Origin of the sequence: Pandoraea captiosa (assembly GCF_902459775.1) — a bacterium.
Lineage (GTDB): Bacteria > Pseudomonadota > Gammaproteobacteria > Burkholderiales > Burkholderiaceae > Pandoraea > Pandoraea captiosa.
Genome location: NZ_CABPSQ010000019.1, coordinates 1 through 50,261 on the forward strand (window position 1 = coordinate 1; position 50,261 = coordinate 50,261).

Below are 50,261 nucleotides of genomic sequence, written 5' to 3' on the forward strand. Positions count from 1 at the left end.
CGGGTGACGGAGAACACCAGCACGAGCGCCAATGCCAACAAGGCATAAATCGCACCCGTGGTGATGCCGTCCTGCGCGAGCAAAACTACGATCGAGAGGTCCATGCGAATTGAGGCATGCGCAGACAAGCCCGCGCACGCGAAGACAGAGGAATCGCCCTCTCGACCGAGAGGGGTGAGACGGCACCCGTCGCGATGCGTGACCCGGCGGCAGTGCCCGTGGCCAACACGACGCTAGGCGGCGAGGCGGCGACGCTGACGACGCGTGCAATCGCCGCCGTCAGTGCCCTTGCGACCTATTTGGCGAGCACCCAACGGCCCTTCTGACGCTGGCCGAGCATCAGCGAGCCAATATCGAGACCGGTGTGATCCGTTGCGCTCATGTTGTAGACGCCACGCGCGCCGGGGAGGTCTTTCGTCGCCTCGATCGCGTCGCGCAGCGCGGCACGGAACTGCGGCGTGCCGGGCGAGGCCTTCTTCAGCGCCACCGGCACCGCGTTCGCGATCAGCTTGTTGGCGTCCCATCCGCCGGCCGAGAAGATGTTGCTCGTGTTGCCGCCGTACTTCTCGTCGTAAGCCCGCACGAACTCCGCGGCACTCTTCTTGGCCGCATAGGCGTCGGGAACCTGATCGACCCCCATGACGGCCGCGTACGGCGCGAAAATGCCGTCCGCGGCCGCCCCCGAGAGTCGCAGAAAATCGCCGAACGTCGCTCCGAGCGTCACGTAGATGTCGCCCTTGTAGCCGCGATTGCGCAATTCGAGCAAAGGCGTTGCCGCGGCGCCGCCCGACCCGGCGATCAGCACGGCGTCGGGCTGTTTGGAGAGCATCTTGACGACTTGCGACGTGACCGTCGAGTCGGTGCGGGCGTAGCGTTCCTGCGACACCACCTGGATTGCACGATCCTTGGCAAAGCGTTCGGTCAACTTCAGCCACTGGTCACCATAGGAGTCGGTGAAGCCAATGAACGCCAGCGTTTTCGTCTGCTTCGCCTTCATGCGATCGAACAGCGGCGTGCCTTCGTGCTCGTCGTTGGTGGTCGTCTTGAAATTCCAGCGGCGTTGCGCGTCGACCGGCTGCACCAGCGAGTTGGTCGGCCCCTGCGTGATACCCGGCGTTCCCGATTCCGCCAGCAACGGAATGACCGCCACCGCGCTCGGCGTGGTCGTCGGCCCGATCACCACATCGACCTGCTCTTCGCTAATGAGCTTATGCAGGCTGCGCACCGCAAGACTCGGGTCGGACGCATCGTCGAGATAGATGTACCTGACCTTCTGCCCCGCCACGGTGTCCGGCCCCAGCATGACGCCGCTCTTCTCCAGCGTGCCGAGCGACGCCGCCGGTCCGGTGGTCGACAGGATCACACCTACCTTGATGTCGGCATGCACGAGACCGCTCAACGCCGCGGCCATTACCCCGGCAGCGATCAGAATGCTTGTCTTATTCATTATTGATGTCTCCTCCACCGTCTCGTTACTGATTCGTGGCGCTGACCTCGGCACGAATCGGGTTGCGCAGAATGCCGAGCTTGCTGACTTCCACCTCGACCACATCGCCGTCCTTCATGAACAACGGCGGATTACGCTTGGCGCCGACACCGCCCGGCGTGCCGGTCACGATCACGTCGCCCGGCTGCAATTGGGTGAAGGTCGAGCAGTAGGCGATCAGCGTCGGAATCGAAAAGATCAGCATGTCGGTGGTGGCGTGCTGCACGACCTGTCCGTTCAGGCGCGTCTCGAGCGTGAGCACCTCGTTCTCGCCGATCTCGTCGGCGGACACGAGCACCGGGCCGAAGGCGCCGGTCGCCTGGAAATTCTTGCCGGGGCCCCACTGCGACGTGTGGGTTTGCCAGTCGCGGATGCTGCCGTCGTTGTAGCAGGCAAAGCCCGCGATGTAGGAGAAGGCGTCTTCTTCGCTGATGCGGCGCCCGGCGCGACCGATCACCACGGCGATCTCGCCCTCGTAGTCCAGACGCGACGACTCTGGCGGCAGCAGAATCGGCTGCTCGTGACCGAGCTGCGATTCGGCGTATCGCATGAAAATGGTCGGACGTTCCGTGCGCTCGCGCTTGGTCTCGCGCACATGTTCGTCATAGTTCAGCCCCGCGCACAGCACCTTGTCCGGGTCGGCCACGACCGGACGATAAGCATCGATGGACGACAGCGCAAAATCGGCGTCGTGCTTTTGCGCCAGGTCTTTCAGGACATCGACGCCATGGGCGCGCAGTGCGGCGCCGAGGTCGACGAGGTTCAGACGTGCGCCGAGGTCCACCACACCTTCATTGCGCACCACACCAAAACCAGCCTTGCCCTGCCGCGTGAAACTGACGAATTTCATGAATGAATCTCCAGAGAAAATGTTGTTGAACCAATAAAAGTCGTTGTGTTCTGCCGATCGCCTTCGTTCAGGCGGCCACGGAAACTTCAGTCGCGCCGAGTGCCGCCCCGACGGACGAGGTCAGACCCAGCAATGCGTCCCCACCTCGGGCAACGCCGGCGATATAGCGATCCGGCCGCACGAGTACGGCGTCGGCATCGAGTGCGGCCAGCCATTCGCGCGTCGGTTCGCTGCCGTCCTCGATCCATCGCAGCGGCTGCGGAAATGCCGCGCGGGCGCCTTCGCACTGCGCCTCGGAAAAGGCCCCCTCTCGTGTCAGCAGCAGGAAGTCACTTCCCGCCGCGGCGTCCATACGCCGGCCGTCATCCAATGTCGGTTGATGCGAGATCAAGCCGCCTCCGGCGTCGTGCAAGAGCAGCGCACTCGGGCCCAATCGTGGACTCAGACTCTGGAGATGGCGCGGGCCATTGGCGAACATTTCGTCGCGCTGCGCGGCAGCTTCCTGATCCACCGCCTGGATAATGCGGCCCAGTTCGACCGCCAGCGAGATGAACTCGGAGACGTGCGGGTAGCGTTCCTGCTGATAGGTGTCGAGCAACGCGTCGGAGGCCCCGTATTGCAGGATCGCGCTCAGCTTCCACGCGAGGTTGCCCGCATCGCGAATGCCGGCGCACATGCCCTGCCCCAGGAATGGCGGCGTCTGATGCGCGGCGTCGCCGGCGAGCATCAGGCGCCCCTGCCGCCAGCGCTGCGCAATCACGGCATGGAAGGTGTAGACGACGGCGCGTTCGAGTTCGGCGTCGTCGGGCGTGATCCACTTCTTCAGCATCGACCAGACGTTCTCCGTCTGCGCGAATCGCGCGGCGTCCTCGCCCGGACGCAACATGATTTCCCAACGACGCCGGTTGCCCACGCCTCGCACATAGGTGGCGGGCCGGGCCGGATCGCAGAACTGCACGCTGTGCTCGCCCAGCACGTTCCAGTCCCGCTTGAGTAGCGCGTCGAACACCAGCCAGCGCTCATGCAGGCCGAGATCGACCATTTCGCTGCCGATCATGCGGCGCACCAGTGAGCGCGCGCCGTCCGCGCCGATCACGTAACGCGCCTGCACCTCGCGCAACGCGCCGCATGACAGGTCCTCATAGCGCACCTGCACGTGATCGGCCTGCTCATCGAGGGCGAACACTTCGCTACGCAGACGCACGTCGACGCACGCATGCGTAGCCAGACGCTCGCGCAGAATGCGTTCGAGATCGGGCTGATGGAAGCGATAACTGCTATTCCAGCCCTGGGGTCCGATGCCCTCCGGACGCTGCCAGTCGACCAGCAACTTGCCGTCGGCATTCACGAATTTCATACCGGGCGAGACCCTGCAGTGTTCCGCCAGCGCCGAAGCCACGCCAATGGCATCGAACACCCGCATGCACTCGGCATCGAAATGCACCGCACGGGGCAGCGGGTACACCGCAGGCTCCCGTTCGAGCACCACGACCGATATCCCCGCCTGTCCCAACAAATTGGCCAGCGTTGCGCCGACCGGGCCAAGACCGATGACCACGACGTCTACCACCATCGCCTCCCGATTATTATCTCAACTATCACTATTGGACAAAATATAGATACGAAGAACTGTACTGTCAAACATAATTTGCATTATTATCATAATCAGATAATTTTAAAGGAGGAGATGATGCGTCAAGGTTTGAGCTTCAGTCACGTCGGGTTCTACGTGTGCGACATCCAGCGCATGGCGCGCTTCTATACGGAGTTGCTTGAGTTCACGATTACCGACGCGGGCAAACTGACCGGCCCGTCGGGCGATCTGGAACTGGTTTTCCTGAGCCGGGACCCCAACGAGCATCACCAGATCGTGCTGGCGACGGGGCGCCCGGATACGTTGAGCTTCAACGTCATCAACCAGATTTCGCTGCGTGCCGACAGTCTGGCGACGCTCAAGGGCTTGTATGCCCGGCTCACGGATGCCGGCGCGACCGACATTCATCCGATTACGCATGGCAATGCCGTATCGATCTATGCGCGCGACCCTGAGGGCAATCGGCTCGAACTGTTCATCGACACCCCCTGGTATGTCAGTCAGCCCATGCGTGTGCCGGTCGACTTCTCGCAGCCCGACGACGTGCTGATGGCCGCCGTAGAAGCGCATGCACGGCAACTGCCGGGGTTTGAGCCCCGTGCGACGTGGCAGGCCCGGATGGCGCAACGCATGGGCGTGCAATGAGCGGCGTCATGGCGATCGACGCAGACCGGCAACTGGCCATGGTCATCACCGCGGCCGGCGGGCCCGAGGTGCTCCAGCCGCGACGGGAACCGGTGCCGACGTGCGGGCCGCAGCAGGTGTTGATCGAAGTGGCGGCCGCAGGTGTGAATCGTCACGACGTGAATCAGCGGCGGCGCGGTCCCGACGCCCGTCACAGCGATATTCCGGGACTGGAGGTGGCCGGTCGCATCGTTGCCGTGGGCGAGTACGTGACGCACCGCAAGCCCGGCGATACCGTCTGCGCACTCGTCGACGGAGGGGGATACGCCAGCTATGCCGTTGCCGACGCATCGCTGACGCTGCCGGTGCCGCACGCCATGACGATGATCGAAGCGAGCGCACTGCCGGAAGCGCTGTTCACGACATGGCATAACTTCTTCACCGTGGCCCGCCTGCAGGCGGGTGAGCGCGTGCTGATTCATGGCGGCACCAGTGGTGTGGGCAGCATTGCCATTCAGCTGCTGAGTGCGTTCGGGCACGAAGTCTATGCAACGTGCGGCACCGACGAGAAATGCGAGACGGCGAGATCGCTGGGCGCACGCGCCGCGTTCAATTACCGAACGGAGGACTTCGCGCGGCGCACGCTGGAAGCGACCGGGCAGCGCGGTGTCGATGTGATCCTCGACATGGCGGGCGTCGTCCACGCCGAGGCGAACATTGTCGCGCTGGCACGGCGCGGCCGGATCGTTCACTTGTCGCCGGGCGGCGGCGCGGATATGCGATTCCCGCTACGTGCGCTCATGCAGAAGGAGGGGATTGTGACGGGCTCCTTGTTGCGGCCTCTGCCTCTGGATGAAAAAGCGGTGATTGCTGCCGCGTTGGCCGATAAAGTGTGGCCTCGTCTGGGCACGCAGATACGGCCGATGATCTCGTGCACGCTGCCGTTGGCGCAGGCCGCGCAGGCGCATCAACGTCTGGAAGAAGGCGACGTGGCCGGCAAGATCGTGCTGCTGCCGCAGTCTCTGATCGACGCCGACGCACCTCGATTGCCTATATGAGCCGGCAGCCGATATCGCCATTTGAAATTCGAGCGAGGTTTCGTCACTCACGGCACGACGTCAGTCGCCCGTTGGTTAGAATATGCAAGTTCGTGTCCAGCGCGCGGCACACCTCACTCAAAGCGATCAGCGATGTCCAGTCTTACCAAAATGTTGTCCATTCTCGACATGTTTACCGTCGAGGCCCCGACATGGTCGACCGAATCGATCTGCCATCACCTGGGTTGTTCGGTGCCGACCGGCTACCGCTACCTGCGCGAACTGGTCGGTTCGGGGCTGTTGCTGCGCCTTGGCGACGGCAGCTACGGACTGGGTCCGCGCATCATCAAGCTCGACTATCAGTTGCGCACGATCGACCCGTTGCTGAGGGTCGGTCAGCCGCTGATGCGCGAGTTGTCGGCGCAAACGGGGTGCGACTCGGTGATGACACGCATCTTCGACGACGAGATCGTCGACACGCATCGGGAATCGGGGCCCGACGGGCTGCATCTGGCCTACGGGCGCGGGCGACCCCGGCCATTGTTTCGTGGCGGCGCGCCAAAGGTCATTCTCTCGACCATGCCAAAGGGCAAGCTCACGCGGCTGTACAACAAGCATGCGGAGAGTATTGCGGCTGCCGGCATGGGCAAGTCGGTCGACGAGTTCATCGCACGACTGCACGAGACGCGCAAAGCGGGCTACCACATCTCGAAGGGCGAGCTCGAAGCGGACGTGGGGGCGATCGCGGTGCCGATCCTCGGCCAATCGGCGCTCGCTGTCGGTGCGCTTGCACTGGTGATCCCGATCCGGCGCTTCGAATTCATGAATCACGAAAAGCTGCTCGAACTGCTGCGCGAAGCTGCCTCGCGCATCTCGACCGAAGCCGCAAAGAGCCACGTGACCCAGTAACCCGTTGTGACGTTGGGCGCAAGGCGCCGTCGGGGCAGATCGGGGGCGGGTCGCTTTTTCCATCCACTTCGTAACCGATACGGCTTCCATGCAAACCCAACGCCCACTCGCAGCAACAACAGACGACATCATTTCGACCGTCGCCGCCCTGGAACAGCAACGCTGTCGCGCGTCGATCGCCGAAGACTTTGCTGCCTTGTCCGATCTGCTCGATGACGACCTGACGTTCGTGCACTCGACCGGCTACGCGCATGACAAGGCGCAATATCTCGCCTTCCTGGCCGAGCGCGTGAAGTCGCTCGATATCGAGCGTCCCGCACTGACCTATCGCGTGCTGACCGACACGGTCGTGTGCACCGGCCCGCTGGTGCAGACCATGCAGCGCAAGACCGACGGGTCGCGCGTCGACATTCGCGCGCTCGTCACGCAGATATGGGTTCGGCGCGCGAGCGGCTGGAAACTGTTGCATCATCATTCGACCCGTACCCCGGACTGACAGAGCCCCCTCATGCCCGCCCCTCGCAAGCGTCACCCCAAATCCGAATGGACTCGCGAACTGCTCATACAGGCCGGCGAACGCCTGTTGGCCGAGCGCGCGCTCGATGAGGTCTCGGTCGAGGAAATCGCACGCGAGGCCGATGTGGCGTACGGGCTCCTGTTTCACTACTTCTCCACCAAGCTCGATTTCTATCTGGAGATCTGCCGGCGTGCCGCGGCCCGCCTGGAAGAGACGCGCAACGCCGCCACGCGCAGCGGCACACCGGACGAGCGGCTCGCTCGCTTCCTGTCGATCCACATCGCTTTTGTGCGCACTCGGCAGGGAGCGTACCTGTATCACATGCGGGGAAGCACGCCTGCCTCGGTGAAACAATTGTGGGAGACGTCGAAGCTCGGCGCGGTACGCCTTGCGCTGAGCTTCTATCTGCCTGAAGCGCAGATCACGCCCGCCCTGATGGCGCTGGGGCGCGGCTGGCTGGCCTTTGTCGACGAACTGCTTGTCGCGTGGTTCAGCGGGCTGGATACCACGGAGCCACAAGTGAGCGCCGCGTGCACGCGCATGTTTCACGACATGCTCCGCACGGCGCGCGTGTTTTGCCCGACAGACGCGGTGCAACAGCGATTGGCGAGTTGACGCGTCGCAGTCGCACATGAAAGCCACGGAAATCCGGCGTTGGTCACCGCTTCGCAAACCGCCTAGGGATTGTCCCGAGCGCGAAACCCGGCCGCCCGGATTGACGCCGTCACAAAATTAATAAATTATCACAATATGATTTTTATGAATCCCCATCCGCATAATTGACTTGAAGTCAAAAAACTAGGAGACATTCACATGGGCTTTCTTCGCAACGCGTGGTACATGGCAGCATGGGATCACGAAATCGGCCAAGGTCTCACGGCAAAGCGGATTCTCGGCGAACCTATCGTGATGTATCGCACGGGATCGGGCATCGCCGTCGCGCTTCATGACCGCTGTCCTCACAAGGCGGTGCCGTTGCACGCGGGGCGCGTCGAAGGGGAGCTGATTCAGTGCGCTTATCACGGATTGAGATTCGACACCCATGGGGTATGTCAGCACAATCCGCATATCAAGGGCGCGCCCAACAAGCTGTGCGTACGCGCTTATCCGCTTGCGAAGCGTCACGGCGCACTGTGGATCTGGATGGGGGAGCCGGAACGCGCCAACGCCGACACCATTTCCGACTACAGTTGGTTCGACGTCGACGGCCCCTATGCTGTCACGCACGGCTACACCCACGTGGAAGGCGGTTTCGGGATCATGATGGACAACCTGCTCGATCTGAGCCACGCAGAATATCTGCACCCGAATACCGTGGGCACGCCGGGATCGAGCGGATCGTTGCAAACCAGTGTCGTGGCGGGCGACGACTACGTGACCGTCAAGCGCAAGGTATTCGATCTGCCGCCGTCGGCCGTCTTCCGGCCCCACTGGTCGCGCAGCGAGCGTATCGATCAGGTGTCGGATATGACCTGGCGCCCGGGCGCGAATCTGCTACTCGACATTCGTCTGAGTGCCGCGGGCGACAATAGCGGCGAAGGCCTGCATTTCCCCAGCGCGCACATTCTCACGCCGGAGACCGAGCGCACGACCCATTACTTCTGGGCCGTCGCTCGCAACTTCAAGCAGGACGACAGGCAACTGACGTCAGCGATCAAAGACGCCTTTCAGCAAACCTTTACCGGCGAAGACAAGCCGATCATCGAGGCGATTCAGCGTCAGTTCGACATCGAAGGCGATGTACCGACAGCAAACTTCACCATCGGCGACGGCGGTGGCGTGCGCGCAAAGCGAATGCTCGCCGGGCTTATCGCTGGCGAACAGTCGGTACGCGCCTGAATGCTGGTGCCTTGAGACCACACGCGAATTGCATCGAGGGTGCTTGCGCACACGAATAACGCCGGGTTTGGGATAAGGATCGGGGGGCGCTGCGGGCCGAGGGGCGCAGCGCCGGTTCCCTTACAAACTGTCGGACGTTCCCAGCCCGTCGATCAACGGGCTGCACAATCACCCGTTCCTAAGTGTCAGACACATTGCCTTGTGCACATTAAATTCCGGGATCGAATGGCACTCCTGGGCGATTTTGTTTCCAGAAACACTCTGGTAGGCAACCAGAGACTGCCCCCCTCCGCAGTTCCCCGCCGCGCAAGTCCAGTGGTAAAAGCCTCCTGTCGGGAATCTGGCCACGACCAGCGTCTGATTGATCAATGCCGCTTCGGTGTATCCAATGCCACGCCCCGCGAGACTGTCGCGCCATGCGTAGGCCTGAGCAATCGTCAGACCAACAGTGTTGTTCCACGCCACGCCATACACGTTACTCACCACGACGGGAAACGACCCCGTATTGCCAACACTGTCCCGAACCGTAATCGTGGCGCTCCCGTTCCCCTCCCCGACCACTTTCCCGTTCGCATTGACACTGGCAACCGTGGGTCTGCTAGACGTATAGGAATACGGTGGAACACCACCGCTCGCAGAGCGAGTCTGCGTATTGCCCGTCGCGTCTGCATATTGTGGCCAGTCCGGATTCTTTACCGCCATACCATTCAACGTCATCTGCGACGGCGAAACCACGAACTCCGGCGTCTGTTGCACCGACACCGTGAGTGTCGGGAAGAGAATCGCCTTCGACTCATCGTTCTCGCCATCGAACGTTACCTTCAGTTCGACGCGCAGCGCCGTATTGTTCTGCAACGCCATGAGCCGGGCGCGCGAAAGACTCCGGCTCACGCCCTTCGTCACTTCGTCCTGCGTCACCGCTGACGCCAGCGCCAGCTCGATGACGTCGGCCTGCCCGCCGGGTAGCGTGCCATGACACCGCAGCCAGACTCGCTGCCCCGCCGCAATGCCCGGCCACGGTGCCGCGTCGACCCGTGCATCGCCAGTAAACGACGACAGCCTTAACTGGCCGTTCGTGGCTTGCGGGATCACGGGCGGCGCCAATTGCCCGTCCTTGAACGAATTGACGGTGAGCATCAAAATCCCGGACGCACTGTAGTGCTCCCTTCGCAACACCCGATAGCTCACCGGGACCGACTTGCCGATGAAGGGAACGATGGCTTCTGCGGCGACCTCGATGTCGATCGAACCGGATGCGTCGCCCGGCACCTGACCGAAGTCCGGCTTTGCGTCGATTTCCAGCTCGATCATGTCGCCCGGCTCCATGTCTTCGTAACTCACGCGAACCGTTATCCCGTCGACCGCGTCAATGGCCTCAAGCTCGCCATCGGGCGCATCGAGCACATGCGGTTCCGGCAACGACAGTCCGTGCGAGACCAGCAACGTGCGCTCCCGGAACGTCACCGCTTCGGCTTCGTCGCTGCTACCGTCAAACGTCACCTTCGCTTCGATGCGCAACGTCGAGCCGTCTTTGAGCTTTTCCAGATTCACGCGCTGTAGACGGCGGTCGAGTCGGCTGCCGGCTTCCTCCTCGGTGATCGCATACCCGCTCTCGAGCGTAAAGGTGATCGGCCGGTCGGTCGTCTGCGTGCCGAAGGCTCGCCACCAGAGCCGCTGGCCCGCGGCCATCAACGGCCATGGGGTCAACCGCGCGGTGGCGTCGCCGTCGAACGCCGTCAGGTCAAGTACACCGTTCTTCGATTCGACGATGTTCGGAATCGGCAGATTGCCCGGCAGGAATTCGCTCACGGTCAGCGACAGCACCCCGGACGGCGTGTCCGTATCGTTGCGCTTCACGGTGTACGACACGGAAATCGTGCGCCCGACCGTCGGCGCGACCTTCGCCGGCGGCACGACGATGCTCACCGTGCCGCTCGCATCTCCCGCCACCGGCGCGAAACTCTCGTCGCCATCCCAGTTCAATTGAATCTCGTCGGTCGGCAGCATGCCGTCGTACGTGACGTGCACGGTTGCGCCCTGCTTCGCGTCGACCGGCTTGAGTACCCCATCCGGCGCCTCTTCCACGCTCGGCGCGCCAACGGCAGGCAGTTCGAACGCTACGCGCAGATTCAGTACGTCGGAACGGAAGACACGATTCCCGCGCGTGATGGTGTAGTACACCGGCACCGTGAGGTTGATCCAGCGATCCACTACCGCCTTCGGCACCCAGAACGGGAAGTCCATCGGGATCACGATGCCAACGCCGTCGTGATACTGCTGCGGGTCGTCGTCATCGCCCCAATACACGTCGATTTCGTCCCCCGGGCGCATATCGTCGTTCTCCCGCACGATCGTGGTCGCGCCGTTCAGATAGGCGTCCTCGGGCAGGTAATCGCCCTCAAGCCCTTCCGCTTCTTCTATCACCGGTTTGAGCCACAGCGCGGCGCGCCGCACCTCGATCGCCAGGTCGTCCGACACCTTCTCTCCGGCAAGATTCGTCACGGTGTAGTTCACGGTGATGGTCTGTCCTTCGAGTCGCTCGACGACCTCCTGCGGCACGAACATGTCCACGGGCTGGCCCACCAGATTGTCCGACACCGGAATCTTCTTGACGTACTCGTCCGGTGTACCGAAGGCGAAACGGATCGTCAGCACGTCGTTGCGTGCCATGCCTTCATAGGGATTCACGCGTACGGTCGCCGTCGGGTCGGCGTCGTCCGGATCGAGGACGTCGTCGATGGCCTCCAACACCTCCGGCGCGTAAATGCCGGACGGCAACGGCAGTACGCGCAGCGTGACATGTTCCGACTGGACTTCGGTGCCAATGACACCGGTCACCATATAGAACACGGTCACGGTATCGCCGCCGTTGGCGTTGGCTTCGATCACGCCACGCGGCACCGTGACGGTAATCCCATCGACGGCGAGCACGGTCTCGGTGTCCGTCGCCTGCCCGCCCTCCGATGTCCCCAGCCAGAACCAGGTCAGCGTGTCGCCCGGCGTCATGTCGGGCCACACGAAGATTTGCAGCGTCGGACCGTCCGGCACCAGTGAAGGATCCAGTTCGCCGTTGACTTCGCCTTCGACGATCGGTGCCGTCAATTCGGCAAGGACACCGCCTCGATCGCCATTCGACGGGTCGGTATCCACGGTCCGCGCAGACGACGGCGCGCCCTGCGCGGGAACAGGCGCTTCTAGAGCAAGGGAATCTCGGCTATCCATGATGGCCTCCGGAAGATGACTCGGGCGCTGAGGCTTCGCGACATCCCCGAATGTCCGTGGAATGCGTGGAATCGGCGGCATATCGGCATTGCCACGCATCGCGGCAGGCATCAGCTTCCCCATCTCGCCACACGAATCGACGCCCGCCTACTGTCAACGTTGACAGGCAAAGGCGCCCACCCGCGCGACGCCGGGCTTTACCACGCGACGCTCCGCTTCACGCGCGGCCGAATTCCCACGTGTGGGCTTCATGTATGAGCGATTTCCTAAGGCACCTCCCGGAAATCCGTGGCATCAAAGCGGGTGCGCGAATGACGGACGGCTCGCCGTCCATTCCACGTCGGATCGAGCGGCATGGGTATCCGGCGGCGATCCCGTCCCCTATCTCGTACCCATCCCGTCCCCATCGCCCTACCAAGATGGGAAGCCCGAGGAAACAACCATCGAAAATCGAGGAATCAGGAGATGAACGAACTTGCTGGAACCGTTGGAACCCTCACCCGGCACTGGGCCATGTCCGCCCGCGACGCCTGGGTCCTGCTCGCCAACACTCTCCTCATGGTGGTGCTCATCGTCGTGCTGCCGTTCGACGAGAAAACCAATCGCGGACTGGCGCTCGCCGCCTTCATCGCCGTGCTGTGGCTGTCCGAGGCGGTGCATCTGACCGCCACCGCGCTCATGGTGCCGGTGCTCGCCGTCATGCTCGGCATTCTGGAGACCCCGGCCGCCCTTGCCTCGTTCGCCCACCCGATCGTCTTCCTGTTCTTCGGCGGATTCGCCCTCGCCACCGCCATGCGCATTCAGGGACTCGACCGGTTCCTTGCCAACCGGCTCCTGCACCTGGCCGGCGGACGCATGGGCCGTGCCGCGCTCATGCTGTTCGTCGCCACGGCCTTGCTGTCGATGTGGGTGAACAACACCTCGACCACGTCGATGATGCTGCCGCTCGCACTCGGCATCCTGTCCCAGCTCGATAGCACCCGCGACCGCAAGACCGTCACGTTCCTGCTGCTCGGCATCGCTTACAGCGCCAACATCGGCGGGCTCGGCACCATTGTGGGCAGCGTACCCAACGCCATGGTCGCCACCCATCTGGGCATCGATTTCCTGACGTGGGCGAAGTTCGGCGTGCCGCTCGTCGCGGTGCTCTTGCCACTCATGATCGCCACGACATATGTCGTGCTGCGCCCGCGACTGGACCAGACAGTCGTCATTGACAGCGAGCCACTGACATGGACCGGCCCGCGCATCGCCGCCGTCGGCATCTTCGCGGCAACGGTCGTCGCGTGGATCTTCAGCCAGCAGATCTCGGCGTGGCTGGGTGGCGTGAAGCAGCTCGACACGCTGATCGCACTGCTGGCCGCCATTCTCATTGCCATGACCGGCGTGGCCTCATGGAAGCAGATTCAGGCGCACACCGACTGGGGCGTGCTGCTGTTGTTCGGCGGCGGCCTGACGCTCAGCGTGGTGCTGCGCGACTCGGGCGCGAGCGTCGTGCTGGCGCAGGGCGTATCGAGCGCCTTTGCGGCGAGCCCTACGCTCGTGATCCTGCTCATCACGGCGGCGTTCATCGTATTTCTCACCGAACTGACGAGCAACACCGCCAGCGCAGCCATCCTCGTGCCAATCTTTGCTGCGATCTCGTTGTCGCTGGGCATGCCCGAAGCGCTCCTGACCATGGTGATCGGCATCGGCGCGTCATGCGCGTTCATGTTGCCCGTCGCCACGCCGCCCAACGCCATCGTGTTCGGCACCGGCAGTGTGCCGCAGCGCGAGATGGTGCGCGCCGGGCTTGGCATCAACGTCGTGTGCATTCTGGTGATTACCGCCTTCGCATGGGTGTTGTGGCAGTAACCGGCGCTGTCCGTTCGGGACGCGCCCGGGATGCCCCGGGATGCCCCTAAGGCGGGCACGTCACACAGAGCCGGTACAATCGTGAAAAAATACCTCCGGCAATCCGTTGCGATGATGTCTGCTTCACCTGCCCGAACTGTCCAGTCCATGCTTTCCATACGTCCCGTGCGCGGCGCTCTGGCGCTCGCCACACTCACGGCGGTGCTGGCCGGCTGCGCCAGCGCGCCGTCGGGCTCCGACCCGACCCACGCCCAATCTGCGAACGCGCCGGTCGCCGCGAGCGCCAATCGCACCCATCGCGCCGCGCCTGCCTCGTCGGCCTCTGCTTCATCGGCGCCCGCTTCGTCCGTCCCATCCGGCGGCGCCTTGCAAGCCGCCACGCCGCTGCCGTGGTGCGTGCAAGCGTCGCTGCGCGAAGAAGACGACCTGATGCGCAATTTCGGCGGCATTCCCGCCGGCGTTCGCAAGATCGAGGAAACGCGCTTCATCGCGAGCTACGACCGCAGCACCGGCAAGGTCGGCCCGCTCGATAACGGCAATCGTATCGTCATGGAGTTCGACGCGCAGGGTCACCTGCTCGCGAGCACCGACCGCGGCCGCTACACCTACGACGCCGAAGGTCGGCTGCACAGCATCAACGGCGCGAGCGTCGACTGGCAGAGTCCCGACGCATGGGTCGTGCATGCCGTACGTCATCCGGCATGGAAGGAGCAGGTGCGACAGGAAGACGGGCATCTGGAGTGGACGCGCACGGTCGTGTCGAACTCATCGAGTCTGCATCAGCGCCGCCCCGGCACCGTGCAGGCGCGCGCGTTCGACGACGAGTGTTTCGCGTTGTCGCGTCAGTGGGAAGCGCCGAACGAGGCACGTCGGGTGATCACGGCCGATGGCCGTGCGCGCCCGGCCCCCAGGATGGTGTCCTACCGGACGTTCGCGACCGTCGAGCGCAAGCCCGATGGCAGCCGGATCGTGCGCGACAACGGGGCCGCCGCCTTCATCGACGGGCAATGGCTCCCGCTGGCGTGGGACAACGAGGTATCGGAGTATTCGCCGCGTCACGAACTGGTGCGTGTGACCCGGACCGACGCGGCCACCGGCGAGCATCACGTGTCCGAGTATCACTACAAGTACGATAGCCACGGCAACATCGTGCGTATCGTCATCACGTCGCCCAGCGGTAAGTCGGGCGATAAAGTCGATCCGTTCGCGAACGTCTTCGTGCGCAAGCTGACGTACTTCGACACCGCGGCAGCGGCGGCGCCGACCGCGCCTGCTTCGGCCGCGGCTTCGGCCTCATCTCACGCACCTCACGCAACCGGCGCAACCGGCGCACCTGTCGCTGCGGCACCCCCGACATCGCCCTCGACCGACAAACTCACGTCGGCAAAGTAAAGCGGAACGTCGCGCCCTGCCCTGCCTGACCGGACGTGTCCACCAAGGTGATACGTCGGTCGTGCAGTTGCAGGATGCGATGCACGATCCGCAACCCCAGCCCGCCTTCGCGACGCGCACCACCTACGGTGAACGGACGCTCGAACAACCCGTCTCGCGCGCTCTCGGGAATGCCCGGCCCGGTGTCGCTCACGCGCACCTCGATCTCCGAGCCGACCGGCGCGACCGCCACCGTGATCTCTCCGCCCGAGGGCGTATAACGCAACGCGTTTTCCAGCAGGTTCGTGAACACGCGCTCGATCAGCCCGAGATCTGCTCGCGCCGCCGGAATCTGCGGGGCGAGCTGCGCACGCAGTGCCACGCCACGCGACTCGGCGCTCAGTTCGAATTTCTGGAAGACGTCCTGAATCAAATCCGTCACCGAGAACGGCTCCGCTTCGGGCTGCACGAAACCATGCTCCAGACGTGCCAACTCGAACAGCGACTGTGCGAGCGCCCCGACCTTGCGACTCTGGTCCAGCGCGATGCCCAGATAGCGCCGCCGCTCCTCGGGCGTGAGCGTCGCGTCCTTGAGCGAGAGCGTTTCGAGATAGCCGTGCATCGACGAGAGCGGCGTGCGCAGGTCGTGCGAGATGTTGGCAATGAGTTCGCGGCGCTCCTGATCCTGACGCGTGAGCGTACGCCACTGCGTGCCCAGGCGCTCGACCATCTGACGAAACGCGCGCTCCAGCACCATGATTTCGTCGTTCGGTCGCGCTTGTTGTGCGGCCAGCACGTCAGCCGACACAGTGGGCACAGGCGGCGGCGCCGCATCCATGTCGAACGCCCGGACGGTATCCGTCAGACGTCGCAGCGGCCGGGTGATGAGCGCGAACGCCGCCAGACCGGCGACCAGACACAGCGCCGCCACGAGCCCGATGGACCACAGCGCCGTATTGAGCGCCGCACTCGTTGCGCCGCGCTCGGCGAAGCGGTCGTGCGCCTCGCCCAGAAGCACGACATACACGTAACCGACCTCACGCCCGTCCACGCGCAGCGGGGCCGCGCTGAAGACCTTGCGGACGTCGGCATTGCGCGGATCGTCGCCGTAGATCGGCAGCGATTCGCCGTCGAGCAGCTTGTGTACCGGCCCGAGATCGACCTGCATGCGCCGCAGGCGCCCCTCCGGCGCCGCATGGCCGGTAATGCGTCCCTGCGCGTCGAGCAAATAGACCTCGACGCTCGGATTCACGACCATGAGTTGTCCGAACAAACGCCGCACGGCATCCGGCTTCATGCCGTTCGCGTCCATCAACTGTGCGTTGGCGGCAATGTGTTCGGCCAGCCCGCGCGAGAGGCCCTGAATCACTTCGGCCTCGTGCATGCGGTTCGCCTGCACCTGCATCCATGCGGACGTGCCGCTGCAGATGAGCAGCAGCACGGCGAAAACGACCGACAGGCGTTGCGTCAGTGTGAGATTCCAGCGCCGCATCATGCCGCTCCCGCGTCGGTGCCCTGTGCCTCGGGCGCCCCGTCGTTCGCGAATTTGTAGCCACGCCCCCACACGGTCAGGATGCGCGTGGGCTGCGCCGGATCGGCTTCGATCTTGGCACGCAGCCGATTGATGTGCGTATTGACGGTATGCTCGTACCCCTCGTGCTGGTATCCCCATACAGCGTTGAGCAGGTCCATGCGCGAGAACACCTTGCCGGGCTGGCGTGCGAAGAAGTACAGCAGGTCGAATTCGCGCGGCGTGAGGTCGAGTAATTTGCCGGCGAGCGACGCTTCGCGCGCGATCGGATCGATGAACAGCCCGGCGATCGCCAGGCTGCCGGCTTCCATCCGGGCGTTGCGCGCCAGCGCATCGACCCGGCGCATGAGCGCCTTGACCCGCGCCACGAGTTCGAGTACCGAGAACGGTTTGGCGAGATAGTCGTCGGCCCCCAGTTCCAGGCCAAGAATCCGGTGCACTTCGCTGGAGCGTGCACTCGTGATGATGATTGGCGTGTAGCGGGTCATTTCACGGGCACGGCGGCAGATTTCCAGCCCGTCCACGCCCGGGAGCATCAGATCGAGAATCAGCGCGTCCCAATTGCCTTCGGCCAGACGGCGCAGGCCCTCGTTGCCGTCGGCGCAATGCACGACGTCAAAGCGCTCGTCGCGCAGATGCAGCGTGAGCAGGTCGGCGATATGCACGTCGTCTTCGACGAGCAGGACACGGCGCGGCGATTCCATCAGGCGAACAACTCCCGGCAAGTGAGACTTGAAGGCCCCCATTGTGCGCAGAACACGCCGCCAGAGGTATCACGAATTGTTTAATTTTACGTGAGGACTTCGCTAACGGCGGCGCACTAACCTTCAGTCATCGATCCGGCGTGGATCCCCTCTGTGCCGTACCACCGCCGTCGCGCTCCCCGCTTTTTTGCTACGGCGGGGCCAGCCCACCCCGGATCGTCCCACTGACCGGAGGATGTCATGAGATTGTCCGATTTGTACCCGCCCAAGCCGCATAAGCCGATCGAGCCAGCGCAGCCTGCCCGCGCGGCGGCCGCCAGCGACGGCCCGGCGCGCGCCCGACGCGTGTTTCTGCTAAGCGCCACCGCTGCGGCAGCGGCCGTCGCGGCCGGGCTGGTGCCGCGGCTGATGCGCCCGGCGTTGGCGGCCGATAACCGGCATGGCAGCGCCTCCGAGCGTTTCGAAGTTGCCTACAGCGACGCCGAATGGCGCCGCCGTCTCACGCCCGGCCAGTACGAAATACTGCGTCAGGAAGGCACGGAGCGTCCATATTCCAGCCCGCTGAACGACGAGCATCGTGCTGGCACCTTTGCGTGCGCCGGTTGCGCCCAGCCGCTGTTCTCGTCGCGCACCAAGTTCGACAGCCATACGGGCTGGCCGAGCTTCTGGACCCCGCTCGACAAGGCGGTCGGCACGCACAGGGATACGACCTTCGGCATGGTTCGCACCGAAGTCCATTGCAGTCGCTGCGGCGGTCATCTGGGCCATGTGTTCGACGATGGTCCGAAGCCGACGGGCCTGCGCTACTGCATGAACGGTCTGGCGATGACGTTCCATCCGCAAGCCGCCTGATCGACGTATGACCGGCGCATGACCGACGCATGATTGCCGTGACCGAGCGCGTGACCAGTGCATGAGCAGTGCATGAAGCCGCATGACCCGCGCGCCGCCGATCCGGGTCGACGTCGCGCCCAAGCCATAGAAACTTGCGTTGTCCGGCCGTCGGTGTCGGACAACGCCCAGGGAGTCTTTCATGACTTTGCTCATCCTTGCCTATTTTGGCGGGATTCTGACGATCGTCAGCCCTTGCATCCTGCCAGTGCTGCCGTTCGTGTTCTCGCGTGCCGGTCAGTCGTTCTCGCGCAGCGTGCTGCCCATGCTCGCCGGCATGGTGCTGATGTTCGCACTCGTGGCCACGCTCGCCGCCGTGGGCGGGAACTGGGTCGTGCAGGCGAACCAGTACGGGCGCTGGCTCGCACTCGCGCTCGTCGCCCTTTTCGGTGCGACGCTGCTGTTCCCGAAGCTCGCAGAACGCCTGACACACCCGCTGGTCGCGCTGGGCAACCGTCTGACGCAGTCCGCACAAGGCGACGGCGCCACGACCACCGCGACCACCGCGACCATCGACGAGGCCCGCGGCACCGGCGCGGGCGGGTCGTTCCTGCTCGGCATTGCCACCGGCCTGCTCTGGGCGCCGTGCGCTGGCCCGATCCTCGGTCTCGTGCTCACGGGTGCCGCGCTGCAAGGGGCGAGCGTCGGCACCACGCTGCTGCTCCTCGCGTATGCGGCGGGAGCCGCCACATCGCTCGCCCTGGCGCTGCTCGTCGGCGGGCGCGTCTTTGCCACCATGAAGCGCTCACTGGGCGCAGGCGAATGGATTCGCCGCGGGCTCGGCGGCCTGATGCTCGCCGGCGTGGCCGCGATCGCGCTGGGCCTCGATACCGGCGTGCTCGCCCAGTTGTCGACCGCATCGACCGGCGGCATCGAGCAACGTCTCGTCGAACAGTTGGGCGGCCGCCGGCATTCGGGCGGTTCCGACGGTAATACCGTTCTTGCGCCCGCTGCATCTGGCGCCACTGACGCGCCTAACGCCACTAACGACACTAACGCCACTAATGCAACGAATGCGGCCATCGCGTCCTCACAAGAGGGCTCGGCAGCAGACAGCGCCGGGCGCAGCGAACCCGCAACGTCGGCTGCAAATCGTGCGATGGTCCGCACGGCAGCGAGCGAACCCGCACCGCTCCCGGTCGAAGGACAACTTCCGTCGCTCGACGGCGCGGTGCAGTGGCTCAACTCGCCGCCGCTCTCGGCACAGGCGCTTCGCGGCAAGGTCGTACTCATCGACTTCTGGACTTACTCCTGCATCAACTGCCTGCGCACGCTGCCCTATGTGAAAGCGTGGGCAGAGAAGTATCGCGATCAGGGACTGGTCGTCATCGGCGTGCACGCGCCGGAATTTGCCTTCGAGCGCGACATCGGCAACGTGAAAAAGGCGGTGAAGGATCTGGGCGTGAGCTACCCGGTCGCGATCGACAACAACTTCGCCATCTGGCGCGGCTTCGACAACCAGTACTGGCCGGCGCATTACTTCGTCGACGCCCAGGGTCGCGTGCGCTATCACCATTTCGGCGAAGGCAATTACGCCGAGTCCGAGCGCGTGATTCAGCAATTGCTGCGCGAAGCCGGTGCCGCCCAGGTCGCCGACGGCACCACCGACGCGAAGGCCAGCGGCGTTCAGCAAGCCGCCGACTTGCGCGACGTGCGTTCGCCGGAGACCTACATCGGCTACGCTCGTGCCGAAAACTTCAGCTCGCCGGGCGGCGTCGTGAAGGACGCCCCGAACGATTACCACACGCCGTCCGCAGTCCTCTCACAAACGCCCCAGTCGCCGCCGGCACTCAACACCTGGGCGCTTGCCGGGAAGTGGAAGGTCGGCCCGGAGCAGGCAACGGCAACGCAGGCAGGCGCTCGCATCGTTTATCGCTTTCACGCCCGCGACCTGCACCTCGTGATGGGCCCCGACGCCAGCGGCAAACCCGTACGCTTTCGCGTCACCGTCGACGCGCAGCCACCGGGCGACGCCCATGGCACCGACGTGGCCGCCGATGGCACCGGTACCGTCACCTCACAGCGCCTGTACCAGTTGGTTCGCCAAAGCGGGGAGGTACGCGACCGGACATTCAGCATCGAATTTCTCGATCCGGGCGTATCGGCTTACGCCTTCACGTTTGGCTGACCGCATGGGTCTTCGATCACCATCACCATCAACACCCATCAACACCGTCATCGAGGCGTCCGTCGACGCCAGGAGCATTCATATGAGCAAGCTCGATAAGAATTCACCGCAGGCGTCGCAACACGCGCCCCCCGCAGTCCCCGCTGGCCACGACTTCGCCGCCCCCCGCCGCACGACGCCTGCCACATCCCGTATGCGACGCGCTCTGCTCGGCGCCACCGCGATTGCGGTGGGCGCCCTCGCATGGCAAAGCGGTGCGTTCGCGTTTGGCGCGCAGGACGCCGTCGTCATCGCCGCACCGAAGCTCGACGAGCCGTCGACCGGCGCCCGCACCGAAACCGCCGTATTCGCGGGAGGATGCTTCTGGGGCGTGCAAGGCGTGTTCCAGCACGTGAAGGGCGTGACGAAAGCGGAGTCCGGATACGCGGGCGGCACGGCCAAAACGGCCGACTACGAAACCGTGAGCAGCGGTTCCACCGGTCACGCCGAATCGGTTCAGGTGACGTTCGATCCGCAGCAGGTGTCTTACGGCAAGCTGCTGCAAATCTACTTCTCGGTGGCGCACAACCCCACGGAGGTTAACCGTCAGGGACCGGATACCGGCACGCAATATCGCTCGGCAGTCTTTCCGATGAGCGACGCACAGCGTCAGGTGGCGACCGCCTACATCGCACAACTCGACGCCTCACACGTCTACAACAAGCCGATCGCGACGAAGGTCGAAAAGTACACGGGGTTCTACGCTGCCGAGGCGTATCACCAGGACTTCCTGACCGAGCATCCCAACTATCCGTACATCGTGATCAACGATATGCCGAAGGTGAAGGATCTCAAACGCATCTTCCCCGCGCTGTATCGCGACACACCGGTGTTGGTGAAGACGGCCTCGGCCAGATAAGCCCACGTGCGACTATCGACTCTCCGCCAGCTTGTACACGCGCAGGCGGTGTCCGTCCGGGTCCGAGGCGACGAAGGTGCGACCGAAGTCCATCGTCGTGGGCGCCTGAAGAATCGTGATGCCGCGTGCGCTCCAGTCTTCCCATGTGGCATCGACGTGCGCGTTCGACGCCACCGGAATCACCACTTCGCTACCGCCCGGCGGCGCGATCGCCGTCGGGGAAACCGAGTAGCGCGCCCACAACCCCAGCTTCAGCCCCGAGGGAAAGGTGAACAAGGCAAATCCGGGCGACGCTTCGACCGGCTCCACGTCGAACAGATCGGCATAAAATCCGGCGCTCTCGGGTGGACTGGCCACGTACAGATTGATCATGTTCGGATGCATCATGACTAGCTCCTGTCGTTCGTGTTCGATAGTTCGTTATCGATGGCTCGTATCGATACGTTATTTTTGAAGGACGCACGCGCATCGACCGCTCGTTGCCGAGCAACGTCGCGCGTTGTCGTGACGCCATCGTACGAAGGGATGCTGTCAGTTTTTGTCAGTAGTCGAACACCCATTTGAAACGCATCCGTGCCACGCGTTTCGAGCGTCGTGATGCCCGCAGGGAAGCGCGCGACTCAACCTTTGCCGGTTGTCTCGCGCCACGTCTTGAGCAGCGAGCGACGCCCACGGGGATAGCGCGTGCCGGTCACGGTCATCGCTTCGATGCGATCACAGCGGAAGCTGCGAAAGTCGTCGCGCAGTTCGCACCACGCGAGGATCATCCGCACCCGGTCGAAGAAGCCGAGCGCGAATGGCCAGACGACCCGCTCGGACGTTCGTCCGGCTTCATCGCGATAGGCAAGATGGAGTTTGCGCTCGGCACGAATGGCCTCGCGAATGTCGGTGAGCTCCACGATCATCGGCGGCAAAGGATCGCCCGGGCCGATGAGCAACGTGGACGCTTCGAGCGATGTGCGCAGATCCGAAGGCAGCACTGCGGCAATCTTCGCGAGGGCATTGGCCGCCGCGTCGGCCAGCGCGCCGTCGGTTCGTTTGGCCACCCAGCGCGAGCCGAGCACGATGGCCTCGATCTCCTCCTCCGAGAACATGAGCGGAGGCAGCATGAAGCCCGGTTTGAGGACATACCCCAGTCCCGGCGCCCCTTCGATGTGCGCGCCTTGCGACTGCAACTCGGCGATATCCCGATAGAGCGTGCGCAGACTGACGCCAAGCGAAGCGGCGAGCGCCGTCCCCGCCACCGGATAGCGGTGACGACGCAGCAACTGCATCAGAGAGAAAAGACGTTGTGTGCGGGACATGGCGCGTCATTATGCGCCATGTCCGCCGGGCGACGCAGCGTTGGCGCCGCCTCACTGGCGCTGACTCACTACCGCCGCCTCACGACCGCTGCTTCACTACGACCGCCTCACTTCTGACGCAGTTGCCTCACGACCTCGGAGTTCACATCGGCGGGCTGCCCACCGTACGCGACGCGCAGGTAGTTCGACAACTCGGAGACCTGTGCATCGGTGAGCCGCTTGTCGAAACCCGGCATGTCCTGCATCGCTTCGAGGCCCGGGAATTTCTGCGCTTCGACGCCGTCGAGAATCGTGACGATCAGATTGCGCGGGTCCTTCTGACGCACGGTCGAATTGCCCAGCATCGACACCGCGACGTGGGGCTTGCCGGTGCCGTCCGCCGCGTGACAGCCGGCGCACACCGCGAGATAAAGGTTGCGGCCCGCCGTCAGTTGGCTCGTGTCAGGCGTCTGCGGCAAGGGCTTCGGCGCGGGCGGTGCATCGCCCAGCAGGTACGTCGAGAGCGAACGCAGATCGTCGGGCGTGAGGTACTGGGTGCTCAGATGCACCACCGGGTACATCTCGCCGAACGCCGAGCCTTGCGGCGCAATCCCCGTACCGAAGAACGTTTGCAGATCCTTGACCGTCCAGCCGCGTGCGGCCAGTGCCTCCGGCGTGAGGTCCGGCGCGGCAATGCGGGCGAGCGCCGCCCCGCCGAGCGGCCTGGCCTTGTCGAGCTGGCCGAACGTGCCGCGCGGCGTGTGGCATTCCGCACAATGGCCGAGGGCGTTGGCGAGGTAACGTCCGCGCAGCCAGTCGGCAGACTGCCCCCGTGAGGCATCGGGCAACGTGTCGGTCAGAAACATCCAGTCCCACCCTCGCATGGCGAAGCGCATGTTGTAGGGGAACGAGAGGTCGTGCTTGCGGTTGGGCACTGCCGCCGGTTTCACCGACATCAGATAGGCATAGATGGCGTCGCTGTCCGCGCGCGTCATCTGACGGTACGACGTGTAGGGCATGGCCGGGTACAGCACCTTGTCGGGGGCCACCCCCTCGTGCAAGGCGCGGTAGAAGTCGTCCGCCGTCCAGCCACCGATGCCGTTCGTCTTGTCCGGCGTGATGTTAGTGCCGTAGAAGGTACCGAACGGCGACTTGAGCGGCACGCCACCGGCGAACGGTGCGCCGTCAGCACTCGTGTGGCAGGCCGCGCAGTCTGCGGCGCGCGCAAGATATTTGCCTCGGGCGATCAACTCGGCGGGCGCCTTCGACATCGATGCAGTCGATGCAGCCGAGGTAGCGGGCGCAGCCGATGCTGCCCCGCTCGGCGTCGAGGTCCCACTCGCCTGCGAAGGCGCGTCGGCCGCCATGGCGCTCGTCACAAGCGACGGCGCCAGGGAAGTCTTGGGCTTGGGCGGCTGAACCGGTTCGGGCGGCTTCGGTGCGCTCGAGTCGTTGCAGGCGGCCACGAGCAAGACGGCGGCAAGGCATGCGCCACGAAGGCTCCACCGGGCGACGCGATTGAGATGCATGGCGGCGGTGCTCATTTCGCGTCCTTCACGCACCCGGGCGTCTTGAGAATGACATCGCGCACGGCCTCGTAATACCGCACGTAGCCCGTGCACCGGCAAATCTGGTCGTTGAGCGCGCCGGTGATCGCAGCTTCGAGGTCCGCACGCGCGACCGGATTGCGCTTCAGACGTTCGATCAGCACCGTCGCTGCGTTCACGAACCCCGGCGTGCAGTATCCGCACTGGAAGCTGAAGTGATCGAGAAACGCCTGCTGAATCGGCGCGAGCGTGACCTTGCCGTCGGCGTCTCGGGTCGCGATGCCCTCCACCGTACGTACGGTCTTGCCGTCGAAATAGTTCGCCCCGGTAATGCAGGTGCGCACCGTTTCGCTGCTGCCGTCGGCATGATCGACGATGACCACGCATGCGTGGCAGATGCCTTGCCCGCAGCCGAGCCGGGAGCCGGTAAGGCCCAGCGTCTCATGCAGGAAGTCGATCATCATGAGCCCTGCGGGTACGGCCATCGGGCCGTGCGAGACACCGTTGATCTTCACCGTGACGGGAAGCGTCTCCCACGGCTGCCGGCCATTCGACGGCGTGGGCGATGCCGCCGCCCCCGCAGTTGCAGCGCTCGCAGCGCCTGCCTGACTTGCCGCATCGGGCGCAGCGACCGCGCTCGCGTTGTTCGTCGGTTGCGCCGTCGCGTCGGATGCTACCTGTGTCACCTGGGTCGTGTCCGTCATGCCAGTACCTCCTGGATCTTCTCCGGTGTTACCGGCAAATCCGTAAATCGATGGCCGATCGCGTGGGCGAGGCCGTTCACGATCGCGCCTACCACGGGAATCATGACCACTTCGGCGATCCCCTTGGGCACATCGGTCTCCGAGATCGGCGGGAGCACTTCGCCCGTCTGCGTCCATACGGCAACGTCCACCGCGCGGGGCAAGTGGTAGCGGTTGAAGTTCCACGTACCGTTGCCGGGGCCGTCCTCGTACAGCGGCAGATACTCGTGCAACGCGTGACCGATGCCCATCGCAAGACCGCCCTGCAATTGCCCCGAGACCAGTTGCGGCGAAATCTGATTGCCACACTCCATGATCGAGTGATGCGTGAGCAATTCGACCTTCCCGCTCGCTTCATGGACGGACAACTCGACGAGCGTGCCCACCGCACTGTAGTAAGTCACCGCCGCATTGTTGCGCTGCACGGGCGGGTAATACACACGCTTGCGGTCGATGGTGCGATAGCCGGTCGCGGGCACTGGCGCGGCGACCTGCATGCCGGGGTGCCCGGAGTCGGGGGCCGGTGCGCCCTTCGCGGCACGCGCGCCGTTTGCGGCGGCTGCGGCCACGGCCGGCGACGCCGACTTTGCGGGCGCATTGCCGCTGCGATGCGCCGTCCTGGCCGACACCGTCTGTGTGGCGCTGGTCTGCGCTGCTGCCGCTGCCGTGGGCAGAGCGCCGCCCTTGCCGAAGCGCAGTGCGATGCCGTCGACCGGCAGACGTTGTGTCACGCCGTCGCCGAGATCCCAATCGGCTTCGGCCCACTGCCAGCGGTTGAACACGTGCACGGTCGCGCCTGTCACGAAGCCCAGGTCGTACGCGGTTTTGGCGAGCATGCCGAACGGCAGCGCTTCGAGCCCCGCCGCCGTGAGCCTGCCTTCGACCCAGCGCGCATCTTCGGCGCGCACCACCAGCGGCGCAGCTTGCCCGCCCCCCAACCCACGACGCCAGATCGACAGCGCCGCCGGCCACAGCCCTTGCAAGAAGACCAACCGCGCTGCTTCGCGCGTGCTGTGAGTGAAATAGAACGCGGAGTTCGTCGCGCTCGACGGCGAGGCATACCCGGGCGACCAGCGCGGATTGGCCGCCAGCTTGTCCTGATCGGCCTGCGACATCAGATACGGATCGCCGCTGGTGACAACCGGCAATTCCGGCCACTCGGTAATGGCGATGTGGACATCGGTGGCGGGCATGCCAAGCCATTTGGCCACGGCAACGGCCTGCGATGTCGACGTTCCCGTGCCGATCTCCGCCGCAGTGTGATACAGAGAAATCTTGCCCGTCTCGTCGAACTCCACACGGGCGAACGACGTCTCCGCGCCCGTGCCGAAGTCCTTCTGCACGCATGCGAATCCCACGCCGTAACGGCGCCCCGGGTGCGCGGCTTCGTACTCCGCCTTCTTCTTGTCGCGCTGCGTCCACAACGGATGCGCCTTCGCCCGGGCGAGCACTTCGTCCACGCGCACGGCCCCCGCAGGAATCGCCCCCTGCGTGTTCTTCATGCCCGAGCGCAGGGCGTTCTTCATTCGGAAATCGATCGGATCGACGCCCAGTTGCGCGGCCATCTCGTCGATCATCATTTCGGTCGCCGCCATCGACTGCAAGGTGCCGTAGCCGCGCGCCGAACCCGCGTCGATCGCACGCGACGCAATCGCCACGCTGGCCATATCGCTTTGCGGAAAGTAATAGATCGACTGGGCGGCCGTTGCCCCCACCATCGCCACGGACGGCGAGAAATTCATGCGCCCGCCGCCGTTGCAGTCCATGTCCGCCGCGAACGCCTGAAGCATGCCCGTCTCCTTGTCCACGCCCATGCGATAGCGCATCGTGAACGCGTGACGTTTGAGCGAGGTCTGGAACTGCTCGTACCGGTCGTTGGCGAGCCGCACCGGCAGGCCATCGCCATACATCGCGGCAGCCAGCCCGTAGAACGGCATGTTGTAGTGGTCCTTGGAGCCGTAGCCGACCGTGTAACACGGATACACGATCAGGCGTCTGACAGGAAAGTGCCCCTTTGCCACCATGGCGGCGGCATTCTCCGCCACCTCGGACGGCGACTGCGTGGGCACGACCATGTGCAGCGTTTGGGTTGCCGCGTCGTACCAGCAATTGGCGTTATCGGGTTCGAGCGCTGCGGTGTCGACGGACTGCGTGCGGTACTCGCGCGACATCACCAGCCAGTTCGCCGGCGGATGCGCCAGCGACTCGCCGATCCTGGCGGCATGCGCCATGCCTTGCTCGTCGAGCTTGCCGTGATCGTTGCCATCGGGCCAGACGGGCAAATGCTTGCGCATCATGCTCGGGAAAATCGGCGCGTCCTTGAGACTGGAGTAGACGTCATCGTCATAAGCGGTCTTGCCGCCCACGCGCACATAACGGAAGCTGCCCCACGGATCACGCGACAACGGCCCGCTCACGTCGCCATACCGAATGATCTCGTCATGGAACTTGAGCTTGTCCTTCGCGAAGCGGAAACGATGGAAATCGCGATAAATCAGGATGGCGACGGCATGCCCGAGATAGGCTGGCGTCTTGCCTGCGGGCAGCAGCATGTCGTCGCCGTAGAACTCGGGAAAGGCGATGCCGTCGCGCGCGAGATCGTCGGCCGTCACGATACGGTCGGGTTGCAAACCGTCATCGAGCCGCGAGAGGTCGAAGCCGAGATACGGGCGATCGGCGAGCGTCGTGCGCAACACGAACGCATGCGCCTGTTGCGCGGGCCAGCCCGGCATGTCGCGTGCGCGAATGTCGCGGGCAAAGATCTTGCTGCCGGTGACTTTGGCGGTGCCGTCGATACGGAATCTGGCCTGCCCCTTGGCGGCGTCCCACGCCACCGGCGTGAGATTCCTGTCTTCGAACAGGGCTGCGAATGCACGGCTGCCCACCGGCGCGATGTACACGGAAATGCCCGCGATCAGCGACGCCTTGAGGAACCCGCGGCGCGTCAGTGCGAACCCGGGAGACGCCTCGGGGCTTGGGTTACCGGCGGGAGAGGATGAGGTTACGGACGCGGCGTCATGGCGAGCGTCGTCGCTCGACACTGCCGCTGTTGGACTGTGTTTTCTTGGCAGGCGCGGCATAAGCGTTCCGTCCGTCTTGTTTGGGGGGACGTGTCGCGATCACGAAGACGATCCTGCAACTCCCGAACGACAAAACGGCACGGCAACATTCGTGCGCTCACAACGACGCGCACGTCGAACGCGGACCCACGATGCTTATGCGTCATGCAATGGTCACGATCCGTGACATTCGCGCGCCGTGATGCGCTCGTGAAGTTCGATAAGAGCACGCTTCATGAGTGACACCGGACGTCTCAAGGCTACACGCCGACTCTCGGAATGACAAGGTTGGACATGACGCACTGCGTGAGAACACGGGGAACAGACAACGCATTGCGCACCGTGCGACGGGCGTGCGCGGACGATATTTGCGCTGCGTGATGTTGGCTATGCCAAACAAGAAATGCCGCTATATCCAGGCGGACACAGCGGCATCAGTTGGGTTGTGCAGCGCGTGCATCGGTTAGTCGACGCGCAACTCCATGCAGGTGAGATCGAGCCATCGGCCGAATTTCGTGCCCACTTCGCCAAACGTGCCGACCGTACGAAAACCGAGCTTTTCATGCAGGCGAATCGACGGGGCGTTCTGCGCTTCGATGGCCGCGATCATCACGTGCACGTTCAGCGCGCGAGCCCGCTCGATGAGTGCGCGCATCAGAGCCTCGCCTGCGCCGGCGCCACGCGCGCGCTTGTCGACGTAGATCGAATGTTCGACGGTATGGCGGTAACCGTCGAAGGCTCGCCAGTCGCCAAACGACGCATAGCCGATGGTCGTGCCGTCGCACTCCGCCACGATCACCGGATATCCGCGCTGGCGTCTCGCTGCCAGCCACTCACGTCGATTGTCGAGATCGACGAGGACGTCGTTCCAGATAGCGGTCGTGTGCGCCACGGCGTCGTTGTAGATGTCGCGGATGACGGGCAGATCGGCGTCGGTCGCGTCGCGAATCGTCAATGTGGCGCGCGGTGCAGATGAAGGTGAGGAAGGCGAAGATGGGGCAGTCATGTCGAAGATCCCGCTAACAAGTTACCGTCAGGTTGCCGCAAATCGCAGCGTCAGTGGCGCTTGCAATGCCTGACGTCGCAACGGTACGGTGCGTCGTCGCCGCAATGACGTCCATTTTACTAGAAATAATTTTCCAGTAAACTGGACGCCATGGATATCAACGAACGCATCGCCCGTCGTGTGCGCGAGCTGCGCAGCGAACGAGGCTACTCCCTCGACACGCTCGCCGAGCGCAGCGGCGTGAGCCGCTCGAGCATCTCGCTCATCGAACGCGCACAGACGAGTCCCACCGCTAACGTTCTCGACAAGCTTGCCGCAGCGCTCGACGTCACGCTCGCGTCGCTCTTCGACGAGCAGGTCGTGGCCGACGCCCCGCCCTCGCCTTTGTCGCGATACGCCGATCAGCCAGTATGGACCGATCCGGATTCGGGCTACGTCAGACGCAACCTGTCGCCACCACAACCGTCGCCGCTCCAGTTCGTGGAAGTGCGGTTTCCCGCCGGCGAGCGTGTCGCATACGACACCGGCTCAAGGGATAACGAAGTCTGGCAGCAGATCTGGGTCATCGAAGGCACCATCGAGATTACCCTGGGCGCCACCACGTGGCGGCTCGACACCGGCGACTGCCTCGCCATGCGCCTCGATCAGCCCATCGGATTCCATAACCCCACGTCGGCCACCGCGCGCTATCTCGTCGGCCTCGTGACATTGCCGTTTGTCGCCACAAGGAGAATGTCCTGATGTCTTCCGCCCAGGTCCTGCTCGAACCGCTGAACGGCGCACAGGCGCTCGCCGCCGTCGACGCGCTCACCGACGTGCTTATCGATTGCGTCGAAGGAGGCGCGTCGGTGAGCTTCATCCTGCCGCTCACGCGCGAGCGGGCGACGGCGTTCTGGCGCAAGGTCGCCGAGAGTGTCGGACGGGGCGAACGCGCGCTGTTGGTGGCACGTCGGCAAAGCCCCGAGGGGGGTGGCCACGGCGATATCGTCGGCACCGTCCAACTGATCCTCGATCTGCCCGAGAACCAGCCACATCGCGCCGACGTTGCCAAAATGCTCGTGCATCGCAGCGCACGACGTCAGGGCGTGGCACAACAACTCATGGCGGCCGTCGACGATGTGGCCCGCGCGCACGGACGTCACGTACTGGTGCTCGACACCGTCACCGGCGGCGATGCCGAGCGCCTGTACCAGCGCGCCGGCTGGCAGCGCGCCGGCGACGTGCCGAAGTTTGCGCTCATGCCCGACGGCGCCTTCTGTGCGACAACGTTCTATTACAAGCATCTCTGAGCCGCGAATAGCCGGGCGCCCGGCGTCGGGCTGCATCATGCAGCATCAATGCGGCATCAATGCAGCGCCGCCAGCCCGGTCAGCAATGCCTTGTGAAACGCCGCGGAGTCCTGCATTTGCGGCGCGTGTCCGAGTTCGGGAAATTCGACGAGTGTGGCGTTCGGGATCGCGGCCTGCGTCGTCCTGGCGAGTTCCGCGTAATGTCCAAGACGCGCCTGAACCTCTGGCGGCGAGAAATCCTTGCCGATCGCAGTGGTGTCTCTGTCGCCGATCATCAGCAGTGTCGGCACGCGAATCCTGCCGAGTTCGTACACGACCGGCTGCGTATAAATCATGTCGTAGAGCAGCGCCGAGTTCCACGCCACGATTCGCTTGCCCGGCCCGCGGTACATGCCCGCCAGCATTTGCACCCAGGGTTCATACCGCTCACTCCACTGTCCGGCGTAATACGTCGCCTGCTCGTAGCGGCGAATGCCCGGCGCGCTCGTGCGAAGTTCGCGGTCGAACCATTCGTCCACCGTCTTCGACGGCACACCGAGTGCCTTCCAGTCTTCCAGGCCGATCGGATTGACGAGCACCAGTTGCTGCGTCTCGTTCGGGTACATCAGCGCGTAGCGCACGGCCAGCATGCCTCCGGTCGAATGTCCCATGACGGTGGCGGTTGTGATGCCGAGCGACGCCAGCAAGGCGTGCGTGTTGTTCGCCAATTGCTGAAAGCTGTACTGGTATTGCGCCGGCTTGCTCGACTTGCAAAAACCGATCTGGTCCGGCGCGATCACACGGTACCCTGCGCCCGCCAGCGTATCGATCGTCTCCTGCCACGTGGCCGCGCAGAAATTCTTGCCGTGCAACAGCACCACGGTACGGCCGTTCGCTTGCGCAGGCTTCACATCGAGGTACGCCATGTGCAATGGCATGCGCTGCGACGTGAAGTCGAAGCGGTTCACCGGATAGGGATACGCGAAGCCCTGCAACTCCGGTCCATACGCCGGACCCGCGTTGCTCTCGGTATCGACCACCGCACTGGCGACGGTGTTACTGGCGACGGTGGGCGCGTTCGCGGCCTCAGCAGCGTAGGCAGACGAAACGAGCATCGCGCCGGGCAACGTCGACAGGGCGGTCAGAAAACTCAGACCGATGACGGTCCGGGACGAAACACGGCGCACGCGCCGATATAGCGATGACGGCATGGGACATGGGCGTGCGACGGCACGCAAAGTGGGACAAATAAGGATGTGACGATTCTGCCACGCTCCCCGACTTTGCGAACGGCAGGCGACTCCGTTCGCGACACATCCGCAAAGTCCCTCACAAACGAGGGGTTATTCCCCGACATGCTTCACATCTTTACCAATTTTCCGATGCCCACCGCACCGCGCATGTTTCGGCACCCGCAACGCTATGGCGGTGGGTGCTCACATCACAAGTGCGTACAAGTGAGTGAGCGCGAACCCCGCCCGCTCGGGCGTTATGGTATTTTTCGAACACTTCAAACGCGCGTATAAGCGAGCCCTCGCTTCGGAAGCCGAAAGAATTGCGCAAAATTCGACCGCAATCTTGCGTTGTCCGGATGCTCGCAGCAACGTTGACGTTTTGGGAACGGTTTTCAGGGGCCCCGGGGAAACTCGGTAAAATCCGCAGCGGCACGGACAGGCGTCCATACATGGGCGACGCATCCGCATGCACGAGAGAGCCGGCCAGACCGATCTCTCTCGCCGAAGTCGAAGTACACGGCGTGCACGCCGCTCAATGGAAGACAAGCATCAGATGAAAGCGCCCAGCAACCTGATTACTGGTGAAGTGCGGACCAAAATCCGCGGCATGATTCTCGCCTCGGAGCTCAAACCCGGGCAGCGCCTGATCGAGGACGACCTGATCCAGTTATTGGGTGTGGGCCGCACGCCGGTGCGCGAAGCATTGCTGATTCTCCAGGGTGAGGGCTTCATCGCCCGCAATCGCGGCTGGGAAGTGCAAGGCGCCGACCATCTTCCCGTGCGCGCCATCTTCGAGAGCCGCATGGCCATCGAATCCGAAACCGCCCGTCTGGCAGCGCGCAAAATCACGCCCGAGATCTGTGATGCGCTCGAAGCCCTCATCGACCAGATGGAGCCGAATGCGAACCGGCCCCGCCTGGCGCTTAATCGCCTGAATACGGAATTTCACGATCTGATCGTGAAGGCGGCAGATAACGTCATCATCGCGCAGTTTCACGAACGTACTCAGTTTTACTATTGGGCGCTGCGCGTGCCGGTCATGTTCTCCGACGAGCAATTGCGGTCCACCAACGACCAACACCGGGAACTGCTCGCCGCACTGCGCGCCCGCGACGACACGCTCGCCGGCGCGATTGCCCGCGCGCACGTCGAGACGACGATGCATATCGTCGAACCGGCATTGCCACGCTAAGCCGCCGTTTGCGCGGCGCGCTCGACAGACTGCCGCCCGCTGCACGCCCGCCCCTCTCGCCCCTCTCGCCCCTCTCGCCTCACCGCGTCCCGCGTCACCGCTTCCTGCCTCACTACTTCCCGCTTCACTACTTCCCCCTCATCGCACCAGGTACCCGGCCACGCGCCAGCGGCCGTCGATGCCGAACGCCATCGTCACCATTTCGTGCGCCTCGGCCTTGTGCTCGAATACCGTGTCGTACTGAATCACCACATACTCCCCATCCGGCTGACCGGGCAGCGAGCGGGTGAAGACCGCGTCATGCGTCTTGCGCGACTTGACCTTGCCTAGCGGCGTGCGCGCGCCTTGCAGGCTGCGCGCCCAATCGTCTGCCGAAATCGCTCGCTGGAATACCGGGGCGGCCTGCTCCCAGCTCTGCTGAGCGCGGTTCACGTCGGCAAGTCCGAGCCAGAGACTGGCCGCTTCGAGGGCCGGACGCACGTCGCGATTGATGTCGGTCGCCGGGGCGGTGGCGTTGCTCGCGGGCGCGGAAAAGAGCGGCGGCTGCGCCGAACGGCGCTGCATCGGCTCCTGCTGCGCGTAGGCTCGCACGGCAGCCAGCCCGGCAGCGATGCCGAGGGCAAGCGCCGCCGCGCTAAGAAGGCGGTTGCGATGGGACGAATTGGGTCGGGTCGTCGACATGGACGAAAAACTCCTTGAATCGAAGGGGGCAAGCCATGCGAGCGATCCATGCGCGGCATGATGCGTGAACCGCATGAGCCACATAAAGGACGCGACTCGCTAGTCCGCTCATTTTACTGACGTGGCACGCGAAGGACTGTAACGCGCATCGCGCGGTACATTACAATGCTCAACACATGTCAGCCTCCCCTTGGCCATCGCCATGTTGACGACGTCTCTGCTCGCGATCACCTCACTCCTCAGCTTCATGATGTTGCTGATCGTGGGCTCGCTTTTACGCTCGCGCGTAGCGGGCGTGCGCGAATGGTGTTTCGCCAACGTCGCCGTGCTGATCGCTTTGCCGCTGTTTGCCCTGCGCGGCGTGGTGCCCGATTTTCTGTCGATTCCGGTCGCCAACCTGACACTGGCTGGCGGCCTGCTGCTCTACTACGCCGGATGCGCGCGCTTTCTTGGACGCCCACCCCACTGGCACGCGCTGGGTGCATCGCTGGGCGTGCTCGCCGCCGCGATCCTCTTCTGGCACTACGGCATCGACAATCCGCAACGGCGTGTCGTGGTCGTCTCCGCGTACCACGCCACACTGCTGCTCGCCGTCGCAGTGCTGATCCTTCGACATATCCCGCCGCGCCGCCACCCTTACAACTATTGGCTGACGGCCGGCATGGCCGCCGCCTTTGCGGTGGGGCACATCGTGCGTGGGGTCGTATTTGGATGGGCGCCTGCGCCCGGACCGGAAGTCTATGCACCGACAATGTTCAACACGGTCATGCTTACGATCGGCGCGGTCGTCATGCCCGCCATGACGATGGGCGCAGTGCTCATGATTCACGACGCCATGCTCGCCACCGCCGAAGAAGCCGCCAATCGCGACTACCTGACGGGCGCGATCTCACGCAAGCACTTCGACCTGCTGGCGCGTCAGGAGATGGCACGGGCGTTGGCGCGCGGCTGGCCGCTGTCGATCATCGTCATCGATCTCGATCATTTCAAGGCGATCAACGACACGCACGGGCATGCGGGCGGCGACACGGTGTTGCGAGAGTTCGTGAAGCTGGTGCGCGACAGCCTGCGTGAAGGCGACGTCTTTGGGCGGCTCGGCGGCGAGGAGTTTGCCGTACTGCTGCCGGGTACCGACACGGCCGGCGCGATTCGCATTGCCGAGCGCCTGCGCACGCAGGCAAGCCGACACCTCGTGGCAGGTCCGTTCGGCGTTTGCCACTACACCCTGAGCGGCGGTGTGGCCACGTGGCTGGAACACGAGAGCCTCGAAGCGCTTTGCATCCGCGCCGATCGCGCCCTGTACGCCGCGAAGATTTCCGGACGCAACCTCGTGCTCTCGGACGTACTCTCAAGCGACGAAACGGCGTCAGAGGCGGGCTGAGACGGTCAAGGGTCGCAGCGGCAGTCGCCCGAACGCGGCCGGCGTTTGACCATGGCGCGCCCGGGAGGCAGACGACACGGGGCATGCACCACGTCGAGCCATTGCACGCGCGTCGTCATCGTCGCCGACATACCTTTCAGACGTCCGGGAAAAACTCGCGACGCAGGCGGGCCACGTACTCCGTCAAGTTCACGTGCTTTTCGATTTCATCACGCAGCGCGTGATCGAAGCTCGGTGTCAGTGCCCCCGAAATGAAACCGAAGGCGGTGGCATCGGCGCCGCAGGGCTTGTCCCCGAAAAAGTACGGCTTGTCGCCCAGCAACTGTGCTGCGCTCTGCGTACCGCGCGCGAGCAACTGCTGCTGCTCCGGCGGCCGATAACGCCCCGTGCCCTGTCCATGCAGCGTGTTGCGAATCTTGCGGCGAATCACCCTTTGCGCAACGGGGCGCACCGGCCACGGAATCGACTTGAAGAACGACGCCGGCCCTCGGGCGAAATTCCCGTCGTCGCACCAGCGCGCCTGCACCACATGCCAGTAGAAGTGGTCCTCGAGCGCCTTCTCGAACATCCATGCCGCACCACGCTGCTCGGCGGTGAGTCCGGCGTCGAAATCGACCCCGTACTTGCGCTCGATGTGCAGACGAATCAGCGTCGAGTCCGGCACGATCTCGCCCTCGTCATCGATGAAAGGCAGTTTGCCCTTCGGTGCGCGGCGAAACCCGCCGCGGTCCGTGCGGTAAGTCAGACCGGCCAGCTTGAGCAACATCTCCGCCTTGACGACGAACGGGCTGGCGTCGGGTAGCCCGAACGCCGGGCCGAAGGTATACAGGGTCAACATCGGGCGCGCGCTCCTGTGCGGGACGAATGGCGCAGAGTATTACATGCGCGAATACATGCGCGCGAGCAGTCACGCCGATTGCGTCGAAACCGGGGCGCATTCCCCCCCACATACGTGACTCGCGCACTGTGGTTTTATACAGTATCATGTACTCCAATCGAGGAACATTTCATGGAAACCATCGACTGGGATCAACTGGCGCTGAGCGCCGCCGAACGCGATCTTGCCGGCGTCGTGCGAGAGATCGCCGCACGCTATTCACGTGAAGCACGCGAGGCGCCCCATCGTGCGCCGGAGGCAAACGGCAGTCTGTCGGCAATGCCGCTGGATTGGCGCACGCTCATCGCCATCGCCGACGAAGCGGAAGCGGACATCGGCCTTCACGCGCGGCACGAGCCGTGGGTACTTGCGCGCTTGCTGCGTCTGCCCGGCGACGAAGCCCTGCGGCGTGGCGGCGAGTTGCCGTCGCTCGACGCACCGGTCGATCTGCAATGGCCCGACGTGGCGGCACCGGCGGTGTTCCGCGCCATTGTGGCCGCCTTCGCCAACGACACGTGGTCGGCCAACGATGCCGGCGCATACCCGGAGGCTTCGATGCTGGCGTCACCATCGGCCCGGACGTCGATGTCGTCCGTGTCGTCCATGGCGCCGAGGTCGTCCGGCTCGTCTGGCTCACCCACATCACCCACGTCACCTAATTCGCCTAATTCGCCCGCTTCGCTTACCGCCGGCGGTCCGGCGCGCGCGGCCTGAGCAGGCGCGGGCCAATACCAGACACGGCAGTCAGGCACGAAAACGAGGTTCATGAAGTGTTCGAAAATGGGGTCGAAGGCGCGGATTCGCCGACGTGGCATGCTAACCGGGACATCATCCCCGAGATGATCGACCCCGACGCACTCGCCCGTTCGCTGCCCGCCCCGATGGTGTTTGTCGATCTGGAGACGACCGGCGGCAATGCGCTCGAAGACCGCATCACCGAGATCGGCGTGGTCGAAGTCGGCCCCCACGGGGTGGAGCAATGGAGCACCTTGCTCGACCCGGCAGAGCCCATTCCGCCGTTTATCCAGAAGCTCACGGGCATCACCAACGAGATGGTCAGGGGCCAGCCGTCGTTCGGCACGCTCGCCCAGGGCCTGGCTGAGCGTCTGCACGGCAAACTCTTCGTCGCGCACAATGCCCGCTTCGATTACGGATTTCTCAAGAACGAGTTCCGGCGCGCCGGCATTGCGTTCCAGGCGGACGTGCTGTGCACCGTACGTCTGTCGCGTCTGCTGTTTCCTTCGGCCGCACGCCACGGACTCGACGCGCTGATCGCCCGTTTCGGCCTGATGCCGCAGGGTCGCCACCGCGCGCTCGCCGATGCCGATCTGCTCTGGCAGTTCTGGCAGAAGCTCCATAGCCTCTATACCCCGGACCTTATCGGACAGGCGGTTCAGCGCGTCACGAAGCGATCGAGTCAGCCACCGCAGTTGCCGGACGAGGCCATCGACGCCCTGCCCGGCACGCCCGGCGTGTACCTCTTCTATGGCGAAGGCGACACGCTCTTGTATGTCGGCAAAAGCGTTGACGTTCGCGCCCGCGTTCGCTCCCATTTCTCCAGCGACCATCAGGTGGCTAAGGACTTGCGCATCTCGCAGGAGATCCGACGCGTCGAGGTGCGCCGCACGGTCGGGGAGTTGGGCGCGTTGCTGCTCGAATCGCAACTCGTCAAGCAATTACAGCCGGTACACAACCGCATGCTGCGTCGCGCAGCGAGTCTCTATAGCTGGCAACTGACGCAAGACAGCGATGTGCCGCAGCTCGTGAGCGCCAGAACCGTCGACTTCGCCAGTGCGCAAGCGCTCTATGGCACGTTTTCCTCGCGCGCGAGTGCGGAGAGCGCGCTGCGCTCGCTGGCTGACGAGCATCGTCTATGTTGCGCGCAACTTGGGCTGGAGAAGGTCGCCAGGGGGCGTCCGTGCTTCGGCTATCAGGTCAAGCGCTGTGATGGCGTGTGCGTGGGCGACACCCCGCTCGCGGCTCACACCGAGCGAACGCGCGAAGCGCTCGCAACGCTGCAACTCGAAACGTGGCCGTATGACGGCCCGATCGCCATCGAGGAACGCAGCATGCGCGAGGATGGCGACGGGGATGCCGACGTCATCGGTCAAGGCAGCAGCACTCGTGATGGCAATGCCCATGGCAACCTCGATGGCGACCTTGATCGCGACCTCGATGCCAATAACGTCGAATACCACGTGATCGATCGCTGGCAGTATCTCGGCAGCGTGGCCTCGCGCGAGGCGCTGGACACCTTCCTCGACACCATGCCCGCCGCGACAGGTTTCGATCCCGACATCTATCGGTTGTTGGGCAGGCGTCTAGCGGCGTCACAGCCTGTCAAACCGGCGGGCGAACCGACAGACAAGGCAGCGTCCAATGCGGCAAACGCCAGTACTGTCCTCACCGAACCGTCGAAGGCTGGCCGCGCACGTCGTCCGTGCGCGCCGCTCACCGTGTTGCAACTGACCCGCCCGGCGTTCCGCCTGAGTCACGTCGAGCCACCAGACGACACGATGCCGAAAAGAAAGCCCCGCAGCGTCGCACTGTTGCGCCGCCGCCAGCCGCGCCCCGAAGATCCGAACCAGTTGCGGCTGCCGCTGGACACGTTGAATACGTTTAGTACGTTGGATAGGTCGCACACGTCGGATGCGTTGAATACGTTGGATTCGTTGGATTCGTTGGATTCGTTGGATTCGTTGGATTCGTTGGATACGCAGGACATGTCGAATACGTCGAGTACGGCGGACTCGCCGGAATCGCCGGAATCGCCGGAATCGCCGGATTCGCGGGATTCGCACTGACGCCGTCAAAACGCGCGGCCGAGGCGGCCACAGACCGCTCCTCCCTCGCTCCCCCTCGCTCTCGCCCCCTAGCGCACACTCCTCCCTCCGCCAATGCCCTCGTCTCTAGGGCCTCGGACGCGTCGCATAGCGCGGCACAGGCATCCACCGGCTCGGCCACCGTCTCATGACGCGAGAAGCCGACGCACCTCCCCAACCCTCGCTAATTTTCTTTCCGCCTTGTGCCACCTAGGCAAAACCCTCCTATCCACTTCGGGTCATGAGCATATAAATATTAAGTATTTGCAAGACGCATGCTCGCAGTCGAAGAATACGCAATCCGAATACAACAGGTATTGCGACTTCGACGGCCGTAGCGGCGTCGATCACCGGGGATTCGGGGTTTGGGGCGTGGGGTACGCGCCATATCCTCGCCCGCCACACCGAGCCAGATGGAACTACGCCAACTCGAAGCCTTCGCGGCGGTCATGTCGACCGGCAGCATCACTGCTGCCGGGCGTTTGCTCGGGCGCTCGCAACCTGCCATCACCCGCATGATTCAGGAGCTCGAAGCCGAGATCGGCTACGCCCTGTTCGCGCGCAGCGGTCCGCGCGTCACACCGACCGAACAGGGCTTTCTGCTGTTCGAAGATGTCGAGCATGTGCTTGCCGGTTTGCAGCAGATCCGCGCCCGCGCCGACGAAATCGCACGCGGACAGACCCGACCGTTGCATGTCGCCGCCACGTCGGCGCTGGCCGCTGGGCTTGTGCCCGCCGCGCTCGCCCTGCCGGGCCCTGCGCGCGACACGCATCAGATTCAGATGCGCAGCACGTCGCCGGAGCAGGTCGTGCACGCCGTGCTCACGGGCGCCGCCGATATTGGCGTGACGAGCCTGCCGCTGGAACACCGCGGCATCGTCGTGCACTGGATCGGCGAATCGGCTTGCGTCGCGGCCGTGCGCAGCGACGATCCGCTCGCCGCCCATGAACGGCTGCCGCTGGCCGCTTGCGCCGGTCGCCGCATCGTCACGATGCAGAACCCCTACCGCCTGCGCCGCCGCCTCGATCAGGCGTTCTCGCAGGCCGGCGTCGCACCGGCCGGCCTCATCGAAACCAACGCGTCGATCAATGCCATGACCGCCGTGCGTGCCGGCCTCGGCGTCGCCGTGCTCGAACCTGTCACCGCGTACGGACTGCCGCTCGCGGATGTGGCCGTGCGCCCCATCGACGCCGATATCCCGTTTTTCTTTGGCGTCATTACCCGCGACGCCCGCGAACCGTCGCCCGCCGCACTCGCATTCGTCGATGCGCTGGCCAACGCCGCCCGTGCCTTGCTGCCCGACTTCGTGCAGCGCGCCGCCACCGAACACGCTCAAGTCTTGCAGTCGCTTTACGGCGATCTGCCCGCCCCCAAGGAAGCCCAGTCGTCATGACCACGTCCCCGACCACCGCCACCGGCCTGCCCGCGCTCGAAGCGCGTCTGCGCCAGGACCTCGCCTGGCTCGAACTACCCGCCAAGCACTGGGTACCGGAGCGCACCTATCGCGACCAGCCCGTGCTCGACGTCGCCATCATCGGTGGGGGCATGGCCGGTCTGGCTGCGGCCGCGTCGCTCACGCACCTGGGGGTTGGCGCAGTGATCTTCGATCAATCGCCACGCGGCTTCGAGGGCCCGTGGGCCACCACGGCGCGCATGGAAACGCTGCGCTCGCCCAAGCAACTCACCGGCCCGGCGCTCGGCCTGCCCGCACTCACCTTCCGGGCGTGGTTCGAAGCGCAGTTCGGGCTCGCGGCATGGGAGGCGCTCGACAAGATTCCGCGCCTGCAATGGATGGACTACCTGCGCTGGTATCGCGACGTGCTTGCCATCGACGTGCGCAACGACCATCGCGTCAACAGCGTCACGCCGCTCGGTGCGGACGGTGTCGTCGCACTGTCGGTGACGTCGCCCGAAGGCGATCGAACCGTTTATGCACGTCACGTCGTGCTCGCCACGGGCCGCGACGGCCTCGGCGGCCCGACCGTCCCCGCCTTTGCCCGGGGACTCGCGCGCCGCTTCTGGGCGCACTCTTCGGACGTGATGGATTACGCAACGCTGCGCGGCAAGCGCGTCGGCGTGATCGGCGCCGGCGCCTCTGCGATGGACAGCGCCGCCACCGCGCTCGAAGCGGGCGCCGCAAGCGTCGACCTGTTGATTCGCCGTGCGGACATCCCACGCGTCAACAAGGGCAAAGGCGCCGGCAACCCCGGTCTGACGCACGGTCACATCCATCTGCCGGACGAATGGAAGTGGCGCATCCGTCACTACGTCAATGTGCAGCAAGTGCCGCCACCGCGTGGCAGCACGTTGCGCGTGTCCCGTCACGAAAACGCGCGCTTCAACCTTGGCGCACCGATTCTCGACGTCACCCCGGTCGGCGAAGCTCTGCACGTGCGCACGGCCAAAGGCACCTTCGTGCTCGACTTCCTCGTCTTCGCGACGGGCTTTCGCATCGATATCGAAGGACGCCCCGAGTTCGCGTCGTTCTCGAAATTCGTTCGCAAGTGGAGCGACCGCTACACCCCCGCACCGGGCGACGAAGATGTCGAACTGTCCGATTCGCCGGACCTCGGCCCGACCTTCGAGTTTCAGGAAAAAACGCCGGGCGCCTGCCCGGGACTGGAACGCATTCATTGCTTCTGCGCACCGGCCACGCTGTCGCACGGCGCCGTCTCGGGCGACATTCCCGCGGTAAGCGAAGGCGCAAAGCGACTGGCGCAAGGGCTCGCAGGCACGTTCTATCGTGAGGATGTGGCGCATCACTACGCCAACATGGAAGCGTACGCCGAGCCGGAAGTCTATGGCGACGAATGGACGCCTGCACCGCCACCACCCGCTGTGGCGGCGACAGACATCGCCCCGGCGGACAAGGAGCGCCTCGCATCATGACCGCATGGATTCTGCGCCGCGCGCTGCAAGCGGTGTTCGTGGTGTGGCTGATGACGCTGATCGTGTTCGTCGGCCTGCACGCGATCGGCAACCCGGTCGACATTCTCATCGGTCAGGACGTCGACCAGATCGACCGCGCGCGCATCATCGCGCAACTCGGTCTAGATCAACCGTTGTGGCGTCAGTACCTGGCGTTCCTCAACGGCGCCCTGCATGGCAACCTGGGCAACAGCTACGTGTACAACGTCCCGGCGATCCAGTTGATTCTGCAACGCCTGCCGGCCACGCTCGAACTGGCGTTCGCGGCGCTCATTATCGCGGTGGTCGTCGGCATTCCGCTGGGACTGTTCGCGGGCCTCTATCCCCGCAATCCGATCTCGAAACTGTTGATGACGGGCAGCATCGTGGGCTTCTCGCTGCCGACGTTCTGGGTGGGCCTGATCCTCATCATGGTCTTCTCCGTGCACTTCGGCGTGCTGCCCGCGAGCGGTCGTGGCGAGACGGCGAGTCTGTTCGGTGTGCAGTGGTCGTTTCTTACCGCCGACGGGCTGCGCCACCTGATTCTGCCCGCGATCAACCTGGCCATGTTCAAGACCTCGCTGGTGCTGCGCCTGACCCGCGCCGGCGTGACGGAAGTGCTGCCGCAGGACTTCGTGAAGTTCGCACGCGCCAAGGGCCTGTCGCCGCTGCGCGTGGTCCTCGTGCATGTGCTGCGCAACACGCTGATTCCACTGGTGACGGTGCTGGGCCTTGAATTCGGCTCGACCATCGCCTTCGCCGTCGTGACGGAGACCGTGTTTGCGTGGCCCGGCGCGGGCAAGCTCATTCTCGACAGCATCAACTCGATCGACCGCCCTGTCATCGTGGCGTATCTCATCGTCGTGGTGTGCCTGTTCGTGTCGCTCAACCTCATCGTGGACGTGCTCTACAAATGGCTCGATCCGCGAGTGCGCGTGGAGGCCGCCGCCTGATGTCGCTCAATCCATCTTCTAACGGCACCCCCGGCAATCCCGGCAACCCGCTCTCCGCACGCGTGGCGGACCCGGTGCCGCTGCGTCGCGAAACGCCCTGGCAGCAAGGGCTGCGAGAGTTTCTGCGCTCGAAGAGCGCGATTCTTGGCCTCGTGCTGCTGGTAGTCCTGATTTTCGCGGCCCTCGCCGCGCCATGGATCTCACCGCAAAACCCGTACGACCTGGGGCAACTCAACATTCTGGACTCGCGTCTCGCGCCGGGTACCGAAAACGTCGACGGCCACTACACCTACTGGCTCGGCACCGACGGTCAGGGCCGCGACCTGCTGTCCGGCATCATCTACGGACTGCGCATCAGTCTCAGCGTGGGTGTCGGCTCGGCGCTCATCGCGGGCATTCTCGGCACGATCCTGGGACTGGTGGCTGCCTACGCCGGCGGCCGCGTCGACGCCACCCTCATGCGACTCGTCGATTTGCTGCTGTCGTTCCCGTCGATCCTCGTTGCGCTGATGATCCTCGCCTATGTGGGCAAAGGCATTGGCAATGTGGTTCTCACGCTCGTGGTGCTGGAGTGGGCGTATTTCGCGCGAACGGCACGCGGGCAGGCGCTGGTCGAATCGCGTCGCGAGTATGTCGAAGCCGCGCGTTGCCAGGCCATTCCGAACTGGCGCATCGTGCTCGGTCACATCCTGCCGAATTGCCTGCCCTCGCTGATCGTCGTCGGCACGCTCCAGGTCGCCCGCGCGATTACGCTCGAAGCCACGCTCTCGTTCCTCGGACTCGGCGTGCCGGTCACCGAGCCGTCGCTCGGCCTGCTCATCTTCAACGGCTATCAGACGATGCTCTCCGGCGAATACTGGATCAGCGTGTATCCCGGCCTGGCGCTGCTCGTCACCGTCGTCGCCATCAATCTCGTAGGCGATCGCCTGCGCGACGTGTTCAATCCGAGGTTGCAGAAATGAGCGGCGCTGTGTCATCTCCCTCCACCCCGGCGGCGGCATCGTCGCCACTCACTCTGGAAGTGCGGAACCTGCGCACGCAATTCGTCACGCGTGCCGGCACCTTGCCCGCCGTGGACGATGTGTCGTTCTCGCTGCCGCCGGGTCACATCATGGGCCTCGTCGGCGAGTCGGGTTCGGGCAAATCGGTGACCGGCTTTTCGATCATGGGTCTGGTCGATGCGCCGGGTCGCGTCGTCGGCGGCGAAGTGCTGTTCCAGGGCCGCGATCTCACGAAGATGTCCGCCGGCGAGTTGCGCCACCTGCAAGGCAATCGCATTGCGATGATCTTTCAGGATCCGATGATGACGCTCAATCCGGTGCTGCGTGTCGATGCGCAGATGATCGAAGCGGTGCGCGCGCATCGGAAAGTGTCGAAATCCCAGGCACGCGATCTCGCCCGCGACACGCTCGGCATGATGGGCATTCCGAGTCCGGACGAGCGTTTGCGCGCTTATCCGCACCAGCTCTCGGGCGGCATGCGCCAACGGGTGGCCATCGCCATCGCCATGCTGCATCGCCCCGATCTGATCATCGCGGACGAGCCCACCACCGCGCTCGACGTCACGATTCAGGCACAGATTCTCTCGGAAGTGCAGAAGCTCGCGCGCCAGAACGGTACCGCGCTCATCTGGATCACGCATGACCTGTCGGTCGTCGCCGGTCTGGCCGACACGCTGGCGGTCATGTACGCGGGACGCATCGTCGAACAGGGCGCGGTCGACGCCATACTCGACGCGCCGCAACACCCCTACACCGCTGGCCTCATCGGCAGCTTGCCCAGCCTGAACAAGCGGGGACAGCGCCTGCGTCAGATCCCCGGCATGACGCCGAATCTATTGAACATGCCGGCGGGCTGCGCGTTCGCGTCGCGCTGCGCCTACGCGACGGCAGCCTGCGGCGAGCGTCCGGAGATGACGCAAACGTCGCCGGGCCGCCTCGTGCGTTGCTTCCATCCGGGCGCCGCGCTGCAAAAGGAGATGGTATGAATTCGCCGCTGCCCCAAGGTCAGTCGGGCCAGACCGGCCACCCGGCCGGCGCCGGCTACGGCAAGACGACGAGCCCGAGCGCGACACTGCCGGCGCCGATCGTGTCGCTGCGCGGCGTGAGCAAGCGGTTCGGCGAGCGCAAGGTCGGCGCGACCGGGCGCCTGCTCGAGCGCGTCGGACTGGCGCACCCGCCTGCCGTCGTGCGCGCGGTCGACAACGTCGATCTGATCGTCAAGCCGGGCGAAGTCGTCGGTCTCGTGGGCGAATCGGGCTGTGGCAAGTCCACGCTCGGCCGCATGCTCGCCGGATTGCTCAAGCCGTCCGCCGGTGAAGTTCAGATTCATGGACGCCCCGCGCAGTCGCTGAGCGCGGACGAACAGCGCGACGCGCGTCTGAAGATCCAGATGATCTTTCAGGATCCGTACGCGAGCCTGAACCCGCGCCTGCGCATCGATCGCATCGTCGGCGAAGGCGCCCTCGTGCACGGGCTCACGGACCGCGCCGGATTCGACGACTATGTCAGCGCGCAATTGCAGCGCGCGGGCCTCGATCCGGCGTTGCGTCATCGCTATCCGCACCAGTTCAGTGGCGGGCAGCGTCAGCGCATCGGCATTGCCCGGGCACTGGCCGTCAACCCCGATCTGCTGGTGTGCGACGAAGCCGTTGCTGCGCTCGACGTCTCGATTCAGGCACAGATTCTGAATCTCTTCATGGATCTGCGCGAGCAACTGCGGCTCACCTACGTCTTCATCAGCCATGACCTCGGCGTGGTCGAGCATCTCTCGGATCGCGTGGTCATCATGTATCTGGGACGCATCGTCGAGAGCGCGCCGGTCGAGGAAGTCTTCCGTCGCCCGAACCATCCGTACACGCAGGCGTTGCTCGCCGAGATTCCTCGCATCGACGTGCGTCACAAGACGTTTTCCGCGATCCGGGGCGAGATCCCGAGCCCGATCGCGCCGCCGAGCGGTTGCCATTTCCATCCGCGATGCCCGCACGCCATGCCGCGATGCCGCACGGAAGTGCCCACGCTGCGCGGTGTGGCCGTCAATCACGTGAGTGCTTGTCATCTTAACGATCAGTGACCGACGTCACTGACTTTTCACCTCATCACCAACGACCAGGATCGATTGATAATGAAACGCTTCTTGTTGTCCTCTCTGGCGGCTGCCTTGCTCGTGACGAGCGCGGCAGCGTCTGCCCAAAACAATCAGACGCTGCGCATCGCGTTTGCCGACCCGCTGTCCTCGCTCGACCCGCAACTGAACAATCATGCGGGCGATCGCTCCGTCGGCCTGCACTTCTGGGATCTGCTCGTCGAGAACAAGTGGAACAAGCTTCAGCCGGGTCTGGCCGTGTCGTGGAAAGCGCTCGACGCGAAGACGTGGGAATTCAAGCTGCGCCCGAACGTGAAGTGGCAAGACGGTCAGCCCTTTACGGCGGCCGACGTCATCTTCTCGTATCAGCGTGCGCGCAACGTGCCGGGCAGCGTGGCAACGTACGCCGGCTATCTGCGCACCATCGACACGATGAGCGCCCCCGATCCGCTCACGCTCGTCGTCAAGACAAAGATTCCGAACCCGGATCTGCCGCTCAACCTCGCCTCGGTGCATATCGTCAGCAAGCACGTGGGTGAGAAGTCGAATACCGACGATTACAACGCCGGTCGTGCGATGGTCGGCACGGGGCCGTTCAAGTATGTCTCGTACGTGCCGGGCGACCGCGTGGAGATGGTGCGCAACGACAACTACTGGGGCGGTAAGTCGGAGTGGGAGAAGGTCGATTACCGCTACATCAACAACGGTGCGGCACGTACCGCAGCGCTGCTCGCCGGCGACGTCGACGTGATCGACAAGGTCTCGGCGTCGGACATTCCGCGTCTGAAGAAGGCGCCGAACGTGACGGTCTATCCGTACCCGGGTCTGCGCGTGATGCTGCTCCAGCCGACGTTCCGCGAAGGCGCCAACCAGTACATCACCGATAACGCCGGCAAGCCGCTCGCGAAAAACCCGCTGCTCGACGTGCGTGTGCGTCGCGCGCTCTCGCTCGCCATCAATCGCGAAGCCATCGTCTCGCGCATCATGCAAGGCACCGCCAGCGTGGCCAACCAGTGGATGCCGAAGGATACGTTCGGCTACAACCCCGATGTGAAGGACATTCCGTTCGATGCCGCGCAGGCGAAGAAGCTGCTGGCCGAAGCCGGTTTCCCGGAAGGGTTCAAACTGACGATGCACGTGCCGAACGACCGCTACCCGCTGGGTCCGGAAACGGCACAGGCCGTGGCGCAGTTCTGGACGCGCATCGGCGTGAAGACGCAAGTGGAAGTGGTGCCCTGGGCGGTGTATTCGAGCCGTGCGAACAAGAACGAGTACGCCGTGACGATGCTGGCATGGGGTAATGGCACGGGCGAAGCGAGCTACGCGCTGGTGAACGTGCTGGCGACCGTCGACCCGAAGAAGGGTCTCGGGGCATCGAACTGGGGCCATTACAGCAACCCGGCGATCGACAAGGCCCTCGATGCGTCGACGGCCGAGTTCGACGAAGGCAAGCGCGAAGCGATCCTGCGTCAGTCGGTGAAGGTGGAGACGGACGACGTCGGCACGATTCCGCTGTATCACTACCAGAACATCTGGGCCGCACGTAAGGGCCTGAAGGTCACGCCGTTCACGAGCGATCGCACCGTTGCGATGCAAGTGACCAAGGCGGCGAAGTAAGCCGGTCGCCACGTTATGACGTCATCGCAAACTTCGCCGCTGTCTTCGTCTCAGCCCTCGTCGCTGTCATTGACGGCGACGCCCGCCGATGCGCTGATCGACGTGCCGCGCAACCTCGTGGTGCGCGGTGCGGCACCCGGCGCGCACGTCACGCTCACCGCCCGCACCGCGCGGGCGGCGGGTGTCGTCTGGCATGCACAGGCGACCTTTGTCGCGGACGCCGACGGCGTTGTCGACGTCGCGCGTGACGCGCCGGTGAGCGGCAGCTATCGCGGCGTGTCCGCGATGGGCCTGATCTGGTCTCAGGTGCCGGAAGACGGTAAGAGCCGCGACGTGTTCCCGCAACCGGTCATGGCGCCGCTGCTGACGACGGTGGTGGCGCAGGCCGGCGGCGGGGAATCGTCGTCGGTATCGTTCACCCAACGACTCGCCGCCGAAGGCGTGACGCGGCGCGAAGTGCGTGAAGACGGGCTCGTCGGCACGCTGTATCTACCGCCGGGCGACGGGCCTCATCCTGCCGTCATGATCCTCAACGGGTCGGGCGGCGGGATCAATGAGCCGCGTGCAGCGTTATACGCGTCGCATGGTTATGCGGCGTTCGCGCTCGGATACTTCAAAGGTCCGGGGTTGCCCGATTACATCTCCAATACGCCGCTCGAGTACTTCAAGAAGGGCATGGACTGGTTGCGGCGCACCGTGCGCCCGGCGCATGACTTCGTGGCGCTGTCGGGGCAGTCGCGTGGGGGTGAGTTGGTGCTGTTGCTCGGCGCGACGTTTCCCGAGGCCGTCTCTGCCGTGATCGGTTATGTGCCGAGTGCGTTGATTCACAGCGCGCAGAACGCATGCGATCCGGCGATCGGTCGGGAAGGTCCGACCTGGTTGCTGGGTGGCAAGCCGCTGCCGCATATCTGGGAAAACAATCGCACTGCGTCGTGGGCGCCGTTCGACGAAGGCCCGCCGCCGCATCGTCACACCAAGGCGATGCTCACGGCGCTGGACGACCCGGACGCCGTCGAACGCGCCCGTATCCCCGTGGAGAAGATTCGCGGCCCGGTGATGTTGCTCTCTGCCGAAGACGACGGCTCCTGGCCGTCGAGCCTTTACTCCCGGATGGTGACGCAGCGGCTCGCCGCCCACTCGCATCCGCACGCTGTCGAGCATCTCGATTTCGACCATGCGGGACATGCGATCGTCTTTCCGTATGTGCCGACGACACAGTTGGTCTACGCGCATCCGGTTTCCGGCAAGATCAGCACCAGTGGTGGAGAACCCGAGGCCAATGCGATCGCCGACGAGCGTTCGTGGGCCGGGGTGCAGGCATTCCTCGCGCAGGCGGTGGCCGAGCGCGCCCAATTACAAGGACAATCATGACTGTCAGCCATCAATACGACATTGCCAACGATCTCGTCGACCGCGTAGCGGGATTGACGCCGGGGTCGGCTACGCATACGTTGCGTCACGCACGCGACAAGGTCGCTGCGGCGACGCAGGGAAGTTACGAAGGGCTGTTCGATCCGGCGCTCGCGGGTATTACGCTGGTCGAGCGTCTGCTCGTGGCGTTGTATGCGAGCCGTCTGACGCCGTCCGCAGCGCTTGTTGCGCACTACCGCAACGAACTGGGCAAGCATGACGTCGACGCGGCGCAGTTGAAGGCCGTCGAAGCCGGTTCGCCGGAAGATGTGACGGATACGCGTCTGCGCACGATTCTGACGTTCACGAAAACGCTCATCGAGAACCCCGTCGCCGGCGACAAGGCGGCCTTGCACAAGCTGCCTGCTGCGGGACTGACGACGCCTGCCATCGTCGCACTGGCACAACTGATTGCGTTCCTGTCGTACCAGACGCGTCTAGTTGCGGGTTTGCAAGCGCTCAAACAACTGGCTCCGCAGGAGACGACAGCATGAGTGAGATCATCCGTTCCCATGGATTTACCAACGAGTCGCTCGATTGGGACGCGTGGCTCGACGTTGTCGAGCTCGACAAGGCGACGCCTGAGCAGGTGGCGGTGCTGGAAGAAAGCCATCCGAAGGCTAAGACATCGGATTATTACCTCTTCCTCGTCCATCAACCCGAGATCTTGCGCCAACGCTCGGCGGCGTTCAACGCCATCATGTACGCGCCGGGAGGAATGCCGCGCGCCGAGCGCGAGTTGTCGACGACCGTTGTCTCGCGTATCAATGGATGTGTGTACTGTGCGTCGGTGCATGCGCAGCGTTTCGAGCAGTTGGCGAAGCGCAATGATGTGATCCGTGAAGTGTTCGACGAACCCCGCACGGCCGGGACGACCGATCGCGAAAAAGCGATCGCCCAGTTCTCGATCGCGTTGACGGAGAAACCGGGCGATGTGCGCGCGGAGCAATTGCAGGCGTTGCGCGACGTGGGTTTGACGGATGCGGAGATTCTGGACCTCATTCACTCGATTGCCATCTTCGCTTGGGCGAACCGTCTCATGTTGAATCTGGGTGAGCCGGTATTCCCGGCAGCATCATCAGCGGGGTAAGACGTACGAGGCTCCTGCTGAGCAAGGTGGCGTTTCACGAAAAACGCGCTGTCCGTCCGGGCAGCGCGTTTTTTCATGTCGTTGAGTGATTGGCGCGGTGGGGTGCGGCCGATGATGAACGCGACGTAGCTGGAAGCCACAAGGCAGGAAGCAGATCCCAACGATACAAACCCAGTGGCCGTGTCTCCCGAGATCGAATCTCTCAGCGACGTGGCGCCAAAAGGTAAGCGCACGGCCTGGGCAGGTAGAGCGCTCCTGACGCACTCGCCATGCGATGGACCAAAGTGGCATGAATGCGTCAGTGGCTCACGAGCACCATCACGCTGCGAGTGGACGCGAGACAGACCATGGCCCAGGTTGCCGGTTGCAGGTGGCAGGTCGCAGGTCGCAGGTTGCAGGTTGCAGGTCGCAGGTTGCAGGTCGCAGGTTGCAGGTTGCAGGTCGCAGGTTGCAGGTCGCAGGTTGCAGGTTGCAGGTTGCAGGTTGCAAGTGCGAGCGTGGCTTACGCAGAGAATTTCACGCGCAAAAGCAAAAACCCCTTGCTACTGGGTAGCAAGGGGTTTTTAAGGGGAGCCTGACGATTACCTACTTTCACACGGGTATCCGCACTATCATCGGCGTGGAGTCGTTTCACGGTCCTGTTCGGGATG

General features: G+C 64.3%; 40 protein-coding genes and 2 pseudogenes. 26 read left to right on the forward strand and 16 right to left on the reverse strand.

All coding sequences use genetic code 11. The annotated features are described in order from the left end of the window. The 4 genes and pseudogenes from PCA31118_RS25510 to mhpA all read right to left on the reverse strand — a co-directional run. Positions 1-104 (reverse strand): annotated as a pseudogene (locus PCA31118_RS25510) (branched-chain amino acid ABC transporter permease); the annotation flags it as partial. 191 nt (positions 105-295) lie between these two features. Continuing rightward, on the reverse strand, positions 296-1,447 hold the full coding sequence (locus tag PCA31118_RS25515; RefSeq protein ID WP_217431299.1) for an ABC transporter substrate-binding protein: 1,152 nt from the start codon (positions 1,445-1,447) through the stop codon (positions 296-298). 25 nt (positions 1,448-1,472) lie between these two features. Continuing rightward, positions 1,473-2,336: a fumarylacetoacetate hydrolase family protein gene (locus PCA31118_RS25520; RefSeq protein ID WP_150627739.1), complete on the reverse strand. Its 864-nt coding sequence runs from the start codon at positions 2,334-2,336 to the stop codon at positions 1,473-1,475. A gap of 67 nt (positions 2,337-2,403) precedes the next feature. Beyond that, positions 2,404-3,909: a bifunctional 3-(3-hydroxy-phenyl)propionate/3-hydroxycinnamic acid hydroxylase MhpA gene (gene mhpA, locus PCA31118_RS25525; RefSeq protein ID WP_174990607.1), complete on the reverse strand. Its 1,506-nt coding sequence runs from the start codon at positions 3,907-3,909 to the stop codon at positions 2,404-2,406. A gap of 117 nt (positions 3,910-4,026) precedes the next feature. On the opposite strand from mhpA, the gene PCA31118_RS25530 reads away from it, so the two are divergent. The 6 genes from PCA31118_RS25530 (at position 4,027) to PCA31118_RS25555 (ending at position 8,856) form a co-directional block, all read left to right on the forward strand. Continuing rightward, complete coding sequence (locus PCA31118_RS25530; protein WP_150627772.1) at positions 4,027-4,575, forward strand: VOC family protein; 549 nt, start codon at positions 4,027-4,029, stop codon at positions 4,573-4,575. Between the two features lie 8 nt (positions 4,576-4,583). Next, complete coding sequence (locus PCA31118_RS25535) at positions 4,584-5,612, forward strand: NAD(P)H-quinone oxidoreductase (protein ID WP_150627740.1); 1,029 nt, start codon at positions 4,584-4,586, stop codon at positions 5,610-5,612. Between the two features lie 132 nt (positions 5,613-5,744). Then, positions 5,745-6,500 (forward strand): IclR family transcriptional regulator, encoded by a 756-nt coding sequence (locus tag PCA31118_RS25540; protein ID WP_246190436.1) that lies wholly within the window; start codon positions 5,745-5,747, stop codon positions 6,498-6,500. A gap of 88 nt (positions 6,501-6,588) precedes the next feature. Further along, entirely contained in the window at positions 6,589-6,996 is a 408-nt protein-coding gene (locus PCA31118_RS25545; protein WP_150627741.1) for a nuclear transport factor 2 family protein, read from the forward strand. Between the two features lie 12 nt (positions 6,997-7,008). After that, a complete protein-coding gene (locus tag PCA31118_RS25550; RefSeq protein WP_150627742.1) occupies positions 7,009-7,632 on the forward strand; it encodes a TetR/AcrR family transcriptional regulator in 624 nt (207 codons plus the stop codon). Positions 7,633-7,830: 198 nt separating this feature from the next. Further along, the gene (locus PCA31118_RS25555) at positions 7,831-8,856 is read left to right on the forward strand and encodes an aromatic ring-hydroxylating oxygenase subunit alpha (RefSeq protein ID WP_150627743.1); all 1,026 of its coding nucleotides are present in this window, start codon (positions 7,831-7,833) and stop codon (positions 8,854-8,856) included. 168 nt (positions 8,857-9,024) lie between these two features. On the opposite strand, the gene PCA31118_RS25560 is transcribed toward PCA31118_RS25555, so the two are convergent. Continuing rightward, positions 9,025-12,078, reverse strand: coding sequence for an Ig-like domain-containing protein (locus tag PCA31118_RS25560; protein ID WP_150627744.1), 3,054 nt, complete (start codon positions 12,076-12,078; stop codon positions 9,025-9,027). 465 nt (positions 12,079-12,543) lie between these two features. On the opposite strand from PCA31118_RS25560, the gene PCA31118_RS25565 reads away from it, so the two are divergent. Together PCA31118_RS25565 and PCA31118_RS25570 are read left to right on the forward strand one after the other, a co-directional pair. Beyond that, positions 12,544-13,932 carry a DASS family sodium-coupled anion symporter gene (locus PCA31118_RS25565; protein WP_150627745.1) on the forward strand — a complete coding sequence of 463 codons (1,389 nt, stop codon included), beginning with the start codon at positions 12,544-12,546 and terminating at the stop codon, positions 13,930-13,932. 147 nt (positions 13,933-14,079) lie between these two features. Continuing rightward, a complete protein-coding gene (locus PCA31118_RS25570; protein ID WP_150627746.1) occupies positions 14,080-15,324 on the forward strand; it encodes an RHS repeat domain-containing protein in 1,245 nt (414 codons plus the stop codon). Here PCA31118_RS25570 and PCA31118_RS25575 read toward each other — a convergent pair. Both PCA31118_RS25575 and PCA31118_RS25580 read right to left on the reverse strand, forming a co-directional pair. Continuing rightward, entirely contained in the window at positions 15,308-16,798 is a 1,491-nt protein-coding gene (locus PCA31118_RS25575) for a sensor histidine kinase (protein ID WP_150627747.1), read from the reverse strand. The genes PCA31118_RS25570 and PCA31118_RS25575 overlap by 17 nt on opposite strands. Then, positions 16,795-17,538 carry a response regulator transcription factor gene (locus PCA31118_RS25580; RefSeq protein ID WP_150627748.1) on the reverse strand — a complete coding sequence of 248 codons (744 nt, stop codon included), beginning with the start codon at positions 17,536-17,538 and terminating at the stop codon, positions 16,795-16,797. The genes PCA31118_RS25575 and PCA31118_RS25580 overlap by 4 nt, the downstream gene beginning before the upstream one ends. Positions 17,539-17,946: 408 nt before the next feature. On the opposite strand from PCA31118_RS25580, the gene msrB reads away from it, so the two are divergent. From msrB to msrA, 3 genes are all read left to right on the forward strand, one after another. Beyond that, entirely contained in the window at positions 17,947-18,390 is a 444-nt protein-coding gene (msrB, locus tag PCA31118_RS25585; protein ID WP_150627774.1) for a peptide-methionine (R)-S-oxide reductase MsrB, read from the forward strand. Positions 18,391-18,571: 181 nt separating this feature from the next. Beyond that, positions 18,572-20,557: a cytochrome c biogenesis protein DipZ gene (locus tag PCA31118_RS25590; RefSeq protein ID WP_150627749.1), complete on the forward strand. Its 1,986-nt coding sequence runs from the start codon at positions 18,572-18,574 to the stop codon at positions 20,555-20,557. A gap of 193 nt (positions 20,558-20,750) precedes the next feature. Then, complete coding sequence (msrA, locus tag PCA31118_RS25595; protein ID WP_150627775.1) at positions 20,751-21,455, forward strand: peptide-methionine (S)-S-oxide reductase MsrA; 705 nt, start codon at positions 20,751-20,753, stop codon at positions 21,453-21,455. Positions 21,456-21,467: 12 nt separating this feature from the next. On the opposite strand, the gene PCA31118_RS25600 is transcribed toward msrA, so the two are convergent. The 6 genes from PCA31118_RS25600 to PCA31118_RS25625 form a co-directional block, all read right to left on the reverse strand. Beyond that, positions 21,468-21,842, reverse strand: coding sequence for a VOC family protein (locus PCA31118_RS25600; protein WP_150627750.1), 375 nt, complete (start codon positions 21,840-21,842; stop codon positions 21,468-21,470). 233 nt (positions 21,843-22,075) lie between these two features. After that, the gene (locus PCA31118_RS25605; RefSeq protein WP_150627751.1) at positions 22,076-22,759 is read right to left on the reverse strand and encodes a helix-turn-helix transcriptional regulator; all 684 of its coding nucleotides are present in this window, start codon (positions 22,757-22,759) and stop codon (positions 22,076-22,078) included. Positions 22,760-22,866: 107 nt separating this feature from the next. Then, positions 22,867-24,105, reverse strand: coding sequence for a cytochrome c (locus PCA31118_RS25610; protein ID WP_150627776.1), 1,239 nt, complete (start codon positions 24,103-24,105; stop codon positions 22,867-22,869). A 173-nt stretch (positions 24,106-24,278) separates the two neighbouring features. After that, positions 24,279-24,989, reverse strand: coding sequence for a (2Fe-2S)-binding protein (locus PCA31118_RS25615; RefSeq protein WP_150627752.1), 711 nt, complete (start codon positions 24,987-24,989; stop codon positions 24,279-24,281). Then, entirely contained in the window at positions 24,986-27,976 is a 2,991-nt protein-coding gene (locus PCA31118_RS25620; RefSeq protein WP_150627777.1) for a xanthine dehydrogenase family protein molybdopterin-binding subunit, read from the reverse strand. The genes PCA31118_RS25615 and PCA31118_RS25620 overlap by 4 nt, the downstream gene beginning before the upstream one ends. Positions 27,977-28,550: 574 nt before the next feature. Then, on the reverse strand, positions 28,551-29,093 hold the full coding sequence (locus PCA31118_RS25625; protein WP_150627753.1) for a GNAT family N-acetyltransferase: 543 nt from the start codon (positions 29,091-29,093) through the stop codon (positions 28,551-28,553). A gap of 150 nt (positions 29,094-29,243) precedes the next feature. Between PCA31118_RS25625 and PCA31118_RS25630 the strand changes: the two genes are divergently transcribed. Together PCA31118_RS25630 and PCA31118_RS25635 are read left to right on the forward strand one after the other, a co-directional pair. Then, positions 29,244-29,834 carry a helix-turn-helix domain-containing protein gene (locus tag PCA31118_RS25630; RefSeq protein ID WP_150627754.1) on the forward strand — a complete coding sequence of 197 codons (591 nt, stop codon included), beginning with the start codon at positions 29,244-29,246 and terminating at the stop codon, positions 29,832-29,834. Further along, entirely contained in the window at positions 29,834-30,382 is a 549-nt protein-coding gene (locus tag PCA31118_RS25635; protein WP_150627755.1) for a GNAT family N-acetyltransferase, read from the forward strand. Before PCA31118_RS25630 ends, PCA31118_RS25635 begins: the two co-directional genes overlap by 1 nt. Positions 30,383-30,438: 56 nt before the next feature. Here PCA31118_RS25635 and PCA31118_RS25640 read toward each other — a convergent pair whose 3' ends face one another. Further along, positions 30,439-31,572: an alpha/beta fold hydrolase gene (locus PCA31118_RS25640; protein WP_246190437.1), complete on the reverse strand. Its 1,134-nt coding sequence runs from the start codon at positions 31,570-31,572 to the stop codon at positions 30,439-30,441. Positions 31,573-32,149: 577 nt separating this feature from the next. Between PCA31118_RS25640 and PCA31118_RS25645 the strand changes: the two genes are divergently transcribed. Then, positions 32,150-32,788, forward strand: a complete 639-nt coding sequence (locus PCA31118_RS25645) for a GntR family transcriptional regulator (RefSeq protein WP_174990609.1) — start codon at positions 32,150-32,152, stop codon at positions 32,786-32,788. 138 nt (positions 32,789-32,926) lie between these two features. On the opposite strand, the gene PCA31118_RS25650 is transcribed toward PCA31118_RS25645, so the two are convergent. Next, the gene (locus tag PCA31118_RS25650; protein ID WP_174990610.1) at positions 32,927-33,469 is read right to left on the reverse strand and encodes a DUF4019 domain-containing protein; all 543 of its coding nucleotides are present in this window, start codon (positions 33,467-33,469) and stop codon (positions 32,927-32,929) included. A 202-nt stretch (positions 33,470-33,671) separates the two neighbouring features. Here PCA31118_RS25650 and PCA31118_RS25655 point away from each other — a divergent pair, with 202 nt between their 5' ends. Then, entirely contained in the window at positions 33,672-34,850 is a 1,179-nt protein-coding gene (locus PCA31118_RS25655) for a GGDEF domain-containing protein (RefSeq protein ID WP_150627758.1), read from the forward strand. Between the two features lie 136 nt (positions 34,851-34,986). Here the strand turns inward: PCA31118_RS25655 and PCA31118_RS25660 are convergent, their stop codons facing one another. Then, on the reverse strand, positions 34,987-35,688 hold the full coding sequence (locus PCA31118_RS25660; RefSeq protein ID WP_150627759.1) for a glutathione S-transferase C-terminal domain-containing protein: 702 nt from the start codon (positions 35,686-35,688) through the stop codon (positions 34,987-34,989). Between the two features lie 171 nt (positions 35,689-35,859). On the opposite strand from PCA31118_RS25660, the gene PCA31118_RS25665 reads away from it, so the two are divergent. From PCA31118_RS25665 to PCA31118_RS27735, 11 genes and pseudogenes are all read left to right on the forward strand, one after another. Then, entirely contained in the window at positions 35,860-36,441 is a 582-nt protein-coding gene (locus PCA31118_RS25665) for a DUF2471 family protein (RefSeq protein ID WP_150627760.1), read from the forward strand. Positions 36,442-36,566: 125 nt separating this feature from the next. Further along, positions 36,567-38,531 (forward strand): exonuclease domain-containing protein, encoded by a 1,965-nt coding sequence (locus PCA31118_RS27730; protein ID WP_425495403.1) that lies wholly within the window; start codon positions 36,567-36,569, stop codon positions 38,529-38,531. Positions 38,532-38,962: 431 nt separating this feature from the next. Next, positions 38,963-39,943 (forward strand): LysR family transcriptional regulator, encoded by a 981-nt coding sequence (locus PCA31118_RS25675; RefSeq protein WP_150627761.1) that lies wholly within the window; start codon positions 38,963-38,965, stop codon positions 39,941-39,943. Then, on the forward strand, positions 39,940-41,439 hold the full coding sequence (locus PCA31118_RS25680) for a flavin-containing monooxygenase (RefSeq protein ID WP_150627762.1): 1,500 nt from the start codon (positions 39,940-39,942) through the stop codon (positions 41,437-41,439). The genes PCA31118_RS25675 and PCA31118_RS25680 overlap by 4 nt, the downstream gene beginning before the upstream one ends. Continuing rightward, a complete protein-coding gene (locus PCA31118_RS25685; protein WP_150627763.1) occupies positions 41,436-42,410 on the forward strand; it encodes an ABC transporter permease in 975 nt (324 codons plus the stop codon). The genes PCA31118_RS25680 and PCA31118_RS25685 overlap by 4 nt, the downstream gene beginning before the upstream one ends. Further along, positions 42,410-43,372 carry an ABC transporter permease gene (locus PCA31118_RS25690; protein ID WP_150627764.1) on the forward strand — a complete coding sequence of 321 codons (963 nt, stop codon included), beginning with the start codon at positions 42,410-42,412 and terminating at the stop codon, positions 43,370-43,372. Before PCA31118_RS25685 ends, PCA31118_RS25690 begins: the two co-directional genes overlap by 1 nt. A gap of 8 nt (positions 43,373-43,380) precedes the next feature. Then, positions 43,381-44,397 carry an ABC transporter ATP-binding protein gene (locus tag PCA31118_RS25695; RefSeq protein WP_246190438.1) on the forward strand — a complete coding sequence of 339 codons (1,017 nt, stop codon included), beginning with the start codon at positions 43,381-43,383 and terminating at the stop codon, positions 44,395-44,397. Positions 44,398-44,483: 86 nt separating this feature from the next. After that, positions 44,484-45,482: an ABC transporter ATP-binding protein gene (locus tag PCA31118_RS25700; RefSeq protein ID WP_150627779.1), complete on the forward strand. Its 999-nt coding sequence runs from the start codon at positions 44,484-44,486 to the stop codon at positions 45,480-45,482. 51 nt (positions 45,483-45,533) lie between these two features. Continuing rightward, positions 45,534-47,111 carry an ABC transporter substrate-binding protein gene (locus PCA31118_RS25705; protein ID WP_150627766.1) on the forward strand — a complete coding sequence of 526 codons (1,578 nt, stop codon included), beginning with the start codon at positions 45,534-45,536 and terminating at the stop codon, positions 47,109-47,111. Between the two features lie 15 nt (positions 47,112-47,126). Continuing rightward, a complete protein-coding gene (locus PCA31118_RS25710; protein ID WP_150627767.1) occupies positions 47,127-48,482 on the forward strand; it encodes an acyl-CoA thioester hydrolase/BAAT C-terminal domain-containing protein in 1,356 nt (451 codons plus the stop codon). After that, positions 48,479-49,611 (forward strand): annotated as a pseudogene (locus PCA31118_RS27735) (CMD domain-containing protein). The gene PCA31118_RS25710 and the pseudogene PCA31118_RS27735 overlap by 4 nt, the downstream one beginning before the upstream one ends. Positions 49,612-50,261: the final 650 nt, after the last annotated feature.

Excerpts from the sequence above, each read along its gene's own strand:
- PCA31118_RS25515 (WP_217431299.1), bottom strand. The coding sequence starts at position 1,447 with ATGAATAAGACAAGCATTCTGATCGCTGCCGGGGTAATGGCCGCGGCG.
- PCA31118_RS25520 (WP_150627739.1), bottom strand. The coding sequence starts at position 2,336 with ATGAAATTCGTCAGTTTCACGCGGCAGGGCAAGGCTGGTTTTGGTGTG.
- mhpA (WP_174990607.1), bottom strand. The coding sequence starts at position 3,909 with ATGGTGGTAGACGTCGTGGTCATCGGTCTTGGCCCGGTCGGCGCAACG.
- PCA31118_RS25530 (WP_150627772.1), top strand. The coding sequence starts at position 4,027 with ATGCGTCAAGGTTTGAGCTTCAGTCACGTCGGGTTCTACGTGTGCGAC.
- PCA31118_RS25535 (WP_150627740.1), top strand. The coding sequence starts at position 4,584 with ATGGCGATCGACGCAGACCGGCAACTGGCCATGGTCATCACCGCGGCC.
- PCA31118_RS25540 (WP_246190436.1), top strand. The coding sequence starts at position 5,745 with ATGTCCAGTCTTACCAAAATGTTGTCCATTCTCGACATGTTTACCGTC.
- PCA31118_RS25545 (WP_150627741.1), top strand. The coding sequence starts at position 6,589 with ATGCAAACCCAACGCCCACTCGCAGCAACAACAGACGACATCATTTCG.
- PCA31118_RS25550 (WP_150627742.1), top strand. The coding sequence starts at position 7,009 with ATGCCCGCCCCTCGCAAGCGTCACCCCAAATCCGAATGGACTCGCGAA.
- PCA31118_RS25555 (WP_150627743.1), top strand. The coding sequence starts at position 7,831 with ATGGGCTTTCTTCGCAACGCGTGGTACATGGCAGCATGGGATCACGAA.
- PCA31118_RS25560 (WP_150627744.1), bottom strand. The coding sequence starts at position 12,078 with ATGGATAGCCGAGATTCCCTTGCTCTAGAAGCGCCTGTTCCCGCGCAG.
- PCA31118_RS25565 (WP_150627745.1), top strand. The coding sequence starts at position 12,544 with ATGAACGAACTTGCTGGAACCGTTGGAACCCTCACCCGGCACTGGGCC.
- PCA31118_RS25570 (WP_150627746.1), top strand. The coding sequence starts at position 14,080 with ATGCTTTCCATACGTCCCGTGCGCGGCGCTCTGGCGCTCGCCACACTC.
- PCA31118_RS25575 (WP_150627747.1), bottom strand. The coding sequence starts at position 16,798 with ATGATGCGGCGCTGGAATCTCACACTGACGCAACGCCTGTCGGTCGTT.
- PCA31118_RS25580 (WP_150627748.1), bottom strand. The coding sequence starts at position 17,538 with ATGGAATCGCCGCGCCGTGTCCTGCTCGTCGAAGACGACGTGCATATC.
- msrB (WP_150627774.1), top strand. The coding sequence starts at position 17,947 with ATGCGCCCGGCGTTGGCGGCCGATAACCGGCATGGCAGCGCCTCCGAG.
- PCA31118_RS25590 (WP_150627749.1), top strand. The coding sequence starts at position 18,572 with ATGACTTTGCTCATCCTTGCCTATTTTGGCGGGATTCTGACGATCGTC.
- msrA (WP_150627775.1), top strand. The coding sequence starts at position 20,751 with ATGCGACGCGCTCTGCTCGGCGCCACCGCGATTGCGGTGGGCGCCCTC.
- PCA31118_RS25600 (WP_150627750.1), bottom strand. The coding sequence starts at position 21,842 with ATGATGCATCCGAACATGATCAATCTGTACGTGGCCAGTCCACCCGAG.
- PCA31118_RS25605 (WP_150627751.1), bottom strand. The coding sequence starts at position 22,759 with ATGTCCCGCACACAACGTCTTTTCTCTCTGATGCAGTTGCTGCGTCGT.
- PCA31118_RS25610 (WP_150627776.1), bottom strand. The coding sequence starts at position 24,105 with ATGGCGGCCGACGCGCCTTCGCAGGCGAGTGGGACCTCGACGCCGAGC.
- PCA31118_RS25615 (WP_150627752.1), bottom strand. The coding sequence starts at position 24,989 with ATGACGGACACGACCCAGGTGACACAGGTAGCATCCGACGCGACGGCG.
- PCA31118_RS25625 (WP_150627753.1), bottom strand. The coding sequence starts at position 29,093 with ATGACTGCCCCATCTTCGCCTTCCTCACCTTCATCTGCACCGCGCGCC.
- PCA31118_RS25630 (WP_150627754.1), top strand. The coding sequence starts at position 29,244 with ATGGATATCAACGAACGCATCGCCCGTCGTGTGCGCGAGCTGCGCAGC.
- PCA31118_RS25635 (WP_150627755.1), top strand. The coding sequence starts at position 29,834 with ATGTCTTCCGCCCAGGTCCTGCTCGAACCGCTGAACGGCGCACAGGCG.
- PCA31118_RS25640 (WP_246190437.1), bottom strand. The coding sequence starts at position 31,572 with ATGCCGTCATCGCTATATCGGCGCGTGCGCCGTGTTTCGTCCCGGACC.
- PCA31118_RS25645 (WP_174990609.1), top strand. The coding sequence starts at position 32,150 with ATGAAAGCGCCCAGCAACCTGATTACTGGTGAAGTGCGGACCAAAATC.
- PCA31118_RS25650 (WP_174990610.1), bottom strand. The coding sequence starts at position 33,469 with ATGTCGACGACCCGACCCAATTCGTCCCATCGCAACCGCCTTCTTAGC.
- PCA31118_RS25655 (WP_150627758.1), top strand. The coding sequence starts at position 33,672 with ATGTTGACGACGTCTCTGCTCGCGATCACCTCACTCCTCAGCTTCATG.
- PCA31118_RS25660 (WP_150627759.1), bottom strand. The coding sequence starts at position 35,688 with ATGTTGACCCTGTATACCTTCGGCCCGGCGTTCGGGCTACCCGACGCC.
- PCA31118_RS25665 (WP_150627760.1), top strand. The coding sequence starts at position 35,860 with ATGGAAACCATCGACTGGGATCAACTGGCGCTGAGCGCCGCCGAACGC.
- PCA31118_RS27730 (WP_425495403.1), top strand. The coding sequence starts at position 36,567 with ATGATCGACCCCGACGCACTCGCCCGTTCGCTGCCCGCCCCGATGGTG.
- PCA31118_RS25675 (WP_150627761.1), top strand. The coding sequence starts at position 38,963 with ATGGAACTACGCCAACTCGAAGCCTTCGCGGCGGTCATGTCGACCGGC.
- PCA31118_RS25680 (WP_150627762.1), top strand. The coding sequence starts at position 39,940 with ATGACCACGTCCCCGACCACCGCCACCGGCCTGCCCGCGCTCGAAGCG.
- PCA31118_RS25685 (WP_150627763.1), top strand. The coding sequence starts at position 41,436 with ATGACCGCATGGATTCTGCGCCGCGCGCTGCAAGCGGTGTTCGTGGTG.
- PCA31118_RS25690 (WP_150627764.1), top strand. The coding sequence starts at position 42,410 with ATGTCGCTCAATCCATCTTCTAACGGCACCCCCGGCAATCCCGGCAAC.
- PCA31118_RS25705 (WP_150627766.1), top strand. The coding sequence starts at position 45,534 with ATGAAACGCTTCTTGTTGTCCTCTCTGGCGGCTGCCTTGCTCGTGACG.
- PCA31118_RS25710 (WP_150627767.1), top strand. The coding sequence starts at position 47,127 with ATGACGTCATCGCAAACTTCGCCGCTGTCTTCGTCTCAGCCCTCGTCG.